The sequence below is a fragment of the Caulobacter sp. LARHSG274 genome (genome assembly GCF_052871235.1).
On record NZ_JBIXJO010000003.1, the window covers coordinates 336,003 to 391,871 of the forward strand.

Here is a 55,869-nt window from a genome sequence, read left to right on the forward strand (position 1 = left end):
CCGGACCCTTTCTGATCCGGTCTTGATCTGGAGGCCGAGGACAATTCCCCGGCGGAGGGTTCGAAGGTCGACTTCCGAGCGCTCAGACCCAAGGTCGGCTTGCAGCGGCGGCGCCGGATTCCGTTTCCGCCCCATGGCGGACGCCACGTATTCGCTCGCCAGCCCTTCGCCGCTGGCGCTTACCAGCGGCGAAGGCGGTGTCAGAGGCGGAATGTGAACGGCAACAGCATTTGTTAGCGACCGTAATTATCGTTTAGACCGTCATCGGATTCGAGAAGTTTAACAAAAATATCTCTTTCAGAAATCCGAACCAACGCTCCATCTCCGAAGAAAATCATACCCTCCTCGGGAGTGTTCGTGCGAGGATAGGGAAATTCCATAGTTTTCCCGGAGTTCCACGTTAGAACAATGGATTCTTTTATTTGATTTTTCTGCAATCTACAGGGAGTCCGACAAATTGTCCTGTCCGAGATGCTGACGGTCGCGGCTGGCGAGGACGCTATGGTGAACTCGTTAACTGTCTCGAATGCGCGTGCCGCAGTGCAAGGCACCAATAACAGCCCGAATGCCGCAACGCGGGCGATGATGGGATTCATGACCTAATTTCGCTCGAACCAAGAGCATGAGTATGCCTGTCAGGATGTCCGGCATCCACCCTTCACAGACCTTCGAAAGGTCTCCTCGGCGCAAGCCGCCATCCGCCCCGGCGGATGCGGCTGCGGCGAAATATGACCTCGCGCAAGATGTCGGGAAAAACTTGTCCTCACCGCTCCCGGCGTGGTTCTTCAACAAATTCAACGCCCCAAAATCACTTATCCTCCCCCTTTCGCGCCGCCGGCATAATCAACCCACTTCAAGGCGATGGGGAGGGCGTGAGGCCTGCGACCTTCGCGGCCTTGGGGGGCGGTCGAGCGGGAAGCGCTCGTCGGCGGCGGTTCCAACAGGGGCCGCGACCTCGTCATCTGGTGCCGGCCGGGCCCGTTTACGGATACGGCGTTGACGAAGGGCCGAAGAGAGCGACAGGCACGGGGAGACCCGTGCGTTCCGGGACCGGGCTTCGTAGGCCCGGCCCGCCCGTCGGGGGCTTCAGTCGGCGAGGTCCGAACAGGACCGACCGCCGGACGCTCCCGAAGAACGATCGCGCGGAGCGTCGGTCCTGGTCGAAACGGTAATTCTTACAAAGCTTCCGGGCCTGGCCCGGCGCTCCGCAGCCCTCCCACACCTTCAGCGGCCAACCTTTTTTGGAAGGGGCCGCGTGAGGCGGCCAAGCCGCGCGCTTAGCCCTTCACCGCCACCAACCCCGCCATCGGCGGCAGGCGCCCCTCGCCCGCCAGGTTGACGGCTTCGACGACCCGCCAGCCGTCCGGCAGGGCCCAGTCGACGGTCTCGAACCCGAGATTGAAGGCGCAAAGCACCTGGTCCGCCCCTGCTCCACGATGGAAGATCAGCAGCGGCTCGGGGGCCTCGACCAGGGTCATGTCGCCGACCCGCAGGCCGGGCAGCCGGCGACGCAGGGCGATCACCCGCCGCGCCAGGTTCAGGGTCGAGTCGGCGTCGCGCTCCTGGCGGTCGACGGCCAGGTCGATATGGGCCGGATCGATCGGCAGCCAGGGCTCGACCTTGGAGAAGCCGGCATGGGCGGCCACCGCCACCCACGGCATCGGGGTGCGGGCCCCGTCGCGGCCCAGGGTCTCGGGCCAGTTGGCGATCGCCTCGGGATCGCGCAGCCGGTCATAGGGCACCTCGGCCTGGGGCAGGCCCAACTCCTCGCCCTGATAGACGAAGACGTTGCCGCGCAGGGCGACCAGCAGCAGCAGGGCCATCTCGGCGAAGGCCTTGGGGTCGCGCCCCTGGGCCCAGCGCGACACCGCCCGCGGCGCATCGTGGTTGGAGAAGGTCCAGGACGGCCAGCCCTCGCCCGCCCCGCCCGGCCACATGGCCGCGCCCTGGCGAATCAGGTCGGCCTGCAGCGTGTCGGCATAGAGATAGAGGAAGCCGTAGGCGCTGTGCAGGCGGTCCGGGCCCTGGGTGTAGAGCTTCATCTCGCTCTGGGCCTGCTCGCCGCCAACCTCGGCCACCAGGAACCGGCCGCCATAGGCTTCGCCGAGCTGCCGCAGCCGGGCCAGGAAGGCCGGGATGTCGGCGTGCGACTGGTTGTGGAAATGGTGCTGGAAGTCGAACGGCCGGTTGCGCTTGCCGCCGCCGTCGAGGATCGGCGGATTGTCGGTCAGGGCCTGGTCGTGCATGGCGAAATTGATCGCGTCGAAGCGGAAGCCGTCGACCCCGCGCTCCAGCCAGAACCGCGAGGCGGCGATCAGGGCGTCCTGGACCTGGCGGTTGTGGACGTTGAGGTCGGGCTGGGCCGACAGGAAGTTGTGCAGATAGTACTGCCGGCGGCGGGCGTCCCAGGTCCAGGACGGGCCGCCGAACACCGACTGCCAGTTGCTGGGCGGCGAGCCGTCCGGCTTGGCGTCGGCCCAGACATACCAGTCGGCGTGGGGATTGGTGCGGTCCTGGCGGCTGGCCTTGAACCAGGGATGCTGGTCGGAGGTGTGCGAGAACACCTGGTCGATGATCACCTTCAGGCCCAGGGCGTGGGCCTTGTCGATCAGCCGGTCGAAATCGGCCAGGGTCCCGAAGATCGGATCGACGTCCTCATAGTTGGAGACGTCGTAGCCGAAGTCCTTCATCGGCGAGGTGAAGAACGGCGACAGCCAGACGGCGTCGACGCCCAATGAGGCGACGTGCTCCAGATGGGCGGTCACCCCCGGCAGGTCGCCGACCCCGTCGCCATTGGAATCGGCGAAGCTGCGCGGATAGATCTGGTAGATCACCGCCCCGCGCCACCAGTCACGATCGAAAGCCGGCTCGGCCGCCGGCCTGGAAACAGTCTCGACCGTCACTGGCCGTCCTCCGATACGCAAATCCTGTAGTCGAGCGGGCCGATCTCGACCCGATAGCTGCCCGGCGCCGTGGCGGCGGCCGCGCAGGACCCGTGCACCGAGCGCCAGGCGCGGGAGGTCGCATCGACCTCGACCTGGGCGGCGATCGGCGTCAGGCCGGTGTTGAACGCCACCAGCACCTCGCCTTTCGCCGCCATCCGCGAGACCGCGAACAGGCCCGGCTTGTCATCATAGGCCCGGACGACCTGCCGGCCCCGCCGCAGGGCGGGGTTGTCGGCGCGGATCCGGGCCATGGCCGAGATCGCCCGATAGAGCGGCCCGTCAGTCCCGAAGTGATCACCCGCCGCCGACGCCCCGCCGACCAGGACCTCATGACGGTAACCATCGACCCGGCTGGCGAACAGGTCCTGGCGGGCGTCGCGATCGCCGCCGTCGCCGGCAAAGCCCTGCTCGTCGCCGTAATAGATCACCGGGACGCCGCGCAGAAACATCATCAGGGCGTGGCCGAGGATCACCCGCCGCAGCAGTTCGTCGTCGGACGCCTGCGGATGGGCGGCGCGGACGAAATGGCCGATGCGGCCCATGTCGTGATTGCCCAGGAAGGTCGGCAGTTGCAGCGCCGCCGCCTCGCCGCCGGCATAGAGGGCGTCCTGGGCGAACAGCCTGGCCAGCCGGTCGGTCCCGACCTTGCCGTTGACCACGTCAGTGACCGCGGCCTGGAAGGCGAAGTCGAGCACCGCCGGATAGCCGTCCACCTGGGTGAACCTGGCCAGCATCCCCGGTTCGGTCTCGTAGACCTCGCCGAAGATGTGGAAGTTGGGAACGCCGCGCGCCTTGGCCCGGGCCAGCATGGCCGGCACGAAGGCCCGCCAGAACTCGGGATTGACGTGGCGGGCGGTATCGATCCGATAGCCGTCGACGCCGAAATCGTCGATCCACCGGCCATAGATGTCGATGAAGCCCTGGACCACCCGCGGGTTCTCGGTGAACAGGTCGTCCAGCCCGGCGAAATCACCATAGGTCGAGCTCTCGCCCGCGAACCGGCTGTTTCCGCGGTTGTGGTAATAGATCGGATCATTGAGCCAAGCCGGCGTCTTGACCCCTTCCTCGCCCTTGGGGACATAGGGCTCATAGGCGTAGTCGGGCCGGGTCAGGCGGGCGAAGTTCTCGGCCGTGTGGCGGCCGGCCTGGTCGCCCAGGAAGCCGCCATTGATCGCCGCGCCGTCGGGCCCGCCCTTGCGGCCATAGGGATAGTCCGCCTTGGAGCGATAGTCGCAGCCCGCCGCCGGGCAGTCGCGATACTGGATCACGTCGGCGGTGTGGTTGGCGACGATGTCCAGATAGACCTTCATGCTGCGCGCATGGGCGGCGTCGACGAAGGCCTTCAACTGGGCGCGCGTGCCGAAGTGCGGATCGACGTCGGTGAAGTCGGTGATCCAGTAGCCGTGATAGCCGGCCGACTCGTGTCCGGGCGGTCCCTGCACCGGCTTGTTGCGGAAGATCGGCCCCAGCCAGATCGTCGTCGCGCCCAGGCCCTGGATGTAGTCGAGCCGGGCGGTCAGGCCGGCCAGGTCGCCGCCGTGGTAGAAGCCCTTGTCGGTCGGATCGTAGCCGGTCTTCAGGCGATCCCCGGCCAGGCCGCCGCTGTCGTTGCGCGGATCGCCGTTGGCGAAGCGGTCCGGCAGGACGAAATAGATCACCTCGTCCTGCGGCAGGCGCTGGCGATAGGCCGTGCCGGCGGACGACGTCGTGCCGGCGCCCAGCGCCAGGGCGGCCGCCAGGGCCATCCCCGTCCATCGCCGCGCCGCGTCCCTCGCCATGACTGATCTCCCCCGACTGGCGACCCCGCGCCTTGGTCTTCCATTTTGCATAGATTTGCAAAGCCAAGCAGGCTCTGTCAATCGCGACGATCGACCTCCCCCCACACGAATAGCCAAATGAAATCGCTGTTTTCAGCTCAGAACGGCCGCGGGACGGCGCCTGAGCACCGGAAATGATAGCTCTCCAATTTTTCGGGTTGCATTGATTGCATTAATTTGCGGTAATTTGCGCAACGAAGCCTGGATCATCGTGGCGAAACCGCGAGAGCCGATAGGGAGGGAGGATCTCATGATGACGAGTTTCACGCCGCGCCGTGCGCGACTGATGGGCGGGGCGGCCACGGGCTTGGCGCTGCTGCTTTCGACGGCTGGCGCGGCCCACGCCCGGCAGGCTGCTCCGGCGCCCGCGGCCGCTGAGCCCGACGCCGTCGAAGAAATCACCGTCACCGGTATCCGCGCCGGCATTCAGAACGCGATCGCGCTGAAGAAGTCCTCCAGCTCGATCGTCGAAGCCGTGTCGGCCGAGGACATCGGCAAGCTGCCCGACACCTCGATCGCCGAGTCCCTGGCCCGCCTGCCCGGCCTGACCGCCCAGCGCCTGGACGGCCGCGCCCAGTCGATCTCGATCCGCGGCCTGGGCCCGGACTACAACACCGTGCTGCTGAACGGCCGCGAGCAGGTCTCGACCGGCGACAACCGCGGCGTCGAGTTCGACCAGTATCCGTCGGAAATCCTCAGCGGCGTGCTGGTCTACAAGACCCCCGACGCCGCCCTGATCGGCCAGGGCCTGGCCGGCACCGCCGACCTGCAGACCATCCGCCCGCTGAAGTACGGCAAGAAGGTGCTGTCGGCCAACGCCCGCTACGAGATGAACAGCGAAGACAAGCTGAACCCGGACGCCAAGGACACCGGCCACCGGCTCAGCGCCACCTTCGTCGACCAGTTCATGAACGACACCCTGGGCGTCGCCGTCGCGGTCTCCGACATCTCGACCCCGACCCAGAGCCGCCGCTTCAACGCCTGGGGCTATCCGACCACCGCGTCTGGCGACCTGGTCATCGGCGGCGCCAAGCCGTACGTGCAGTCCAACAACCTCAAGCGCACCGGCGTGATCGGCGTGCTGGAATACAGCCCAACCGACAAGTTCCACACCTCGCTGGACCTCTACTATTCGAAGTTCCGCGAAAAGCAGATCCTGCGCGGCATCGAGCTGCCGCTGTTCTGGAGCTCGGCCAGCCTGCAGCCGGGCTACACCGCCCAGGACGGCCTGATCACCAACGGAACCTACACCGGCGTGAAGGGGGTCATGCGCAACGACCTCAACACCCGCCACACCACCCTGAAGTCGGCCGGCTGGAACATCGCCTACGACACCGACAACGGCTGGACCCTGGCCGCCGATCTCAGCCATTCGGACGCCAAGCGTCGCGACGTGATCTTCGAATCCTATTCGGGCACGGGTCCATCAGGCGTCGGCGCCACCGACACCCTGACGTTCAACACCACGCCGGGCGCGGGCACCACCTTCGGCTCGGTCCTGGACTACACCAATTCCACCCTGTTCGTGCTGACCGACCCCCAGGGCTGGGGCGCTGGCGCCAACGGCGGGGCCGCCACGGGCGGGGCCGTGACCCAGGCGGGCTTCTACAACACCCCGGCGATCAAGGACGAGCTGAACGCCGTCCGCCTGAGCGCCAAGCGCGACCTGGCCTGGGGCCCGATCCACAAGGTCGAGTTCGGCTACAACGCCAGCCGCCGCGAGAAGTCCAAGGAAGTTCACGAAAGCTTCCTGACCTTCGGCGGCACCATCGCCCAGGGCGCGCCGCTGAGCCGTCCGATCCCCAAGGAGGCGCTGGTCGGCACGGTCAGCCTCGACCTGATCGGCATCAAGGCCATGCTGGCCTATGACCCGACCTACCTGCTCGACAACGGCGTCTACACCCTGGTCGCCGACCAGAGCCCGGCGGTCCAGACCCGCAACTGGGCGGTCAAGGAAGACGTGCAGGTCGCCTACGCCAAGTTCGACATCGACAGCATGGTCGGCGCGATCCCGGTCACCGGCAACACCGGCCTGCAGGTGGTGCATACCGACCAGTCCTCGACCGGCACGCGGGTCAATCCAGCCGACACCGCCCATCCGAGCAGCAACGACGGCGGCGACACCTACACCTATGTCCTGCCCAGCCTGAACCTGACGTTCGACCTGAGCAACGAGACCTTCCTGCGGTTCGGCGCAGCCCGCACCCTGGCCCGGGCTCGGATGGACGAACTGCGCGCCAGCCAGTCGTTCAACCAGAACCTGTCCAACCTGACCTCGACCGACCCGAATACCTCCTATTTCAGCACTGAAGGCGGCAATCCCCAGCTGCGGCCCTACATCGCCGACGGCGTCGACGTGTCGCTGGAAAAATACTTCGGCCGTTCCGCCTATGTCTCGGCCGCCGCCTACTACAAGGAGCTGTCGAACTTCGTGAACTCCAGCGCCTCGACGATCGAGGACTTCTCGCCGTTCCTGTCGCTGCTGACGCCGACCCAGCAATCGCAGCTGGGAACCACCAAAGGCTTGGCGAAGGCGCCGCAGAACGGCAAGGGCGGCTATATCCGAGGCATCGAACTGTCGGCCTCGATCCAGGGCGATATCTTCTTCGAGCCCCTGCGCAACTTCGGCCTGATCATCAGCGGTTCGTACACCGACAGCTCGGTCAAGCTGGACGACAACACCGCGCCCATCGACATGCCGGGCCTGTCGAAGACGGTGATCAACACCACCTTCTATTACGAGAACAACGGCTTCAACGCCCGGATCAGCAACCGCTACCGCAGCAAGTTCCTGGGCGAGGTCGCCGGCCTCAGCGCCGCTCGGATCTACCGGACCGTCGACACCGAATCCGTGCTCGACGCCCAGATCGGCTACGAGTTCCGCCAGGGCCCGCTCGAGGGCCTGTCGGTCCTGCTGCAGGCCAACAACATCACTGACGAGCCGTTCAAGACCTACGAGAACGCCGACCCTCGCCGCACCATCGATTACCAGAAGTACGGCGCCACCTACATGGTCGGGGTTTCGTACCGGTTCTAGAGACATCCCTCCCCTGCAACGCCCCGCCGGCCCGTCCGGCGGGGTTTTTCTTTGGCGGCGACCACCCCGCCCATCATGGTGACCTCACCGTCAGCACCGCACATCCGGCAGCTTGCCACCGCGCCCGCGGCCATGCTCACTCCGGCCATGCCCGAGATCCTCTCCCACAAGGACGCGCGCCGCATCGCCCTGGCCGCGCAAGGCTTCGCCGACAAGCGCCCCGCCCGGCCGACCCGCCGCCACCTGATCGCGACCATCGAGCGGCTGGCCCTGCTGCAGATCGACTCGGTCAATGTCGTCTCGCGCTCGCACTATCTGCCGCTGTTCTCGCGCCTGGGCCCCTATCCCCGGTCGCTGCTGGAGGACCTGGCCTGGGGCGGGAAGCCGATACTGTTCGAATACTGGGGCCACGAGGCCTCGCTGATGCCGCTGGACCTGCAGCCCCTGCTGCGCTGGCGCATGGAGGACGCCCAGGCTGGGGTCGGCGTCTGGAAAGGCGTCGCCGCCTTCCTGGCCGGCCATCGGCCGTTCATCGACAAGGCCCTGGACGAGATTCGTCGCCGCGGCCCGCTGTCGGCGTCCGAACTGGACCTGGGCGCGCGGGGTCCCGGCGGCTGGTGGGGCTGGAGCGAGGCCAAGCGGGCGACCGAATGCCTGTTCTGGGCCGGCGAATTGACCACGGCCACGCGGCGCGGGACCTTCGAGCGCGTCTACGGCTTACCGGAGAAGGTGCTGCCCAAGGCGATCTGGGCGGCGCCGACGCCGTCGCGCGCCGAGGCGCACCGCCTCCTCCTGACCCGCGCCGCCCGGGCCATGGGCGTGGCCACCGAGCGCGACCTGCGCGACTATTTCCGCATGGGCGTCGCCGACGCCCGGCGCGGGATCGGAGAACTGGCCGAGACCGGCCAGCTCATCCCGGCCAAGGTGGAGGGCTGGGATCAGCCCGCCTATCTGGCGCCGGACGCCCGCCGACCGCGTGCGGTGCGAGCCAACGCCCTGCTCTCGCCGTTCGACAACCTGATCTGGTTCCGCGAGCGGGCCGAGCGCCTGTTCGACGTCCGCATCCGGCTGGAGATCTACACCCCCGCCCACAAACGCACCCACGGCTACTATGTGCTGCCGTTCCTGCAGGGCGAGACGATCACCGCCCGCGTCGACCTGAAGGCCGACCGCAAGGCGGGAGTCCTGCGCGTGGTCTCGGCCCATCGCGAGCCGGCCGCCAACGCCGCCACGGCCGCCGCCCTGGCCGCGGAGCTGATGCTGATGGCCGGATGGCTGGGCTTGGGCGGCGTGGCGACGGCGCCGAGCGGCGATCTGGCCGGGGCGTTGAGCGCCGCCATAGCCAAAGATTGACTTTGGCTGGCCAGCGCCTATTTATCGCCGCTTCTGGAGCAGGCTTGGCGAATCCGCGCCGCCCGTTCGCCCAAACACGGGCGGCTCTGGACTTCAGACCAGCGTGACATGACAGAATTTTCCGAACTCGGGCTTTCGCCCACGACCCTCCAGGCGGTCGCCGACACCGGCTATACGACCGCCACCCCCATCCAGGCCGCCGCCATCCCGGTGGCCCTGGCCGGACAGGACGTCCTGGGCATCGCCCAGACGGGCACCGGCAAGACCGCCGCCTTCACCCTGCCCCTGATCGACAAGCTGATGAACGGCCGCGCCAAGGCCCGCATGCCGCGCGCCCTGGTCATCGCCCCGACCCGCGAACTGGCCGACCAGGTCGCCTCCAGCTTCGAGAAGTACGCCAAGGGCACCAAGCTGTCCTGGGCCCTGCTGATCGGCGGCGTCTCGTTCGGCGACCAGGAAAAGAAGCTGGACCGCGGCGTCGACGTGCTGATCGCCACCCCCGGCCGCCTGCTCGACCATTTCGAGCGCGGCAAGCTGCTGATGACCGGCGTGCAGTTCCTGGTCGTCGATGAAGCCGACCGAATGCTGGACATGGGCTTCATTCCGGACATCGAGCGCATCTTCAAGATGACGCCGCCCAAGAAGCAGACCCTGTTCTTCTCGGCGACCATGCCGCCGGAAATCACCCGCCTGACCAAGCAGTTCCTGCGCGATCCGGTGCGGATCGAGGCGGCGCGTCCGGCGACGACCAACGAGAACATCACCCAGCTGATGGTCAAGGTCCCATCGTCCGATCCCAAGGCCAAGCGCCTGGCGCTGCGGGCCCTGATCGAGAAGGCCAAGATCGAGACCGGCATCGTGTTCTGCAACCGCAAGACCGAAGTCGACGTCGTCGCCAAGTCGCTGAAGAGCCACGGCTTCGACGCCGCCGCCATCCACGGCGACCTCGACCAGAGCCAGCGCATGAAGACCCTGGCGGCCTTCCGCGATGGTTCGCTGAAGATCCTGGTGGCCTCCGACGTCGCCGCCCGCGGCCTGGACATTCCGGCCGTCAGCCACGTCTTCAACTACGACGTCCCGCACCACGCCGACGACTACGTCCACCGCATCGGCCGCACCGGCCGGGCCGGGCGTTCGGGCATCACCTACATGCTGGTGACCCCGGGCGACGACAAGGGCTTCGACAAGGTGGTCAAGCTGATCGGCTCGACGCCTGAGGAAGAAAAGCTCGACCTCGACTATTCGAACGCCGTGACCGTGCGTCGCGAGGGCGACAAGCGCGGCGGCGGCCGTGACCGTGATCGCGGCCCGCGCGGCGGTGAACGCGGCCGTGACCGTGATCGCAACCGCCAGCCCACCGAACCCTCGGCCCAGGGCGCGGCCAACCTTGAGGCCGCCATCGCCGGCCCGGCCTCGGCCCCGGCTCCGACCCCTGAAGAGCCGGCCAAGCGCCCGCCCCGCTCGCGCAAGCCGCGCGGCGACCAGGCCCCCGCCGCCGTCGAAACCGTCGAGAGCGAGGCGCCTGTCGCCGCCGCTCCCGTCGTCGCCGACCGTGGTCGCCGCGATCGCGGCGGTTCGTCGCGCGATCGTGGCCGCCAGCCGCGCGTGGAGGAAGCCGTCGCCGAGCAGCCCCAGGTCGAGACCGAACGCCCGCCGCGTCCGGAACGCGCCGACAGTGAGCGTCCAGCCCGCCGTGAACGCAGCGGCCGCGATCGCGATCGTCGCCCCGAGCGTAGCGAACCGCCGCGGGTCGAAGCCGAACGCGCGCCCCGCCCCGCGCCGATCGAACCCGAGCGTCCGGTCCGCGGCGCCCCGCTGCCGGTGCGCGGCGTTCAGCCGGTCCGCGGCCGCGAGGACGACGACGACCGCCGCGTGGTCGGCTTCGGCAACGAAACTCCGGCCTTCCTGATGCGCGCCCCGCCGCGCCTGGCCCCGGCCAGCGACACCGAAGACTGAATTCGCCGGGACTCGACGCGGCTAGAGCGCCGCGTCGACGAAGGCCAGGACGTCGTCGATCGGCGGCTCATAGCCGAATCGAAAGCCGCGCCGGATGCGGTGAGGCCAGGCGACGCATTCGGGCGCGATCGGCGACGCGCAGACATAGCCGCGCCATTCCGCGCCGGCCTGCCGGCTGGCGGCCCAGACCCACTGGCTGGCGAAATTCTCGGGTTGGATCTCGACGATTCGCGCGCCGGCCGGCGCGAACAGCGCGTTGGCCATGGCTGCGCCGGTGGGCCCGACCACCACCTCGGCCTCGCGCATCATCCGGATCTGCTCGGCGACCTCCAGTCGCTCTGGCTTGACGATCTCGAAGCCGCGCGCCCGCAAACCCGCTTCCAGGGCCGCCTCGTTGATCATCACCCGCATCGAATGGAAGCGTCGCGAGAAGTAGAGGCGCCGTCCCGAGCGCCGGGCTTCCGGCGCGCCAGCCAGCAGCCGAGCCCGAGTGCGCGCCAGCAGATCGCCGGGCCCGTGCAGAAAATGGTCCATGCTTGTGGCGTGCACCGCCGAGCCGAGGCGCACAAAAGGGGCCTTCAGCTCACGAACCGGCGCATCGGTCGCCATCGCAAGCAGGCGGCGTTGCCAGGGTTTCAGGCGCGGCGCGATCGGCACGAAGCGTTGCAACAGGCCCTGCTCGTCCAAGGCCACCAGCGACGGCAGGGCGTCGAGCAGGAAATGGCCATAGTTGAAACTCCCGCCCCAGGACTGAAAAACCGCCGCGCGATCAACGGTCTCGATCGCCTCCGGAACGGCCAATCGCGTATCGCCGTCCAGTTCCGTCACGCCGGGCAGGATCGAAAGATCGCGCCGGTGTCCCACGATCACCCCCGCGGTGGCTTGCGCCACAGATCCGTCCTGCGCCAGGATGACGCCGAAGCCCGGCAGATGGATCACGTCGTGGCTCAGACAGATGGACACCGGCCGCGGGGCCGGCGGCGCGTGTGGGAAACCCCAACGCTCCAACGCCGGGCCGGCCAGCCGAAAGGCGTCCGTCCGGCTACGGTCGTCTTCGGGCAGTTCAAGACGGGCCGTCGTCCGCTCGATGACCGCCCGCGAGAGACTCGCCGCGTCCACAGCCGGAATCGTCATGGTCTCATCGACGATTCTCAGCGAAAGAGTCCTGGCCATCCGGGCTTTCGACCACGGGAATCGCAGCGAGGCAAATCCGCCTCGGCGCACCAAGCGGCAGGAGGTGCGGCAAACAGGCAGCCGAACGCCGTTCGTCTTTAACGGCTCGTTTGAACTCTTCGGTCTAGATTATCGCTCCAAGCGCGTCCGTGGGCGATGCGGTGCGCGCTGTCGGGGGATGAGAAATGTCGGACGTCGAAACCACGCTGCGCGGCCCCGAGGCCTACAAGATCGCCGGACGCGCCCTGGCCCTGATGGAGCGCCATCAGGTCTGGCCGACCGCGCTGAACTTCGAGCTGTGGACCCACTATGTCGCCGATCCCGACGGCGCCCTGGCCCGTGAACTGACGCGCCTGATCTCGCTGGGCGAGCCGCTCACCGAGCTGCTCAGCGAGGAACTCGCCGCTACCTATTTGCCCAAGGCCAAGCTGAACGAACAGATCCGCGACGCCGGCGACCTGCTGAGCAAGGAACTGGAATCGGTTTCCAAGGCCATCCAGGACGCCCACAAGTCCAACGCCGCCTATGGCAAGACCCTGGCCGGCGCCTCCAAGGACCTCGACGGTTCGGACGACGTCAACAAGATCAAGACCGTGGTCGCCAGCCTGACCGAGGCCACGCGCCGGGTTCAGAAGGAAAACAAGTCGCTGGAGACCCGTCTGGCGGAATCGACCGCCGAGGTCGACCGCCTGCGCGAGCACCTGGAGCAGGTCCGCCGCGACGCCACCACCGACGGCCTCACCAACCTGGCCAATCGCAAGGCCTTCGACGAGGAACTCGACCGCGCCTGCTCGGAGGCCGACGAAGCGGGCACGAGCATCTGCCTGGCGGTACTCGACATCGACCATTTCAAGGGCTTCAACGACACCTGGGGCCACCAGACCGGCGACCAGGTCATCCGTTACGTGGCCAGCGTCATCGGCCGCGTCGCCGCCCCGCCCCGCTTCGCCGCCCGCTACGGCGGCGAGGAGTTCGCGATGATCTTCCCGCGGGAATCGGCGGCCATCGTCGCCGGCACCCTGGAAGAGATCCGGGTCGAGGTGTCGTCGCGCATGCTCAAGCGGCGTTCGACCAACGAGGACCTGGGGGCGATCACCATCTCGTCGGGCTTCGCCGAGCGGCGGGCGGGCGAGAGCGGCCATTCGGTGATGGAACGCGCCGACGCCGCGCTCTACACGTCCAAGCGCGGCGGCCGCAACCGGGTCACCGCCGCCGAGAACGAGCCGGCCTCGGCCAACGCGGCCTGAGGTCATCCACCGTCAGGTGGGCGGCGTACCGTAGATCGCCGCCGCCCGGGCCTCGAAACAGCCGATCAGCGTGTGCGCCGCCCGATCCAGATTGGCGGCCAGCAGGGCGTCGAGCACCCGTGACTTGAACGCGAAATCGATGACGAATTCCACAGAGGTTCCAAGCTCATGCGGCTGGAACCTCCACTGGTTCGACAACCGCTTGAACGGCCCGTAGAGCAGGCTGACGTCCACGGTCAGGGCCGCCGCGTCGCGCCGCACCCGGGTGGCGAACTTCTCGCGCAGGAACGAAAACCCGACCTGGGCCTCGGCGTCGACCGTGCTGACCGCGCCGTCGACCCGGCCGTTCCAGGTGCGCATGGCCGTGATCCACGGCACGAACTGCGGATAGGCCTCGACGTCGCCGACCAGCGTGAACAGCTGCTCGGGCGCATAGGGCAGCACCCGGGTGACGACATGGCGGTGCACCGCCTAGCGCGCTTTCGCGTCCAGGGCCTTGCGGGCCGCCGCCAGCTTGGCGAAGTCCTCGCCGGCGTGGTGCGACGAGCGGGTCAGCGGGCTGGCCGAGACCATCAGGAAACCCTTGGCCCGGGCGATGGCCTCATAGGCCTTGAACTCGTCGGGCGTGACGAAGCGGTCGATGGCGGCGTGCTTGCGGGTGGGCTGCAGATACTGGCCGATCGTGATGAAGTCGACGCCGGCGCTGCGCATGTCGTCCATCACCTGCATGACCTCTTCCTTGGTCTCGCCCAGGCCGACCATCAGGCCGGACTTGGTGAACTGGGTCGGGTCGCGCTCCTTGACCCGCTCGAGCAGGCGCAGGGAGTGATAGTAGCGGGCGCCGGGGCGGATCTTCAGATAGAGCCGCGGCACGGTCTCCAGATTGTGGTTGAAGACGTCCGGTCGGGCGTCGATGACCACGTTCTCGGCCCGGTCCTTGCGCAGGAAGTCGGGGGTCAGGATCTCGATGGTCGTGCCCGGCGCGGCGGCGCGGATGGCCAGCACCACCTCGGCGAAGTGATGCGCCCCGCCGTCGGCCAAATCGTCGCGGTCGACCGAGGTGATGACCACGTGCTTGAGGCCCATCTTGGCGACGGCCTCGGCCACGCGGCGCGGCTCGTCGGCGTCCAGGGCGTTGGGCAGCCCGGTCGAGACGTTGCAGAAGGCGCAGGCCCGCGTGCAGATCTCGCCCATGATCATCATGGTCGCGTGCTTCTGGCTCCAGCACTCGCCGATGTTCGGGCAGGCCGCTTCCTCGCAGACCGTGGTCAGCTTGTGCTCGCGGACGATGCTCTGGGTCTCGTTATAGCCCGGCGAGCCCGGCGCGCGGACGCGCAGCCATTCGGGCTTGCGCAGCACCGGCGTGTCCGGGCGGTTCTGCTTTTCAGGGTGGCGGACGACGCGATCTTCAGGAGCGCGGCCGTTCAGCGTGTCGATCAGGGTGACCATGACGGCCTAGATCGGACTTCTTGGCCTCCGGATCAAGCTTGTGTTCTTGCATGTGGCGTAAAGGCGCGAAATGAGTGGCCCGAATGCGTCGCCGCCTCCTTGCTGTCCTGCTGGCCCTGCCGCTCGTCGCCTGCAGCGACGAGGCCGCCCGCGCGCCCTTCGCCGACAGCCGGACGCCGCCATCGCTGGCCGAGCGCTTCCAGCCGCCGGCAGGCTGGGCCTGGGGCTATGTGAGGGTCGGCGACGGCCTGGTGCAGCGCTACGGCGTCTCGGCCCCGCGCCGTGCGCCGCGGGGCCAGCTCCTGATCCTGCCGGGCTACGGCGAGTCGGCCGAAGGCTGGTTCGAGACGGCCCGCGACCTCAACGCCCGCGGCTATACCGTCTGGATCCTGGAACGCCAGGGCCAGGGCGGCTCTGAGCGGGCCAGCCATTGGCGTGACCTGGGCCATGCCGGCAGCTTTTCACCCGACGTCGCCGCGACCCAGGCCATGGCCAAGGCGGTGATCCGTCCGACAGGCCGGGTTCCCTTCGTGGTCCTGGGCCAGGGCGACGGCGCCCTGGTGGCGCTGCGGGCCTTGGAAGAGGGCCTGCAGGCCGACGGCGCCATTCTGTCGTCCGCCAGTTTCGACATCGCCGACCCGCCGCGGCCCAAGGCGCAGTTCGTCCGGCTGGCGCGCTGGGCGCGGGGCCTGAAGCTGGGCTTCCTGCGCTATCCCGGCCAGGGCGGCTGGAAGCGCGACGGCCCCGACGGGTTCGGCGCCCGGCTGACCCATGACCGGACCCGCGGCGCGGTGCAGCCGGCCTGGGCCCTGGCCAATCCCGACCTGCGGATGGGCGCGCCGAGTCTGGCGTGGTACGCGGCCTTCTATGATGCGGTCGACGCCATCGGGCGCGACCTGAAACGGGTCGCCACGCCGGTGCTGATGCTCAACGCCGGCGAAGACGTCAAAGCCCTGGCCCCGCCCCGTACGGCGGTCTGCGCCGCCCTGTCCCGCTGTACGGCGGTCGCCTTTCCCACCGCCCGTCACGCCCTGCACCTGGAAGCCGATCCGGTGCGGGACCGCTGGCTGGAGGCGGTGGCCGACACTCTGCGCGCACGCCAGGACCCGACCGCCCGCCCGGCCTTGAACGACGAGGGCCCCGACGCGTTCTAGCAGGGCTGGCGCGCTTACCCGTGCGTAACCGGTGTTTGCAAAGCCACGCTCGATCGCTAGGCTCCCGCTTCAATCAAGACAGCGCGACATGGCGCTTCTGGGAGGTTTCGCCGGCATGCCGGTCGTTTTCAACGCGCAGGACGGCCAGAAGGCCCTTTTCGACGCCCTGCTGGACGCGCGCGACAAGTACGGGTCGAAGAAGCCGATCCTGGAAGACCAGGAGCGCCATCCGCTCAGCTATACCGACCTGATCCGCGCCAGCTTCGCCCTGGGCCGCAAGATCGCCGCCATGACCAGGCCGGGCGAGCATGTCGGGGTGCTGCTGCCGTCCGGTTCGGGCGCGGTGGTGACCTTCTTCGCCCTGCACGCCTTCGGCCGCGTGCCGACCATGCTGAACTTCACGGCCGGCCTGCGAAACCTGCGGGCCGCCTGCGAGCTGGCCGGGGTCAAGCGCGTGCTGACCGCCCACCGGTTCATCGAACTGGGCAAGCTGCACGACGTCGTCGACACCCTCGCCGACAAGGCGCAGATCACCTATCTGGAGGACGTGCGGGCCACGATCGGCCTGGGCGACAAGCTGTTCGCCGCCGCGGCCGGCGTCTTTCCCCGCCGCTTCCGTCATGCCGCCAAGCCGTCGGACAAGGGGGTGGTGCTGTTCACCTCCGGCAGCTTCGGCGCGCCGCGCGGCGTGGTGCTGAGCCAGGCCAACCTGGTGTCCAACGCCGCCCAGATCGCCGCCCACATCGCCCTCGACCCGGGCTGGGTGTTCTTCAACCCCTTGCCGGTGTTCCACTGCTTCGGCCTGACCGGCGGGGTGATCCTGCCGCTGCTGACCGGCATGAAGGCGTTCCAGTACCCCTCGCCCCTGCACATCAAGCAGATCCCGGCACTGCTGAAGGCCACCGGCGCCTCGGTGTTGCTGGCCACCGACACCTTCGTCAACCAGTACGCCCGAGCCTCGGAGAGCGACGAGCTGGCGGGGTTGAAGTTCATCGTCTGCGGCGCTGAAAAGGTTCGGGAAGAGACCCACAACCTCATCGCCGAGCGGTTCGGCCCGGTGCCGGTGCTTGAGGGGTACGGCGCCACCGAGGCCTCGCCGGTCATCGCCGTCAACAAGCCCGACGACAACCGGCGGGGCACGGTCGGCGGCCTGCTGCCCGGTCAGGAGCACCGGATCGAGCCCGTCGAGGGCATCGCCGGCGGCGGCCGCCTGCTGGTGCGCGGACCCAACATCATGTCGGGCTATCTGCGTGAGGACGGCGGCGTCGACGCCCCCGAGGACGGCTGGCACGACACCGGCGACGTGGTGACCATGACCGACGACCTGTGGATCACCATCAAGGGCCGGGTCAAACGCTTCGCCAAGATCGGCGGCGAGATGGTGTCGCTGACCGCCGCCGAGGACCTGGCCTCGGCCGTCTGGCCCGACGGTCGCCACGCGGTGATCTCGATGCCCGACAAGAAGAAGGGCGAGAAGCTGGTCCTGGTCACCGACCGCCAGGACGCCGCCGTCACCTCGCTGGTGGCCCATGCCCAAAGCATCGGCGCGCCCGAGCTGGCGGTGCCGCGCAAGATCCTCAAGGTCCCCGAAGTGCCCGTGCTGGGCAGCGGCAAGACCGACTATGTCGCCATCCAGCGGATGGCCGACCAGGACGCCAGGGCCGCTTGATGGGAGCGGCCTGACCCAGCCAAGGAAGCGACGGATGGACAAGTTGTCGGTGTGGGCGCCGCGGGTGCTCAGCGTCTTGCGGATCGTGGTCGCCCTGCTCTTCATGGAGCACGGCCTGATGAAGGTCTTCCACTTCCCGATCCCGCAGCCCGGGGCGCCCGATCCCCTGCCGCCGATGCTGCTGGCCGCCGCCTGGCTGGAGATCGTCGGCGGGGCGCTGATCGCCCTGGGCCTGTTCACCCGGCCGGCGGCCTTCATCCTCTCGGGCGAGATGGCGGTCGCCTATTTCCTGGCCCACGCGCCGCAGGGCTTCTACCCCGCCGTCAACAAGGGCGAGGCGGCGATCCTCTACTGCTTCGTGTTCCTGTACCTGGTGTTCGCCGGTCCGGGCCTATGGAGCCTCGACGCGCAGGTGCGGAAGCGGCCGTAAATCCTTCCAAACCAAGCAAAAAAGGCGGCGCTTGCCGAGCGCCGCCCTTCTCGTTTCGATCGTCGTGGTCCTAGATGTGCAGCACGCGTCCATAGGCGTCGAGCGCGGCTTCGTGCATGGCTTCCGACATGGTCGGGTGGGCGTAGACGACGCCGTGCAGGTCTTCCTCGGTGGCTTCCAGGGTGATGGCGGTGACGAAGCCCTGGATCATTTCGGTGACCTCGTGCCCGATCATGTGGGCGCCGATCAGGGCCCCCGTCTTGCCGTCGAACACCGTCTTGACGAAGCCCTCGGTCTCGCCGGCGGCCACGGCCTTGCCGTTGACCTTGAACGGGAAGCGGCCGGCCTTGACCTCGATGCCGGCGGCCTTGGCGGCGGCCTCGGTCAGGCCCACCGAGGCGACCTGCGGATTGGCGTAGGTGCAGCCCGGGATCGGCGAGTTGACGGCGGGGGTCTTGAAGCCGGCGATGTGCTCGGCCGCATGGATGCCTTCGTGGCTGGCCTTGTGGGCCAGCCAGGGCGGTCCGGCGGCGTCGCCGATGGCGTAGAGGCCGGGGACGTTGGTCTCGCCGTGCTTGCCGGTGACCACGTGGCCGCGGTCCATGTTCAGGCCGATGGCGTCCAGGCCCTCGGTATTAGGCGCAATGCCGACGGCGACGATGCACTTCTCGGCGGTCAGGGTCTCGGCCTTGCCGCCGACCTCGACGGCCACGGAAACGCCGTCCTTGGTCTTCTCGACCTTGGTCACCTTGGCGCCGATCCGGAAGGTGATGCCGCGCTTCTCGAACGCCTTCTGAGCGGCCTTGGAGACCTCGGCGTCCTCGACCGGCATGATGCGGTCCACGGCCTCGACCACGGTCACCTCGGCGCCGAGGGCGCGGTAGAAGCTGGCGAACTCGATGCCGATGGCGCCCGAGCCGATCACCACCAGGGATTTGGGCATGGCCTTGGGGGCCAGGGCGTCGCGGTAGGTCCAGATCTTGTCGCCGTCCGAGACCGCGCCGATCGACGGGATGTCGCGAGCCCGGGCGCCGCTAGCCAGGATCACGCTCTTGGCCTGGATGGCGCGGACGCCGCCGGCCTTCAGGGCCACGACGACCTTCGGCGAGGGGCTGCCCTTCTCGAGCTTGGCCTCGCCCTCGACGACCTCGATCTTGTGCTTCTTCATCAGGAAGGCAATGCCCGAGGACATCTGCTTGGCCACGCCGCGCGAGCGCTCGATGATCTTGCCGAAGTCGAAGGCCGGCTTCTCGACCGAGAGGCCGTAGCCCCCCAGGTGCGACAGCTGCTCGAAGATCTCGCCGGACTTCAGCAGCGCCTTGGTCGGGATGCAGCCCCAGTTGAGGCAGACGCCGCCGAGGTTCTCCCGCTCGACGATAGCCGTCTTCAGGCCCAGTTGGCTGGCGCGGATCGCGGCCACATAACCGCCGGGGCCGGCCCCGATGACGACGACGTCGAATTCCGTGGACATGGTGTTCTTACCCTAGCTTGGACGCCGTTCGGGGGGAGCCGGCGGGCGTCGATCGATCGGCCTGCAAGCCGATCCCATGGGACTCAAAAAACGTTACAGCAGCGCCTCGACGGCCTGTTTCAGGTCTTCGGGCTTGGTCGTGGGAGCGAAGCGTTCGACTACCTCGCCGTCGCGGCCGATCAGGAACTTGGTGAAGTTCCACTTGATGGCTTCGGTGCCCAGCAGACCCTTCTGTTCATGCTTCAGATAGGCATAGAGCGGATGGGCCGACGGGCCGTTGACGTCGATCTTGGCCAGGACCGGGAAGGTCACGTCATAGGTCAGCGAGCAGAAGCTGGCGATCTCCTCGGCGTTCCCGGGCTCCTGAGCCCCGAACTGGTTGCAGGGGAAGGCCAGGACCGTGAAGCCCTTGTCCTTGTAGTCCCGGTACAGCGTCTCCAGCCCCTCGTACTGCGGGGTGAAGCCGCACTTGCTGGCCGTGTTGACGATCAGCAGCACCTGGCCGCGATAGTCGGCCAGGCTCGCGTCCTGGCCGTCCAGCGTCTTGGCGGAATAGTCATAGACGGACATCCCTGCCCTCCCGTTCGACTTAAACGATCAGGGTCAGAGGCTCTTCGATCAGCGGCTTGAACGCGGCCAGGAACTTGGCCCCGACCGCGCCGTCGACCACGCGGTGGTCGCAGGTCAGGGTCACCGTCATCACCGTGGCCACGGCCAGCTGGCCGTCCTTGACCACCGGCCGCTGCTCGCCGGCCCCGACGCTCATGATCGCGCCCTGCGGCTGGTTGAGGATCGAGGCGAAGCTCTTGATGCCGAACATGCCGAGGTTGGAGACCGAGAAGGTGCCGCCCTGGAACTCCTCGGGCTTCAGCTTCTTGGCCTTGGCGCGGGCGGCCAGGTCCTTCACCTCGGCCGAGATCTGGGCCAGGCCCTTGGTCTCGGCGGCGCGGACGATCGGGGTGATCAGGCCGCCGTCGATGGCCACGGCCACGGCGATGTCGGCATGCTTGTGCATGGCGATGCCCTCGGGCGAGAACGAGGCGTTGGCCTCCGGCACGCGCTTGAGGGCCACGGCTGCGGCCTTGATGATGATGTCGTTGACCGAGACCTTGACGCCCTGGCCTTCCAGCAGGTGGTTGATCTTGCCGCGGGCGGCCAGCAGGGCGTCGATCTCCAGATCGATCGTCAGCGGGAAGTGCGGGACGTCGCGGAAGCTTTCAGTCAGGCGGCGCGCGATGGTCTTGCGCATCATGTCCAGCGGCACGAGGTCGTAGGAGCCGGGGGGGATGCCCATCTGCTCCAGGGTCAGGGCTTTGGCGGGCGCGGCGGCGGCCGGAGCAGCGGCGGCGGCGGGAGCCGGCGCGGCGGCGGGCTTGGGCGCAGCGCCCTTGCCGGCGGCTTCGACATCGGCCTTGACCACCCGGCCATGCGGGCCTGAGCCGGCGATCGTCTTCAGATCCAGGTTCGCGGCCGAGGCCAGGCGACGGGCCAGGGGCGAGGCGAACACGCGGTCGCCGGCCGGCGCAGCGGCGGGCGCGGGCTTGGCCGGGGCGGCGGTCTCGCCGGCGGCTTGGACGGGCGCAGCCGGAGCCGGCGCCGCCTTCGGCGCTTCAGCGGCCGGAGCGGGCTTGGCCGGCGGCGGGGCGGGGCTCTCGCCCTCCCCGGCCAGCTTGGCGATCGGGGCGTTGACCTTGACGTTCTCGGTCCCGGCCTCGACCAGGATGGCCTCGATGACGCCTTCGTCGACGGCTTCGACTTCCATCGTGGCCTTGTCGGTTTCGATCTCGGCGATCACGTCGCCGGCCTTGACGGTGTCGCCGACCTTGACGTGCCACTTGGCGAGGGTCCCCTCCTCCATGGTGGGCGACAGGGCGGGCATCAGGATGTCGATCGACATTGAGCTTCTTCCTCAAGCGTTCGGGACGGCTTCGACCAGAACGGTCGGCGTCCATTTAGCCTTGCGACGGGCAAGGCGTTGTTCGTCCGTTTCGTCGTGATAGTCCAGCCGTTCGGGCTCGCGTTTAGCGAAACCCGGCAGGTCGGTCCCTACGACGTTGAGGGTGGCGTAGGCCAGCCCCCCGTCTTCGATCATCGCCGCCACGTAGACGGCGCATTCCCGGCAGATCAGGAAGTCCACCGCCCGCCGCCCGAACCGGTAGCGCATCAGCGCCCCCGGGGCGGCGGTGATGTGCAGCCGGCTGTCCGGATCGCTGGTGGTCCGCGCCCCCTGCCGGCGGCGGAACGAGCACTGGCAGGCCCGCAGCGCCAGCTCGGCCACCGGCTTGCCGGGATCGAGCTGCACGTGCACCGCGCCGCAGTGGCAGGAGCCGTTGAGCGCCTGGGTCATGCGCGCCTCCCCGCCCGCTCACACAGGCCTGGGCCTAGATGAGCGAGCCGGGCGATCACCGGTAGCAGACCGCCTTGGCCGCCTTGACGATCTTGGCGACCGAGGGCAGCGACAGGGCTTCGAGATTGGCCGCATAGGGCAGCGGCACGTCTTCCTGGTGAACCCGCAGCGGCGGGGCGTCCAGGTAATCGAAGCCGAACTCGGTGATGCGGGCGACGATCTCGGCGCCGACCCCCATTGGGCCCCAGCCTTCCTCGACGGTGACCAGGCGGTTGGTCTTCTTGACGCTTTCCAGGATGGTGTCGTGGTCCATCGGCCGGATGGTGCGCAGGTCGACGACCTCGGCCTCGATGCCGTCCTTGGCGAGTTCCTCGGCGGCGTTCAGGGCGAAGCCGACCATCCGCGAATAGGTGGCGATGGTGACGTCCTTGCCGGGGCGGCGGACCTTGGCCTTGCCGATCGGCACGACCCAGTCCTCGACGTCCGGGATGTCGAACTCGTGGCCGTACATCATCTCGTGTTCGAGGAAGACGATCGGGTTCGGGTCGCGGATCGCGGCCTTCATCAGGCCCTTGGCGTCGGCCGCGTCGTAAGGTGCGATGACCTTCAGGCCGGGGACGTTGCCGTACCAGGCCGCGTAGTCCTGGCTGTGCTGGGCGCCGACCCGCGAGGCCGCGCCGTTGGGGCCGCGGAACACGATCGACGACTTGATCTGGCCGCCCGACATGTACAGCGTCTTGGCGGCCGAATTGATGATCTGGTCGATCGCCTGCATGGCGAAGTTCCAGGTCATGAATTCGACGATCGGCTTAAGACCCGCCATCGCCGCGCCGACGCCGAGGCCGGCGAAGCCGTGCTCGGTGATCGGGGTGTCGATGACGCGCTTGTCGCCGAACTCCTGCAGGAGGTCGCGGCTCACCTTGTAGGCGCCCTGGTACTGGGCGACTTCCTCGCCCATCAGGAACACGCGGTCGTCGCGGCGCATCTCCTCGGCCATGGCGTCGCGCAGGGCGTCGCGCACGGTGATCTTCTTCATCGGCGTGCCGGCCGGAATTTCCGGGTCGGCGAAGGTCGAGGCCGCCGAGGGCACGCCGGCCGGAATGGGAGCCTTTTCCGGCTCGCCCGACTTGGCTTCATCGGCCGCCGGCTTGGCGACCGGCGCCGGGGCGGCGGCGGGTTCGGCCTCGCCCTCGCCCTTCAGCTTGGCGATCGGGGTGTTGACCTTGACGTTCTCGGACCCGGCGGCGACCAGCAGGGCCTCGATGACGCCCTCGTCGACCGCTTCCACTTCCATGGTCGCCTTGTCGGTCTCGATCTCGGCGATCACGTCGCCGGCCTTGACGGTGTCGCCTTCCTTGACCAGCCACTTGGCCAGGGTGCCTTCTTCCATGGTCGGAGAGAGGGCGGGCATCAGGATGTCCACGCTCACTGGGCGGCCTCCAGGTATACGTCGGTGTAGAGTTCGGAGGGATCCGGCTCGGGGCTGGTGCGGGCGAACTCGGCGGCTTCGGCGACGATGCGCTTCACCTCGCCGTCGACGCTCTTCAGGTCGTCCTCGGTGACGCCGATGGCGGCCAGGCGCTCCTTCAGGTGGTCGATCGGGTCGCGGGTCTGCTTGACTTGGTCGACCTCGTCCTTGGTGCGGTACTTGGCCGGGTCGGACATCGAGTGGCCGCGATAGCGATAGGTCTTCATCTCAAGGATGAACGGACCCTGGCCGCTGCGGGCGTGCTCGGCGGCGCGGGCGCCGGCCTCGGCGACGGCCGTCACGTCCATGCCGTCGACCTCCTCGCCCGGAATCCGGAACGAGGTCCCGCGCTTGTGGAAGGCGGTTTCCGAGGCCGAGCGCTCGACGCTGGTGCCCATGGCGTACTGGTTGTTCTCGATCACGTACACGACCGGCAGCTTCCACAGCTGGGCCATGTTGAAGCTCTCATAGACCTGGCCCTGATTGGCCGCGCCGTCGCCGAAATAGGCGAAGGCGACGTTGCCGTTGCCGCGGTAGTGGTTGTTCAGCGCCAGGCCGGTGCCGAGCGAGACCTGGGCGCCGACGATGCCGTGGCCGCCGTAGAAACCCGTCTCGACGTCGAACATGTGCATCGAGCCGCCCTTGCCGTGCGACGAGCCCGTCGCGCGGCCGGTCAGCTCGGCCATGACTTCCTTGGGGTCCATGCCCGCGGCCAGCATGTGGCCGTGGTCGCGGTAGCCGGTGATGATCTGGTCGCCCTTGACCTTGATCGACTGCATGCCGACGGCGATGGCTTCCTGGCCGATGTACAGGTGACAGAAGCCGCCGATCAGGCCCATGCCGTACAGCTGGCCGGCCCGCTCCTCGAAGCGGCGGATCAGCAGCATGTCGTGGTAGAATTTCAGAAGCTCGTCCTTGCTGACGAAGGCGTTGACACCGGTAGCGTCAGCCTTCTCCGCCGGGGCTTCACCCTTGCGCGTACGCGCCATTCAACTCTCCCTGGCCAATCTTCATCGCGGCCTACTCCTGGACGCCCACCGGCCGAATGAACCTCGGTTCCGCGTAGATGGGGGCCCGCTGTCAAACCCGAAACGGATCAGGTTCGCCTGAGCCCGCCCGGCAGTTCCTCAAGGCATCGCGCCGACCCACGCCTTAGCGCGGCGTGCGGATCACATAGTCCTTGGGGTCGGTGTATCCCAGGAGCGAACGCGCGCGCTCTTCCAGAAGATCCGCCGACAAACTGCCGCTGCGTAATAGACGAGCACGGGCCTCCAGGTCCATCCTTTCGGCGCGGATCTTCTTCAGCTCCAGCGTCTTGGAGGCCAGATCCGCGTTGCGCTGCGAGGTCGACAACAGCCCGCGCTCCCCCGTCAGGGCGTGAAACACGAAGTAGGTGATCAGCAGAAGCAGCGCCGCGGTCGGCAGGAAAGGTTGCAGTCGGGCGAACATCAGCGATTCCCAGGAGGGTAAGTTCAGCCTGCCCGATCATGCTTAACGCCTTACTAAATGGGCGGTTCGCGAGGGTCGGGGCAAGATGTCGAAAGCAGCCGCTCCATGCTTTCATTTGAGATGGTTTCAAGGGCATCTAGATACCGCGTCGCAGCATCCAAACGCAGGTTTTATGAGGCTTCTCCCGGCGGCGGAGAGAGTCGTCAATTTGGCTTTTAGAAAAATTGTTGGTGAAGACTAGGCGCCGGCGCCTCCGGATCGAGCGATCGACGGCGAGCGCGTCGCGAATCGTCACAGGCCGGCGCCAGGCAGGGCTTGGCGGAAGATCGATATCGGCGGTATGTTAGCGGTAACCAAAAAGGGGGGAACCACATGTTCGGACGTCGCACTTTCATCCTGTCTCTCGCCAGCACTGGCGTGACGCCCGCCCTGGCGTACGGAGGCGAGGCTCGGCCGCGGCGCGAGCGCTCCATCGCCGGCGACGGTCCCAAGCCGACTGTCATCAAGGGCAAGCCGCCCAAAATGGATTTCGGAGACGGGCTGCGGGTGCCCCTCGACCGAAACGCCTTCGTGACGCTGTGGGAGGATTCCAACCGCTGGATCACCTTCGGGCTCGGGCTTGGCCGGATCGAAGGCGAATCGAACACCAAGGCCGACAAGGCCGCCAGCCTGACCATGCAGATTATGCTGCTGACCCTGGCCTATGCGCCCGAGCGCCTGGAACGGGTGGACGGCGGCGGCTGGCGGCCCCGCAGCGGCAAGCTCGGAGACCTGGTGATGGGCGAGGTCCCCCTGCCCGGCCGGCCCGTCCGACCGGCAAACGGCAGCTACATGGACAATCGGCTGTTCGGCGGTCCCGGCCTCACCCCCGACAACCCCGCCGACATCCAGAGCTATCAGCGCTTCGTCGCCGCCACCGCCTATGTCGTCAAGAAGGCCGACCTGTCGCTGGACGACGTCCGCGCCGTGGGACGGTTGACGGACGACGCGCCGCCCACGACGGCGCAATAGCCGCCTGCGAGACCTGCGGGAATCGTCTCGCCGTCCTGACCGGACGGCGAGACACGAGTTCCGCCTAGCGGCCCTTGAGCACCGCGCGGCCGGCATAGACGGCCTGGTCGTCGAGGGCTTCCTCGATGCGCAGCAGCTGATTGTACTTGGCCAGCCGGTCTGAGCGGGCCAGAGAGCCGGTCTTGATCTGTCCGCAGTTCAGGGCCACCGCCAGGTCGGCGATGGTCGAGTCCTCGGTCTCGCCCGAGCGGTGGCTCATCACGCTGGTGTAGGCAGCGCGGTGGGCCAGGTCGACGGCGTCGATGGTCTCCGACAGCGAGCCGATCTGGTTGACCTTAACCAGGATCGAATTGGCCAGGCCCTTGTCCAGGCCCAGTTGCAGGCGCTTGGGGTTGGTGACGAACAGGTCGTCGCCGACCAGCTGGACCTTTTTGCCCAGGGTGTCGGTCAGCAGCTTCCAGCCCTCGAAATCGTCCTCCGACATGCCGTCCTCGATCGATAGGATCGGGAACTTGCCGGCCAGGCCCGCCAGATAGTCGACCATCTGCGCGGGATCCAGGCTCTTGCCCTCGCCTTCCAGCTCGTACTTGCCGTTCTTGAAGAACTCGGTGGCGGCCACGTCCAGGCCGAGCACGAAGTCCTCGCCCGACCTGTAGCCCGCCGCCTCGCCCGCCTTAACGATGAAGGCCAGGGCGTCCTCGGCCGAGCCGAGGTTGGGGGCGAAGCCGCCCTCGTCGCCGACATTGGTGTTGTGGCCGGCGTCCTTCAGGGCCTTCTTTAGGCCGTGGAAGATCTCGGCCCCCATCCGCAGGGCCTCGGCGAAGGTCGGGGCGCCGGTCGGCAGGATCATGAATTCCTGGATGTCGATCGGGTTGTCGGCATGGGCCCCGCCGTTGATGATGTTCATCATCGGCACCGGCAGGACGCGGGCGGAGACGCCGCCGACATATTTGTAGAGCGGCAGGCCGGCCGACTCGGCGGCGGCCTTGGCGGCGGCCAGCGACACGCCCAGGATGGCGTTGGCGCCCAGGCGGCTCTTGTTGGCCGTGCCGTCCAGCGAGATCATCAGGTTGTCGATCCGGCGCTGGTCCTCGGCGTCGATCCCCGACAGGGCGTCGAAGATCTCGCCGTTGACCGCGTCGACCGCCGCCTTGACGCCCTTGCCGCCGTAGCGGCCCTTGTCGCCGTCGCGCTTTTCGACCGCCTCGTGGGCGCCGGTCGAGGCGCCGGACGGCACCGCGGCGCGGCCAAAGGCGCCGTCTTCGAGGACGACGTCGACCTCGACCGTCGGATTGCCGCGGCTGTCGAGGATTTCGCGGGCGATGATGTCGACGATCTCGGTCATGGGAGCTCCCTTTCAAAAGGCGCTTCCCCTTAGCCGCGCAGCCCCGCAACCGCAACCGGCCCGCGGTCTGATCGCCTCTGCGAACGGATCCTCAGACCGCCCCTCAGGCCTGCAGGACCGGCGGCGCCCAGGCCTTGCCCAGGCGGAACTTCACCTGATCGGCGCCGAAGTCGAGCTCCACCCGGGCGAACATCTTCAGCACGTCGACGCCCAGCAGCACGGCCGGCCGGTCGTTCAGCGCCCAGACGTCGAAGATGTGCAGGTTGGCCATCACCAGCGGCAGGTTGGTCATCTTCACCGCGCCCAATTCGATCGAGCGGATGATCCGCAGCTCGCCCAGCGTCGCCTCGCCGGCCGCGCCGATCAGGCGGATGGCCATGCTGGGCTCGGGCTTGCGCCGCACGCGCAGCTTGATGGCCTCGGCCAGGGCCATGTTGCCCATGCTGCTGCCGGAGCCTGAATCGATGAAGGCCACGCAGCGCACGCCGCTGACCCGGGCGTTGGCGATCGCCAGCCGCCCGAAGCGGGAGTCGGCCAGCACCGAGACCTCCCGCGAGCCCTGGAACGCCGGCTCCATCCGGCTGCTGCGGCGGACCTCCAGCCGGTGGCGGCGGAAGTCCATCACCACGTTGCGGTTGTCGAGCATGTCGACGCCCAGAAGGCCGTCGACGCCCAGCCGTTCGGTCGGCAGGACCGGAAGCTGCGCGTCCTTCAGCCGCGCGTCGCCGGTCGCGATCAGCGCCACCTTGGCCGTGGGCGTCAGGGCCGAACCGCCGATGCCGTGCAGCATGACGTCGGAACCGCGTTCCAGCCCCAGGCGCGCGGCCAGCGGGGCCGACAGCACGCTGCGGTCGGCGCCGGTGTCGATCACGAAGTTGAAGGGGCCCTGCTCGTTGACGAACACCTCGACCGTCATCCGGTCGGCCGCGTCCATCGCAGTGTCGAGATAGACGGTCGGCGGCTCGGCCGGGGCGGCGGGCGCGACGGGAGACGCCGGTGGGAGGACCTGCAGCGGCGGCGCGGGCGTCGTGGATCGAGCCCAGGCCTGTCCGGCCAGCAGCGACAATCCCAGTCCCGCCGTCAGGTTTCGGCGTGTGAGCATGGGCGGATCTCCCTGCCGTCACGATAACATGGTTTTTCGACCGCACTGTCGAAATCCAGGTCGGCGGAGGCCGGGGAGGCGTTTTGTCGCTGCGCCAAAAAGCGAAAAGGCGGCGATCCGAGGACCGCCGCCTTTCAGGCTCTGTCGCCGTCTCCCGCCGGGGCGGAAGCGAAGGTGAAGACCTAGTCTTCCTTCGGCGTCAGGATCTGCTTGCCGTTGTACAGACCGGTCTTCAGGTCGACGTGGTGCGGACGGCGCAGTTCGCCCGAGTCCTTGTCTTCCACGAAGGAATTGGCGCCCAGGGCGTGGTGCGACCGGCGCATGTTCCGGCGAGAAGGCGAAGTTTTTCTTTTGGGAACGGCCATCGAAGTGACTCTGCTCGCTGAGCTTGAAAATTAGAGACGGCGACTCGGGAAAGACCCAGGCCGCCGTGTGAGGGCGCGCTTATGCCCGAATCTCTTCGGGGATGCAACCAGCCTTGTTAGACGAGCCGCCCCTGCTCTTTCGCCGCGGCGATAAAGCTGGCGAACAGCGGGTGCGGGGCGAACGGACGGCTCTTCAGTTCGGGGTGGAACTGCACGCCGATGAACCACGGATGGTCCTCGCGCTCGACGATCTCGGGCAGAACCCCATCGGGCGAGCGGCCGGTCAGCTTCAGGCCGGACTCCTCCATCCGGTGGCTGTAGCCGATATTGACCTCGTAGCGGTGCCTGTGGCGCTCGCTGATGGCCGTGCCGCCATAGATCGAGGCCACCTTCGAGCCCGGGGTCAGCACCGCCTCGAAGGCCCCCAGCCGCATGGTGCCGCCCAGGTCGTCGCCGGTGCGGCGCTGGACGGTCTCATTGCCCTTGATCCACTCGGTCATCAGCCCGACCACCGGACGCTCGGTGGGGCCGAACTCGCTGGACGAGGCGTCGCTGATGCCGGCGACGTTGCGCAGGGTCTCGATGACGGCCATCTGCATGCCGAAGCAGATGCCGAAATAGGGCACCTTGCGTTCGCGGGCGAACTGGGCGGCGCGGATCTTGCCCTCGGCCCCCCGCTCGCCGAAGCCGCCAGGCACCATGATGGCGTGGGCGTTCTCCAGGCGGACGGCGGCCGCGCCCGGGTCGCCCTCGAAGGTCTCGCTCTCGACCCAGTCCAGGTTGACCTTGACCTTGTTGGCCAGGCCGCCGTGGTGCAGGGCCTCGATCAGCGACTTGTAGGCGTCCTTGAGCACCGTGTACTTGCCGACCACCGCGATGGTCACTTCGCCGTCGGGATGGTTGACGGTCTGGTCGATCGCCTCCCAACGCGACAGGTCCGGCTTGGGCGCGTCGCTCATGCCGAACACGTCCAGCACCTCGGCGTCCAGGCCTTCCTTGTGGTAGTCGATCGGCACCGCATAGATCGACGATGAGTCCATCGCCTGGATCACCGCGCTGGGCCGCACGTTGCAGAACTGGGCGATCTTGCGCTTTTCCTCGACCGGGATGTCCTGCTCGCAGCGGCACAGCAGGATGTCGGGCTGAATGCCGATCGAGCGCAGTTCCTTGACCGAGTGCTGGGTCGGCTTGGTCTTCATCTCGCCGGCCGTCTTGATGAACGGCAGCAGGGTCAGGTGCACGTAGCAGCTCTGGCCGCGCGGCAGGTCCTGGCGCAGCTGGCGGATGGCCTCGAAGAACGGCAGGCCCTCGATGTCGCCCACCGTGCCGCCGATCTCGACCAGCACGAAGTCGACCGCCTTCTCGCCGGTCTCGTCGAGGGCCGGCGACAGGACGAAGTCCTTGATCTCGTTGGTGACGTGCGGAATCACCTGGACGGTGGCGCCCAGATAGTCGCCGCGCCGTTCCTTCTCGATGATGGTCTTGTAGATCTGGCCGGTAGTGATGTTGTCGGCCTTGGTGGCCGACACCCCGGTGAAGCGCTCGTAATGCCCCAGGTCCAGGTCGGTCTCGGCCCCGTCGTCGGTGACGAACACCTCGCCGTGCTGATACGGGCTCATCGTGCCCGGATCGACGTTGAGATAGGGGTCGAGCTTACGAAGGCGAACCTTGTAGCCACGAGCCTGGAGGAGCGCTCCGAGCGCTGCGGAGGCGAGGCCTTTTCCCAGGGAGGAAACCACGCCGCCGGTGATGAAGATGTACCGGGTCATGGGCGCTCAGATTAGCCGTGATTCGCCGACGCCGGCGAAAAGACCGACGTTCATCAACAGTAAAATCTCGCCGACCCTTACTGGGCCGGCGGTTGCGAAGGCGTGGCGGCCGGAACGCTGACCACCGGCGGCGGCGCCGCGGGGGTGATGACCGGAACCTTGGCGGCGGCCTTGGCCGGCGGCTTGGCGGCCGCGGCGGCCGGCTTCGGCGTCGAGACGGCCGGGGCCGAGACGCTCGGGGTCGGGGCGCTGATCTGCGGGGTCGGCGCGGTGATGGCGGCCGGGGCCGTCGTCGCCGGGGCGGTCGTCGAAGGCGCGGTCGGGGCCGGAACGGCGGGAGCCGACGGCAGGACCGGCGCGTTCAGGGTCTTGGTGTCGAGGCCGTCGAGCTTCAGTCGGTCGACCACCGAGTTGCTGGCGCCCATGCGGCCGGTGAGGACGGTCAGGGCCAGGCTGATCACCAGGAAGATCGAGAACAGGATCCAGGTGGTGCGGGTCAGAAGGTCGCCGGCCCCGCGGGCGGTCATGAAACCGCCGCCGCCGCCCATGCCCAGGGCCCCGCCCTCGGAACGTTGCATCAGCACCACGAAGATCAGGGCGATACAGACGATGATGTTGATGGTCAGCAGAACGCCGATGAGCATGGGTAAATCGATCTCGATCCGGGCGACGGTCGAACCCGCCGCGAAAAACGAAGCGGCCCCTCTATCACTTGCGACGGGCCCGCGCCATAGCTGGGGATCAACCGGCCCCACTCAAGCCCGCCTGCAGAGTCTTTCGCGCGCATGATTCTCGAGACCGAACGCCTTACCCTGTCGCCGCTGACGGTTGAAGACGCCTCGCTGGTCTATCCGTTCCTCAGCGACCCGGAGGTGATGGCCCATTGGGACCGCGCGCCGATCGAGGACCCCGACGAGGTCAACGCCACGGTCGCCGCCCAGGTGGGCGAAATGGCCGAGCGGGCCGCCTTCTACTGGGCTATCCGCCTGACCCGCACCGGTCAGTTCCTGGGCTATTGCGAACTGGTCGACCTGGACTGGCGCCACCATCGCGGCGAGTTGGGCCTGATCGTCGCCCGCGAGGCCTGGGGCCAGGGCTACGCCACCGAGGCGGTCACCGCCCTGCTGGCCTATTGCGCCTCGTCCCTGGGCCTGAAGCGGCTGACCGCCCGCACCCAGGTCGGCGACGCCCGGTCCGAGCGGCTGCTGCTGAAGCTGGGCTTCGAACAGGAGGGCTATCTGAAGGGCCATGTGGACCGCGACGGCGAACGGCGCGACTGCCGCCTGTTCGGGCTGCTGTTCTAGGCGCGTTCGACAACCGCCCGTCGGGCGTTGGCGAAGCCCCCTAGCCGCCCTGCTGCCGCGCCGCGAAGTCGCGCCGGAACGCCTCGAACCGGCCCTCGGCGATCGCCGCCCGCATGGCGGCGGTCAGGGCCTGGAAGAAGGCGATGTTGTGCCAGGACAGCAGCACCTGGCCCAGGATCTCCTCGGCCTTGAACAGGTGGCGCAGATAGGCCTTGGAATAGTCGCGGCTGGCCGGGCAGTCGCTGGCCGCGTCCAGCGGGTCCTCGTCCTCGGCGTAGCGGGCGTTCTTGATGTTGATCGCCCCGTCCCAGGTCCAGGCCTGGCCGTGGCGGCCAGAGCGGGTGGGCAGGACGCAGTCGAACATGTCGACGCCGCGATAGACCGCCTCGACCAGATCGATCGGCTTGCCCACGCCCATCAGGTAACGCGGCCGGTCGGGGGGCAGCATGGCCGGGGCGTAGTCGAGCACCTCGCACATCGCCGCATGGCCCTCGCCCACCGCCAAGCCGCCCAGGGCGTAGCCGTCGAAGCCGATCTCGCGCAGCCGGTCCGAGGACTCCTGGCGCAGGTTCTGGAAGGTCGAGCCCTGCTGGATGCCGAACAGCGCCTGGGTGTCGCGCGCGCCGAAGGCGGCCTTCGAGCGCTTGCCCCAGCGGGCCGACAGCTCCATGCCCTGGCGCGCCCTCGCCTCCTCCGCCGGCCAGGCGACGCATTCGTCCAGTTGCATGACGATGTCGCTGCCCAGCAGGTCGGCCTGGATCTCCATCGACCGCTCGGGGCTGAGCACGTGCTTGGAGCCGTCGATGTGGCTGGCGAAGGTGACGGCCTCCTCGGTGACCTTGCTGATCCCCGACAGGCTCATCACCTGGAAGCCGCCGCTGTCGGTCAGGATCGGCTTGTCCCAGCGCATGAACCTGTGCAGCCCGCCCAGGCGCCGCACCCGCTCGGCCGTGGGCCGCAGCATCAGGTGGTAGGTGTTGCCCAGGATGATGTCGGCCCCGGTCGCCTGGACCTGGTCGACCATCAGCGCCTTGACCGTGGCGGCGGTGCCCACCGGCATGAAGGCCGGGGTGCGGATGTCGCCGCGCGGGGTCTTCAGCACCCCGGTGCGGGCCGCGCCGTCGGTGGCGGCGATCTCGAAGGGAAAGGCGGCCATCAGCTTTGCCCGGAATCGGCGCGGAACAGCAGGCTGCCGTCGCCATAGGAATAGAAGCGATAGCCGGTGGCGATCGCGTGCTCGTAGGCCGCCTTCATCGTCGCCTGGCCGGCGAAGGCGCTGACCAGCATGAACAGGGTCGACTTGGGCAGGTGGAAATTGGTCATCAGCACGTCGGCGGCGCGGAAGCGGTAGCCGGGGGTGATGAAGATCGCGGTCTCGTCGGCGAACGGACGGATCGCGCCGTCCTCGCCGGTGGCGCTTTCCAGCAGCCGCAGACTGGTGGTGCCGACGCAGACGATGCGGCCGCCGGCGGCGCGGGCGGCGTTCAGGGCGTCGGCGACGGCGGGCGGCACCTCGCCGAACTCGGCGTGCATCCGGTGCTCGGCCACGTCATCGGTCTTGACCGGCAGGAAGGTGCCGGCCCCCACGTGCAGGGTGACGAAGTGCAGCGACACGCCCCGGGCCTTCAGCCGCTCCAGCAGGTCCGGGGTGAAGTGCAGGCCGGCGGTCGGGGCGGCGACCGAGCCGTCCTCGCGGGCGTAGACGGTCTGGTAGTCGGCGCGGTCGCGGTCGTCCTCGGCCCGCTTGGCGGCGATGTAGGGCGGCAGCGGCATGTGGCCGTGGGCGGCCACGGCGAGGTCCAGGTCGACGCCGGCGAAATCGAAGGCCAGCTCGATCTCGCCGCCCTCGTGCTTTCCGACCACAGTGGCGTCCAGCAGGCCGGCCAGGCACGCGCGGTCTGCCCCAGGGGCCTGGTTGTGGCCGAACGCGATCCGGTCGCCCTCCTTCAGCCGCTTGCCCGGACGCATGAAGGCCAGCCAGCGGTCGGGCGCGATGCGACGGTGCAGGGTGGCCTCGACCGCCACCGGCGCGCCGTCGCCGCCGCCGGTCTCGCGGCCGGCCCTTCGGCCCGCCAGGCGCGCCGGGATCACCCGGGTGTCGTTGAAGACCAGGGCGTCGCCGGGCCGCAGGAAATCGGGCAGGTCGCGGACGATGCGGTCCTCGAACCCCTCGCCAGGCCGCACGACAAGCAGGCGCGCGGAATCCCGCGGCTCGGCCGGCCGCAGGGCGATCGCCGCGTCGGGCAGGTGGAAGTCGAAATCGGACAGGCGCATGGGGCGGCTTCAAGGCCATGCCAGGGCCGAGAGGTCAAGCGTCGAGGCGCCGGGCCGGGCCGGCGACCAAGAATTCCGCAACCTCAGTTTCGCCGGCTTTCCCGGCGATGGGACAAGCGCGAACCTCCAGCGGCCATGCTATGGGCGAACCATGCGTCTGATCCGGCACCTTCTCAGCCTGCTCCTGCGAGGCACCGCCCTCCTGCTGGGCCTGGTGGGGGCCGTGATCGCCCTGGCCTGCCTGGGCGGAGCGTTCAGCGACCAGCTCGACGCCCTGACCCACCTGACGCCCGTGTGGTTCGCCCTGGGCCTGGCCAGCCTGGCGCTCGGGCTGGTCTTTGCCGATCGGGCCGAGCTCGGAGCCGTGCTGGTCCTGTCGGCGATGACGATCGTGATCACCGGCGGGCTGATGGCGCCCGAGATCGTCGCGGCGGTCCGGGCCCCTCGCGCGCCGGCGACCAGCGCGACGCTGAAGCTGGTGCAGTTCAATATCTGGGCCGACAATCGCGACCCCGAGGCCACCCTCGACTGGATCCTGGCCCAGAAGGCCGACGTGGTGCTGATCGAGGAAGGCGGCAGCCAGGCCTGGCCGATCGTCAAGCGCCTGCGCCAGGTCTATCCGGACACCGTGACCTGCGCCGGCCAGCGCGGCTGCGACACCTGGATCTTCAGCCGCTGGCCGATGATCCGACAGCACGGCCTGCGCGAGGACGGCCTGCCCCTGACGGCGGCCTGGGCGACGCTGCGCCACCCGGACGGCGACTTCACGGTCGCGGTCTCGCACCACCTCTGGCCGGTCCCGGCCGGTCCCCAGCAGGCTCAGAGCCGGCTGCTGGCCGCCGAGCTGGCGCCGTTCGACAAGCGGACCCTGATCCTCGGCGGCGACTTCAATTCCACGCCCTGGTCGTTCAGCCTGCGGCGGCAGGACGCGGCCCTGGGGCTGGTGCGGCGGACCCGCGCCCTGGCCAGCTGGCCGGCCGGCCGCTTCACCCGCCTGGCCAGCGCCCCCTTCCCGATCCTGCCCATCGACCAGGTCTATGCCGGCCGGGCCTGGAAGACCGTCAGCGTCGAGCGCGGCCCGGTCCTGGGCTCGGACCACCGGCCGGTGGTGGTGACCCTGACGCGCTGAGCCCAACGAAAAAGGCCCCGGTTTCCCGGGGCCTCTGGCGTCTTAGGCGTCGGCGGCGATCTTGGCGCTGAGGATCTTGCCGGGGGTGCGCGGCGGCTCGCCGGTCGGCAGGGAGTCGACGTTCTCCATGCCTTCGACCACCTGGCCCCAGACCGTGTATTGGTTGTCCAGGAAGGTGGCGTCGTCGAAGACGATGAAAAACTGGCTGTTGGCCGAGTTCGGATCGGGGGTGCGGGCCATCGAGCAGACGCCGCGCACGTGCGGCTCCTTGGAGAACTCGGCCTTGATGTCGGGCTTGGCCGAACCGCCGCGGCCGGTGCCGGTCGGGTCGCCGCCCTGGGCCATGAAGCCGGGGATCACGCGGTGGAAGACCACGCCGTCATAGAAGCCCTCGCGGACCAGTTCCTTGATGCGCTCCACGTGGCCCGGGGCCAGGTCGGGGCGCAGCTTGATCGTCACCGGCCCGGTCTCGAGCGTCAGCAGCAGGGTGTTTTCGAGGTCGGCCGACATGGTCATCCCTTGGATTTCTAGAGTCGAGGGCTTCTAGCCCGCTTTCGGAGAACGGGAAACCCGCCCGCGCGATCCCGGGGCGGACTATCGGATCTGGACCGGCAGGTCGAGATCGCAGACCGAGAAATCGGCCCCCCGGGCGGCGCGCTTGGCGGCGACCTCCGCCTTGAACCAGGCGCTGTCGGTGGCCACGACGCGGATCTTGGGGCGCTCGGCCTCGGAGATGTCCGCCAGCAGCCGGACCTTGGTCATGGCGTCCTGCGGCGCGGCCACCGGCTCGCCGGCCTTGATGGCGCGGACCACCTCCAGCCCCGACAGCACCCGGCCAAAGGCCGTGTAGCGCTTGTCCAGCGACGGATAGGGTTGGCGCATCAGGAAGAACTGGCTGTTGGCCGAGTCGTTGTCCTCGTCGCGGGCCATGCCGACCACGCCAGGGCAATAGGTCCCCCAGGCGGCGACCTTGTGGTCCGAGGTGACCTGGCTCCAGCTCCAGGCCTGACTGACGACCGGCAGCGACTTGAGCAGGCCCACCTCGGTCCCGGCGGGGGCGGCGGCGACAGCGAAGGGCGTGGCCGCGTCGCGGCGGAAGGTGAACTCGGCCTTGAGGTTGGGCTTCTTGGTCCCGCCCTCGCCGGTGTCGTCGGGGTCGCCGGTCTGGGCCATGAAGCGGTCGATGACCCGGAAGAAGGTGCGGCCGTCATAGACCCCCTCGCGGGTCAGCTCGCGGAAGCGGGCGACATGGCCGGGGGCGACCTCGGGGATCAGTTCGACGACGATCCGGCCCTTGTTGGTGTCGATCACCACCACGTCCTGCGCCGCCGGGGTGCGCCAGTCGGTTTCCTTCGGTGCGGCCGCTTTCGGCGCGGCCTGGACGGCGCCGACGGCGAGCAGGCTGGCGGCCAGGACGGCGAGCGGGGCGACCGACGGAGGCAATCTACTTCACCTGCACCGGGACGGCGACGTCGCAGGGGCTGAACGCCCCGCCCATCTCGGCCCGCTTCTTGTCGACCAGGGCCGTGAAGGCGGCCGAGCGGGTGTCCATCACCTGGATGGTCGGGCGCTGGGCGGCGGGGATGTCCGACAGCACCCGGACGGTCAGCATCTTGTCCTGGGGATCGGGCACGGGCTCGCCGGCCTTGATGGCGCGGATGGTCTCCAGCCCGGTCAGGGCGCGGCCGAAGGCGGTGTAGGTCTTTTCCAGCGACGGGTAGTGCTGGCGCATGAAGAAGAACTGGCTGTTGGCGCTGTCGGGATCGCCGGCCCGGGCCATGCCCAGCACGCCGGGGCAGAAGGCGCCCCAGGCCGCCACCTTGCCGTCGGCGGTCAGGGCCGCCAGGCCGCTGTTCTGGCTGTAGACCGGCAGGGCGCCGACGAAGCCGATCTCGGTGGTCCCGGCCTTGCCCTGCGGCGCATAGCCGGGCCCGCGGCGGAAGGTGAACTCGGCGGTCAGATTGGGCTGGTCCGAACCGCCTGTTCCGTCGTTCTTCGGGTCGCCGGTCTGGGCCATGAAGCTGTCGATGACCCGGAAGAAGGTCAGGCCGTCATAGAAATGGGCCTTGGCCAGCTGGCGCACTCGGGCGGCGTGGTTGGGCGCAGCCTCGGGGCTCAGCTCGACGATGATCCGACCCTTGTTGGTGTCGACCACCAGCACGTTTTCCGGATCGGGCGTGCGCCAGTCGGAAACCGCTTGGGCGCTGGCGGCGGAGGCCGCGGAGAGCGCCAGGACGGCGGCGATGGACGCAAGCTTCATGGATATCCCCGATAGAACTGGCCTGACGGCGTAGAACGCCGCGACGCGGACGACAAGTGGCGGCGCCTTAGAGCCGAAGATTCCGGCGAGTTTCCGGCGCACGGCTTTTCCGCCTCACGCGATCTCTCGCTGAGTTGATGGAAAGGGACGCGGAGCGCCGGACGACGTCCGGAGTGTTTGAGTGAGTACCGTTTCGACGAAGCCACCGCTCCGCGCGCTCGTTTTCCGTCCGCGTCCGGTAGGCGGCCCTGTTAAGGCCTAGCCGGACTCCGGAACCCCGCCGTTTCCGACGGGCCCCGGCGACGAGGGCGCGGATCTTCGACACACGCGCTTTATCCCCGTCGACGCCGACGGCGGGCGGGGCCTGCAACGCCAGGCTCCCCGGACACGCTGAAGTAACCCCCTCCAGCCCAGTCCCGCTCGATCGCCCCCCGCCGCCGCATCGGTCGCTGGCCATGCGCCCTTTCCCTGCGACGAGGTGGGTTTAGGATAGGGGCGGTTTCGACGCCGAGGGCTTGTGACGCTGAAGATTCTGCAAGGCGTTGGAAAGCTTGAGGTTCGCGGCCTCACCCGCGGGGATCGACGCGTCCCGATCCCCCCAAACGCTTTTTCTCCCCCTTCTTTCTACCCTTCCCTCCCCCTCCGTGGGGAGGGTGGCCCTGGCGGAGCCAGGGTCGGGTGGGGGCCGCTGAGCCGGCCGATGGTTCCACGCCCTGCGCCGGGCCCCACCCGACCCCTTCGGGGCCACCCACCCGCAAAGGGGGAGGGAAGTTAGAAAGAAAGGAGGAAGGGAGTCGTTCTGCGTCCCCCGTCCCCCTAAGCCCCGGCGATGATCGCCAGGAAGTCGGCCGCCTTCAGCGAGGCGCCGCCGACCAGGGCGCCGCCGACTTCGGGGGTCGACAGGATCTCGCGGGCGTTGTCGGGCTTGACCGAGCCGCCATAGAGGATCGGCACGGTCGCGCCGTGGTCGCCGAACCTCTCGACCAGCACCGCCCGCAGGGCCGCGTGGATGACGGTAATGTCCTCGACGGTCGGGGTGCGGCCCGTGCCGATGGCCCAGACCGGCTCATAGGCCAGGGCGAAATCCTGCCCCGCCAGGGCGGCGGGCAGCGAGGCGCGGGCCATGCCGGTGACCACCGCCTCGGCCTGGCCGGCGTCGCGCTGGGCCAGGGTCTCGCCGACGCAGACGATCGGCTCCAGCCCGGCGGCCAGGGCCGCCTCGACCTTGGCCGACACGAGCGCGTCGCTTTCCTGATGGGCGTCGCGGCGTTCGGAATGGCCGAGAATCACCAGCTTGGCCCCGGCGTCGACCAGCATGGCCGCAGAAACGTCGCCGGTATGGGCCCCCGCGGAGGCCGGATGGCAGTCCTGGCCGCCGACCAGCACGCTTTCGCCGGCCATGGCCTCCGCCAGCCGGTGCAGCAGGGTGGCGGGCGGGCAGATCGCCACCCGGGCGGCCGGCGGCTGTTCGGCGACCGCGGCGGCCACCGCCCGGGCCTCGTCGAGCGAGCCTTCCAGGCCATGCATCTTCCAGTTTCCGGCGATCAGCGGCCGCGGCGTGGTCAGGGAAAAGGTCATGTCTGCGGTTTGAGCGGTCGGCCGCTTGGGAAGTCAAGACCGCTTCAGCGCCCCGCGCCGCTTGCCCGCCCCCCTGCGGCTCCACTATACCCGCTGCTCGCGTCGGTTCCGTCGCCCTGCGGGGAATCCGCGCGTTTTCGAGGAAGGTTTCTCCCAGTCATGCTCGCCGGCTTCCGCTCCTTCGCCAAGTCACCGTTCGCGGTGGTCCTGTTTGGCCTGCTCATCGTCAGCTTCGCGGTGTTCGGCATCAGCGACGTGTTCCGGCATCCGCCCGGCAAGTGGGTGATCGCGGCCGGTTCGCGCACCATGTCGCCCGACGACTTCAAGGCGCGGTTCGAGACCTATCGCAAGCAGCAGCAACAGCAGGGTCAGACCATCACGCCCGACCTGGCCGTCGAGCACGGCATCGACCGCCAGATGCTGGACCAGTTGGCGCTGCAGGAATCCCTGGCCGAGCTGATCCGCAAGATGGGCGTGCGCCCGTCCGACAAGCTGGTCGCCGACATCCTGCGCCAGCAGATGGCCGGCCTGCCCGCCGGCCAGCGGCCGTTCGACCCGATCACCGGCAAGTTCGACGCCAAGATGTACGAGCAGTTGCTGGCCCAGAACGAGCTGACCCCGGCCCGCTACGAGGCCTCGCTGCGCGACGACATCGCCCAGACCCAGTTCCTGGCCGCCGCCGCCAACGGCCTGCGCGCGCCGCGCATCTATTCGGCCCTGCAGGCCGCCTACGGCCTGGAGGCCCGCGACCTGGAGGCCTTCGCCATCAATCCGGCCACGGTCGAGAAGCCGACCGCCCCGACCGACGCCCAGCTGCAGGCCTTCATGAAGGAGCACGCCGCCCAGCTGACCCGGCCCGAGACCCGGGTGTTGTCGGTGGCCCGCTTCAGCGCCAAGGCCCTGGAGCCGACGGTGACCGTGCCCGAGGCCGAGGTCGTCAAGACCTTCAACTTCCGCAAGGACACCCTGGGCTCGGCCGAGACCCGCTCGTTCGTGCAGATCGTCGCCCCCGACGCCAAGGCCGCCGCCGTGATCGCCCAGCGCCTGGCCAAGGGCGACCCGCCGGCCATCGTCGCCAGCGCCTATGGCAAGCAGCCGGTGATGATCGACTCCAAGCCCAAGTCCGCCCTGCCCGACCGCAAGGTGGCCGACGCGGTGTTCGCCCTGGCCGCCGGCCAGGCCAGCGGCCCGATCGTCGGCGACCTGGGCGTGTCGGTGGTCAAGGTCACCAAGATCAACCCCGCCACGGTCCCGACACTGGAATCGCAGCGCCCGGCCATCGAGGCCGAGCTGAAGGCCCAGGCGGCCCAGGCCAAGGCCTACGAGCAGACCCAGACCTACCAGGACGCGCACGACGGCGGGGCCAACCTGCTGGACGCCGCCGCCAAGGCCGGGGCCCTGGTGATGACCACCGCCCCCGTCGCCGCCCAGGGGGTCGACCAGACCGGCCAGCCGGTCCCCGGCCTGACCCCCGACGTGCTGAAGACCGCCTTCGAGCTGCCCTCCGGCGGCGAGAGCGATCTGATCGAGGCCGGCAAGGGCGAATATTACGCCGTCCGCGTCGAGCGGGTCATTCCTTCGGCCATGCCGCCCCTGGCCGAGATCAAGCCGGCCCTGACCCAGCGCTGGATGCTCGACAAGCTGTTCGAGCGCATGAAGGCCAAGGCCGACGAGCTGGGCGCCCGGGTCAAGAAGGGCGAGTCGATGGAGGCGGTCGCCGCCTCGGCCCAGTCCAAGGTCCAGCGCGTGCCCAATATCAGCCGCGAGAACGCCCGCCAGTTCCAGGGCCTGGGCCGCGACCTGCTGGTCGCCACCTTCGGCGCCAAGCCGGGCGAGCCCTTCACCGCCCCGGCCCCGCAGGGCGGATTCCTGGTCGCCCGGATCTCGGCCGTCCATCCCGCCACCGCGGCCCAGGCGGCCCAAGTCACCGAGGCCATGCGCGGCCAGGCCTCGCAGGGCCTGCTGCGCGACGTCGGCCAGGCCGCCCAGCAGGCCGCCAAGACCGAGCTGAAGACCAAGGTCAACCTGACCCTGGCGCGCCAGGCCATCGGCGTCGACACCACCGCCCTGCCCAAGGACGGCGACAAGGCCAAGGTCAAGGAACCGGCTCAATGAGCCTGGAGCCCGGCTTCGACGCCTTCGCCGCCGCCTACGACGCCGGCCGCCCGCAGGTGGTCTGGACCCGGCTGATCGACGACCTGGAGACCCCGGTCTCGGCCTATCTGAAGATCGGCCACGGCCGGCCCTACGCCTTCCTGTTCGAAAGCGTCGAGGGCGGCGCCTGGCGCGGCCGCTATTCGATCGTCGCCATGAAGCCTGACCTGGTCTGGCGCTGCCGCGGCGACCAGGCCGAGATCGCCCAGGGCGACGACATCGCCGCCGGCCGCTTCACGCCCCAGGCCGGCGGGGCGCTGGACAGCCTGCGCGACCTGATCGCCCAGTCGCGCATCGAACTGCCGGCCGGCCTGCCGCCACCGTCGGCCGGAGTGTTCGGAGCCCTGGGCTACGACATGGTCCGCCTGGCCGAGCGCCTGCCCAACGTCAATCCGGACTCGCTGGGCCTGCCGGACGGGATCATGACCCGGCCGTCGATCGTGGCGGTGTTCGACGCCATCGCCCAGGAGATCATCCTGGTGACCACCGCCCGGCCCGCCGCCGGGGTGTCGGCCCACGACGCCTACGCCGCCGCTCGCGCCCGGATCGAGACGGTGATGGCCGACCTGCGCGCGCCCCTGGCCCATCAGGCCCCGCGTCAGAGCCCCGGCCCGATGGACTTCACCACCCCGGTCAGCCGCGAGGCCTATGCCGAGGTGGTCGAGACGGCCAAGGAATACATCCGGGCCGGCGACATCTTCCAGGTGGTGCCCAGCCACCGCTTCCGCGCGCCGTTCGAACTGGACGCCTTCGCCCTCTACCGCTCGCTGAGGCGGACCAACCCTTCGCCGTTCCTGTATTTCCTCGACCTGGACGGCTTCGAGCTGGTCGGCTCGTCGCCCGAGATCCTGGTGCGGCTGCGCGACGGCAAGATCACCATCCGCCCGATCGCCGGCACTCGGCCGCGCGGCGCCACGCCCGAGGAGGACCTGGCCCTCGAGCAGGAGCTGCTGGCCGATCCCAAGGAACGGTCCGAGCACCTGATGCTGCTCGACCTGGGCCGCAACGACGTCGGCCGGGTGGCGATGCTCAAGCACGCCGGCGGCAACGATCCGACCATCAAGGCCAAGGGCGCCAATGTCCGCGTGACTGACAGCTTCAAGATCGAGCGCTACAGCCACGTCATGCACATCGTCTCCAATGTCGAGGGCGACGCCCCTGACGGGGTCGATCCGGTCGACGTGCTGATGGCCGCCCTGCCCGCCGGCACCCTGTCGGGCGCGCCCAAGGTGCGGGCGATGGAGATCATCGACGAGCTGGAGATCGAAAAGCGCGGCATCGGCTATGCCGGCGCGGTCGGCTATATCGGCGCCGACGGCTCGGTCGACACCTGCATCGTGCTGCGCACGGCCCTGGTCAAGGACGGCATGATGTACGTCCAGGCCGGCGGCGGCGTCGTGGCCGACAGCGATCCGGACGCCGAATATGACGAGACCCTGCACAAGTCGCGGGCCCTGAAGCGGGCGGCCGAAGAGGCCTGGCGGTTCGCTTAGAAGGCGGTTCGTTTAGGGATTGCCCAGATTTCCCAGGCGGTCGGCCGGCAGGTGCTGGGTGACCGCCGGCGGGGCCATCACCATCACCGCGGCGAAGGTGATGGCGCTGAGCGCCGCGAACGCCGCGGCCGCCAGCACCGGTCCCATCCGCTGCCGGGGCGCGGGCCGGCGCAGCAGGGCCCGGGCATAGGCCACGGCGGCGGTGTCGAGGGCGGAATCAGCAGCGTCCATGACCGACAGCATGCACGGCCTGGGCAGGCCGCGCGACATCACAGATGTCGCACCTCCAGCTGGCCGCCCCACTTGCCGTTCAGATATTCGCAGACCAGTCGCCGGTGGCAGTGATGCGGCGTCGCCTCCGAGCAGAGCAGGCAGGCGCCGGCGAACATCTGCGGCTTCAGCCGGGTCTCGACCTGCCGCTCGGCCATCAGGTCCAGGAACCGGCCTTCGAACACCCGCCAGTCCCCCTTGTCCTTCTTGAAGGCCTTGAACATGTCGTCGGAGGGGGCCAGCAGCGGCTCGTGCCGATAGCCGATCCCGCCGATCGCCTGGAGGAAATAGGCCAGGTCGTCGGCCTTGGCGAAACCGGCCAACTGCGAGGTGTTGTACAGACGCACGTCGATCACCGACCGGACGCCGGCCGCCTGCAGCCGCTCGAAAAAGCCCCTGGCCGTGGTCTGGGTGAAGCCGATCGTCGCGACCTGCGTCACCCGACCGCTCCCAGCGCCGCGTCCGGCCCGCCGCTCTCGGCGAAGGCCACCTTGCGGGCCCGCTGCCGATAGGCGCGGTCGAGGCGGTCGGCCGGCGTTTCGAAAATGTCCTCGTGATCCAGGCCCTCGCAGACCAGCAGACGGCGTTCGGTCTCCTCATGCGCCTCGATCCGGCCGTCGGGCAGGATATGCGCCACCGGCAGGCCCCCGGCCCGCAGCCGGCGCGACACCAGCAGGCAGCGGTGGCAGTCCAGCGGCTCCTGCTCGGCGCACATCAGGGCGACGACGTGGGCCTCGGCGCCCTTGCGGACCCGGTCCAGGCCGGCCTGGAACGCCGGCTCGGCGGCCATGGCCTCGTAGTCGGCGACGCCATTGGCGAACAGATGCGCGCCCGAGGGCCGCCCGCCCAGGGCGTCGCCGAGGAAGACATAGGCCATCCCCGCCTGCCGCAGGCGCTCGGCCAGGGCGTCCTTGTTGAACTGCGGCGTGTGTTTCGACCAGGGGCTGGTCCGGACGTCGGCCACCGCAGTGACGCCGGCCCCGTCCAGCAAGGCCCGGAACCGGTCCCAGCCATGCGTCGAGTGGCCGATCGTCAGGATGCGCGGCTCAGAGGGCGTGGAGTCCATTGACCTGAAGATAGCATCGATCCGGAGCGGCGTCGAAAGGCCGGGCCAGGCCCAGCCGCACATGGACGCGGCCCTCGCGCGGGACCAGGGCCTGGGCCGCGGCCAGACCGTCCTTCTCGAAGGCCTGTTTCAGGGTCTTGGCCGCGACGCTCAGGTGCAGCACATGGCCGCCGATCGACAGGCCAGCGCGCAACCGGTGCTCGTCCTTGTAGACCTGCTCGAACAGCGTCACCTGCGCCCCGTCGACCGTCTGGCAGGCCAAGGACCCGCAGGGCGCCCCGGCCGGCACATAGGCCTTGTCGCCATCGAACCTCAGATGTTCGCCAAAGACCCGGACGGGTGAAAACGCCTCGGCCCGCGTCAGGGTCCGCTTGAAGGCGTAGTCGGCCAGGACGCCCGTCCGGCGCGGAACGCCGCTGACGACGACGTCTTCGGTATTGTGCGGCAGGGCCGTCGGCGGCCGCTCGCCCAGGAAGCTGACCACGTGGCCCGGATGGAAGGTGGTGTTGGCCCCGCAGACCCGGGCTTCCCAGAACTTGGCCGGCGCCGGCTCGGGCCGGACCATGACTTCGCGGTCGAGGTCGAAGCCGGCGACGCACCGCAGGGGGCCATAGAGCGTGACTTCCGTGACAGCGATCCTGTAGGCCATCGACGCAACCATCAACCGAGCGTGGAACCAGAAACTCAATCTTAAGCTGATCTTTGGCTGCGACGCAATGATGGATGGCTTGGCCTGCGGTGCGGTTGCCCCTAGAAGCTGTTCCCGAAAGGCGGCGTCATGATCCTGGTCATCGATAACTACGACAGCTTCACCTACAACCTCGTCCACTATCTGAACGAGTTGGGGGCCGACACCGTCGTGCGTCGCAACGACGATCTCACCGTTCAGGAGGCCCTGGGCCTTCACCCGCAGGCGGTGCTGCTGTCGCCCGGCCCCAAGGCCCCCGACCAGGCCGGCATCTGCCTGCCGCTGCTGCGCGGCGCGCCGGACGACCTGGCGATCCTCGGCGTCTGCCTGGGCCACCAGGCCATCGGCCAGGCCTATGGCGGCGACGTGATCCGCGCCAAGCAGGTGATGCACGGCAAGACCAGCCTGATCCGCCACAACGACAAGGGCGTCTTCAAGGGCCTGCCCAACCCGTTCACCGCCACCCGCTATCACAGCCTGGCGGTCGACAAGGCCACCCTGCCCGACGACCTGGAGATCACCGCCTGGACCGACGACGGCGAGATCATGGGCGTCCAGCACAAGACCCGCCCGGTCTATGGCGTGCAGTTCCATCCCGAATCGATCGCCACCGAGGGCGGCCACCAGCTGCTGGCCAACTTCCTCGACCTGGCCAAGGTCAAGCGCGACGCGCAGATCTGGGTCTAGACGGTGTCGGACGCCTTCAAGCCCCTGCTGGCCAAGCTGGCCGACGGCCAGACCCTCGACGAGGACGACGCCGAGCTGTTCTTCGCCGCCTGCCTGCGCGGCGAGCCGACCCCGGCCCAGGTGGCCGCGGCGGTCACCGCCATGCGCCTGCGCGGCGAGACGGTGGGCGAGATCGCCGCCTGCGCCCGGGCCATGCGCCGCGCCGCCATCCACCTGGACCATCCCTATGAGGTCATCGACGTCTGCGGCACCGGCGGCGACGGCCTGCACACCCTCAACATCTCCACCGCCGTGGGCTTCGTGGCGGCGGGCGGCGGGCTGAAGGTGGCCAAGCACGGCAACCGGGCGATCACCAGCAAGTCGGGCACGGCCGACGTCCTGGCCGCCCTGGGGGTCAATATCGACGCAAGCCTGGCCCAGCAGCGCCACGCCCTGGACACCGCCGGCATCTGTTTCCTGTTCGCCCAGGCCCACCACGGGGCGATGAAGCACGTCTCGCCGATCCGCCAGCAGCTGGGCTTTCGCACCATCTTCAACCTGCTGGGCCCGCTGACCAATCCGGCCGGGGCCCGGCGGCAGGTGGTCGGGGTCTCGGCCCCGCGCTTCGTCGAGCCGATCGCCAAGGCGCTGGGGGCCCTGGGGGCCGAGCGCGCCTGGTCGGTGCACGGCGGCGGCATGGACGAGCTGACCACCACCGGCGAGACCGAGGTCGCCGAATGGCGCGACGGCGCCCTGCGCCTGTTCACCATCACCCCCGAGGCCGTCGGCCTGCCGCGGGCGGCCCTGGCCGACCTGACCGGCGGCGAGCCGGCCTATAACGCCGCCGCCCTGACCGCCCTGCTGGACGGCCAGAAGGGCCCCTATCGCGACATCGTCATGCTCAACGCCGCCGCCGCCTTCCTGGTCGCCGACAAGGTCGAGACCCTGCGCGAGGGCGTCGAACTGGCCGGGGCCGTGCTCGACGACGGCCGCGCCAAGGCCGCCCTGGCCGGTCTGGTCGCCGCCACCAACAGCGAAACCGCCGCCGCATGACCGACATTCTCGCTGAAATCGCCGCCTACAAGCGCGAAGAGGTCGCCGATCGCAAGCGCCGCCGGTCCTTCGCCCAGGTCGACGCCGCCGCCCGGGCCGCCAACAGCCCGCGCGGCTTCAAGGCCGCCCTCGCCGCCGCCCATGCGCCCGGCAAGCTGGCCCTGATCGCCGAGATCAAGAAGGCCTCGCCGTCCAAGGGCCTGATCCGCGCCGACTTCGACCCGCCGGCCCTGGCCCGGGCCTATGAGGCCGGCGGCGCGGCCTGCCTGTCGGTGCTGACCGACGGTCCCAGCTTCCAGGGCGCCGACGGCTATCTGATCGACGCCCGCGCCGCCGTCGCCCTGCCCTGCATCCGCAAGGACTTTCTCGTCGATCCCTGGCAGGTGGCCGAGAGCCGGGCCCTGGGCGCCGACGCCATCCTGGTGATCCTGGCGATGATCGATGACGTCCTGGCCGCCGAACTGATGAGCGAAGCCGCGCGCCTGGGCATGGACGCCCTGGTCGAGGTGCATGACGAGGCCGAGATCGACCGGGCCGGCCGGCTCGGCGCCGCCCTGGTCGGGATCAACAACCGCGACCTGAAGAGCTTCGTGGTCGACCTGGCGGTCACCGAGCGCCTGGCCGCCCGCGCGCCCGCCGACGCCCTGCTGGTCACCGAAAGCGGCCTGTTCGTCCAGGACGACGTGGTGCGCATGGAGGCGGCCGGAGCCAAAGCCATGCTGGTCGGCGAAAGCCTGATGCGCCAGGCCGACGTGACGGCGGCGACCCGAGCCCTGCTGGGCTAGACGGCTGGCCAGGCTCTACAGAAACCGCTTCGGACGCGGTCGCGGGCGCAAGGGATGGGCGGCCCTGGCGGTCGTCCTGGCGGCGGGGCTGGGGGCGCTCGGCTGGACCCTGTCGCACGGCCCGCCCCCCCCGAAGACCGCCCGGCCGACCATCGCCGCCCCTCCGCCGCCCGCCGCCCTGCCCCTCAAGCCCGAGGACTGGCGCGGCGCGATCGACTATCGCGCCCTCGACACGCGCATCCAGGCGATGATGGCCGACAAGTCCATGACCGGGCTGGCGATCGCCGTGGTCGAGAACGGCCGCCTGTCCTTCGTCCAGGGCTACGGCCTCACCGCCGCCGAGGACGGCCGCAAGGTCGAGGCCGACACGGTGTTCCGCTGGGCCTCGCTGTCCAAGACCGTGGCCAGCACGCTCAGCGCCCGCCTGGCCCAGGACGGGGTGTTTTCCCTGTCCGACCCGCTGGGCAAGTTCGACACCAGCCTGCGCCTGCCGGGCGGGGCCGACCGCACCCTGACCGTCGAGCAGCTGCTGTCCCAGCGCACCGGCCTGCCCCGCAACGCCTATGACGGCTGGCTCGAGGGCGGGCGCGATCCGCGGGAGATCCGGGCCAGCCTGGCGGCCGTGCCGCTGCTCTGCCCGCCGGGGACCTGCCACAGCTACCAGAACATCGCCTATGACACGATCGGAGAGGTCATCGAGCGGGCCACCGGCCGATCCTATGCCCAGGAAGCGCGGCGGCGATTGTTCCTGCCGCTGGGCATGACCAGCGCGACGGTCGGCCTGGAGGGCCTGGAGGCGGCCCGGTCCTGGGCGCGGCCGTCCCACCAAGGCCGGGCGACGCCGCTGGCCGACGCCTATTACCGCATCCCCGCCGCGGCGGGGGTCAACTCCGACATCGTCGACCTGGCGCGGTGGATGCAGGCGCAGATGGGCCAGGCGCCGGCGATCTTGCCGGCCAAGGTGCTGGCCGAGATCCAGCGCCCGCGCGTCAACACCGGCCGGCCCTATGGCAATTCGCCCCTGGGGCGGGCGCTGGAGCATCCCGGCTATGGCCTGGGCATGCGCAGCTTCACCTACAAGGGCCACCGGCTGGTCGGCCACAGTGGCGCGGTGACCGGCTATCGCTCGACCGTGATGTTCGACCCGGCCACCAAAACCGGGGTGGTGATGCTGTGGAACAGCGACAGCAGCCTGCCCTTCAAGCTGCAGGCCGAGGTCTTCGACAACGCCTACCACCGGCCGTTCACCGACTGGCTCGGCCTGGACGGCGGCCAGCCGAACCTCGCCCCCTGATCCGATTCGGCTGCGCCTCCACCCCGGATGCGCCTGCCGAGGGCGATCCGGCTGGCGGGCCGCCGGCCCCGAACCCGTTCTACGGCCTGTATTTCCTCGGGAATTCGCCCGCCGGCCCGGCGAACACCGTTAACTTGACATCAACGAAGAACACCTAGAGAACATTCACAGAGGTTTGCGGTTTGTTCCGCGACGACTGGCGAGGCCGGACATGCTTACGCGCAAGCAGCACGAGCTGCTGATGTTCATCCATGAACGGATCAAGGAGACCGGCGTCTCCCCCTCCTTCGACGAGATGAAGGAGGCGCTGGACCTGGCGTCCAAGTCGGGCATCCACCGGCTGATCACCGCCCTGGAGGAGCGCGGCTTCATCCGCCGCCTGGCGCACCGGGCCCGGGCGCTGGAGGTGGTCAAGCTGCCGCAGCAGGCCACCACCGCCGCCCCGCCCAAGGGCCGCGGCGCCTTCCGGCCCCAGGTGCTCGAAGGCGGCGGGCCCGCGCCGTCCGCCCCCTACCCCGTCCCGATCGCCGCCGACACCAGCCGCGAACTGCCGATCCTCGGCCGCATCGCCGCCGGCACCCCGATCGACGCCATCCAGCACGAGCGCGAGCGCCTGCCGGTGCCCGAAACCATGCTGGGGGCCGGCGAACACTATGTGCTCGAGGTCCAGGGGGACTCGATGATCGAGGCCGGCATCCTCGACGGCGACTATGTGATCATCAAGAAGGGCGACACCGCCAATTCCGGCGAAATCGTCGTGGCCCTGGTCGGCGAGGAAGCCACCCTCAAGCGCCTGCGCAAGAAGGGCGGCTCGATCGCCCTGGAAGCCGCCAACCCCAAGTACGAAACCCGCATCTTCGGCCCCGACCAGGTCGAGGTCCAGGGCAAGCTGGTGGGCCTGATCCGGCGGTATCATTAGTTTGATCGCCTCCCCGGCATTCGCCCATAGGCGGTAAGCTACTATTTTCCTCATCCTGAGGCGCCCGCGCAGCGGGCCTCGAAGGACGCAGGGCCGGCCCGCTCCGTGCGTCCTTCGAGGCTCGCCGGCGGCGAGCACCTCAGGATGAGGAAGATCAAGCCAGGCCCAAGGTCCTAACTTACCGCCCATGGGCGAATGTCGGGACCCAGATCGTAAAACGCCCCCTAGGTCGCCATTCCCGCCGGCCGGTTCTCGGCATATTGCGGCACGTTCAGCGGCGGCAGCCAGGGTTCGCGGCGCTTGACCCAGACTTCGTACTGCGGCGTGAATTGGCCCACCGCGTCCAGGCCGCCCAGGTGGATCTCGATCTCGCCGTCGCCCTCGCCTTCCGCCGTCCAGAACAGCGGCGAGCCGCAGGTCGGGCAGCCGTGGATCAGGCCGTGCTCGGCGCCGGTCCAGATCGCAGGCCTCCCCTCGATCCGCACCTTGTCGCTTGGGAACGCCGCGAAGGCGTTGAACGGCGCGCCATGGCGCTTGCGGCAGGTCAGGCAATGGCACACCCCCACCCGCAGCGGCTCGCCCGTCGCGACATAGCGCACCGCCCCGCACGCGCACCCGCCTTCCCGTTCCATGATCGCCTCCATCGCTCGTCCGGCCTAAACGCCCGACGCGCCGCTCGGCTCAAAAGAAGGCCAGCCGTCCCTCCAGTTCGGCGGACGGATGAGCCGCCAGCCGCGGCAGGCCGGCCCTGCACTCTCAGCATGCCTATCGCCCCGAAACGCCTGTCCACGGCCGCGCGCCGCGCAGCGGCTGGGCCCAGACGATCCACCAGCCGTCGCGGCGACGATAGAGCTCGGCCGCCCCGCCGGCCGCGAAGTCGGCGGCGTCGAGCACGATGCGGTCGCGGCAATTGGCCGGCAGGTCGGGCGCCGGTCCCCGCAGGACGACGATCTCGGCCCCAGCGCACATCCGATCCAGCGTCTCCAGGTCGGGCCCGGCCTTGCTCCAGGACAGGGCCAGGGCCACCGGCGCCGCGGGGGTCGGCGCGCAGGACCGGCGGTCGCAGGCGTAGGCCGCCGCCTCAGCCGCAGGGGCGATCGCCAGGCCGCGCCGGCGGCTCCACAGTTCGGCCCCGAACCGGCGGGCGTCGGGGCGCAGCAGCACCGCCGCGCCGCCCTGGCGCACCGCCGCCGTGGTCCCGTCGGGGGCGATCCAGACGTCGGGGGCCGGCGGCCGCGGCCACAGGGCCACCGCCAGGGCCAGGGGCGCGCCCAGCCAGCGCAGGCGGCCGCGCCACAGGCACAGCAGCATCAGCCCGACAAAGGCCAGGGCCAGGGTGAAGGGCGGGCCGCTGGCCACCACCCGCTGGGCCCCGCCGGCGCTGGCGAAGCCGTCGGCGATCCACATCATCGCCGAGATGCCCCAGCCGGCCACCGCCAGGAACGGCCGGCCCAGGCCGACGCCCTCCAGGGTGGCCCCGACAGCCAGGAACGGCATGATCACGAACGACGACAGCGGCGCGACCGCCAGATTGGCCGGCAGACCCCAGACCGCCACCCGGTTGAAGTGCTGCATGGCGAACGGCCCCGTGGCCAGGCCGGCCACGAAGCTGGCGCCGATGCTGACCGCCAGCCAGCTCAGCGAACCCTGGATGGCGCGGATCCACCAGGGCGCCGAGATCTCGCGCACCGGCCGCGGCCAGGCCTCGGCCAGGGCGACCAGGGCGGCGGTGGCCGCGAACGACATCTGAAAGCCGGGCGCGCCCGCGGATTCGGGCTGGACCAGCAGGATGATCAGCGCCGCCACCGCCAACCCATGCAGGCTGATGGCCTGGCGGTCGAACAGGATGGCGGCGAAAGCCACGGTGGCGGTGATCGCCGCCCGCAGGGCCGGCGGCGGCGCGCCGGAAATGACCAGATAGGTCCCGATCGCCAGCAGGCCCGCCACCGCCGCCAGCTTCTTGCCCGGAACCCGCAGGGCCGCCCATGGCCAGGCGGCGATCAGCAGCCGCACCAGGCCGAACAGGAAGCCGCCGACAATGGCCATGTGCAGGCCCGAGATCGACAGGATGTGGGCCAGGCCCGAGGCGCGCATGGCGTCGGTCTGGTCCTGGGTGATCCACGCCTCGTGGCCGGTGACCATGGCCGCGGCGATGCCGCCCTGCGCGACGCCCAGGTCGTCGACGATCCGGCTGGCCAGCCGCCAGCGGAAGGCGTTGACCGCCATGGCCAGGCGCAGGCGGGCCGGCGGCGGGTCCAGCCTGGCCGGTCGCACCGCCCCGACTGCGAACCCGACCCCGCCGACGCCGTGGAACCAGGCGTCGCGGGCGAAGTCATAGGCCCCGGGGCTGGCCGGCGGCGGCGGCGGCCCGAGCATGGCCCACAGCCGCACCGCCTGGCCGGGGGCCGGCACCGCGTCCGGCTCGACGGTCACCCGCACCCGCTTGGGCGTATCCTCGGGCGCCAGGCCGCTGACGGCGACCGGGGCGATCAGCAGCCGCGGCCCGCCCGCGCCCGGACTGACCACGTCGACGACGAAGCCCTCAACGGTCATCACCGCCCGGTCGCCGGCCAGGATAGGCGCGGCCACCAGGGTCGAGCGCAGCTTGCCGGCCAGGGCCCCGGCGGCCAGGAAGCTGGCCAGGATCAGCAGCACGGTCAGGCCCGGGCGGGCCGATCGGCGTCCGGCCAGGGCGGCCAGAATCCCCAGCCCGGCCGCCAGACCGGCCAGCAGCGCCCAGGACGGCTCGGCCTTCAGCTCCAGATAGCCGGCCGCCCCCAGGCCGAAGGCCACCGGCGACCACAGCATCCAGCGCTCGCCATTGGCGCCGATCTCGGCCGCCAGCCTCGCCCGGATTTCGGCCGGACTAGGACGGGCGCGAAGACGCGTGCTAAGACGCGCCGCCCAGCCGCCGCCGGCCTTGTCCCCCAGGGACTTGCCTAGCGTCGCGGTCCTCGCCACTTCCGTGGCCTCCAGTCCGTCAGCCCTGATCCCGATGACCCAATCCTCCCCCGCGCCGACCGCCCCCAAGATCTCGGGCGGCGTCGTCACCCGCTTCGCTCCCTCGCCGACCGGCTTCCTGCATATCGGCGGCGCCCGCACGGCGCTGTTCAACTGGTTATATGCACGCCATACGGGTGGGAAGTTCCTTGTTCGCGTCGAGGACACCGATCGCGAGCGTTCGACCGAGGCGGCGGTCGCCGCGATCTTCGAAGGCTTGGACTGGCTGGGCCTGAAGTCCGACGACGAGGTGGTCTTCCAGTACAGCCGCGCCGACCGTCACCGCGCCGTGGTGGAGGAGATGCTGGCCGCCGGCCGCGCCTATCGCTGCTGGATGACCGTCGAGGAACTGGCCGCGGCCCGCGAGGCCGCCCGGGCCGGCGGACCGGCCCTGCGCTCGCCCTGGCGCGACGCCCCGCCCCCGAACGACCCCAGCCTGCCGCACGTCATTCGCTTCAAAGGCCCGACCGAGGGCACGACCCTGGTCGACGACCTGGTCAAGGGTCCGGTGACCTTCAACAACGCCGACCTGGACGACCTGGTCCTGCTGCGCGCCGACGGCGCCCCGACCTACAACCTGGCCGTCGTGGTCGACGACCATGACATGGGCGTCACCCACGTGATCCGCGGCGACGACCACCTCAACAACGCCGCCCGCCAGACCCTGATCTACCAGGCCATGGGCTGGACCGTTCCCGCCTTCGGCCATATCCCGCTGATCCACGGCCCCGACGGCGCCAAGCTCAGCAAGCGCCACGGCGCCCAGGCGGTCGGCGAGTTCGCCGACATGGGCTACATCCCCGAAGGCATGCGTAACTACCTGGCCCGCCTGGGCTGGGGCCATGGCGACGACGAGGTGTTCAGCGACGAGCAGGCCATCGCCTGGTTCGACGTCAAGGACGTGGTCAAGGCCCCGGCCCGCCTCGACTGGGCCAAGCTGAACTTCATCAACGGCCAGCACCTGCGCAAGGCCGACGACGCCCGCCTGGCCGACCTGACCCTGAAGGCCCTGAACGCCCAGGGCGCGTTCCTGCCGGCCGACGCCGCCGCCCGCCTGCTGGCCGTCGTGCCGCAGGTCAAGGAAGGCGCCAAGACCATCCTGGAGCTGGCCGAGCACTGCGCCTTCGCCTTGAAGGTCCGCCCGCTGGCGCTGGAGGACAAGACCGTCAAGCAGCTGAACGACGAGACCCGCGAGCGGCTGGCCCGGCTGCGCGGGCAGTTGGCGGCGGCGCCGGTCTGGGGCGTTCTGGAACTGGAATCGTTGCTGAAAGCCTTCGCCGAATCCGAGGGCGTCGGCTTCGGCAAGTTCGGCCCGTCGCTGCGCGGCGTTCTCACCGGCGGCGCCCAGGCGCCCGACCTGAACAAGATCATGACGGCGTTAGGTCGCGACGAGAGTTTGGGCCGGCTTGACGACGCCCTTGCCCGCGCGCATGAGGCGCTATAACGCACCCGCGAAATACGACTGTTCGACTGTCAAACGTCCTAGAGAAAGGTCTCTCGCATGAGCGACAAAGCCACGCTGACGATCGGTGAAAAAAGCTTCGACCTGCCGATCATGAAGGGCAGCACGGGTCCGGACGTCGTCGACGTCCGTAAGTTCTATGCCGAGGCCGACCATTTCACCTTCGATCCGGGCTTCACCTCGACCGCCTCGTGCGAGAGCAAGATCACCTATATCGACGGCGACGCCGGCATTTTGCTGCACCGCGGCTATCCGATCGACCAGCTGGCCGAGAAGTCGAGCTTCCTGGAAGTCTGCCACCTGCTGCTGAACGGCGAGCTGCCGACGGCCGACGAATTCCGCAAGTTCGAACACAACATCACCTACCACACGATGTTGCACGCTCAGTTCGACAGCTTCTTCCAGGGCTTCCGTCGCGACGCCCACCCGATGGCGGTGATGACCGGCGCGGTCGGCGCCCTGTCGGCCTTCTACGCCGACAGCCTGAATGTCGATGATCCCAAGCAGCGCGAGATCAGCGCCCATCGCCTGATCGCCAAGATGCCGACCATCGCCGCCCGCGCCTTCCAGTACTCGCAGGGCCGGCCGTTCGTGACGCCGCGCAACGAGCTCAGCTATTCGGAAAACTTCCTGCGCATGTGCTTCTCGGTGCCGGCCGAGGACTGGGTTCCCAACCCCGTCCTGACCCGGGCCATGGACCGCATCTTCATCCTGCACGCCGACCACGAGCAGAACGCCTCGACCTCGACGGTGCGCCTGGCCGGCTCGTCGGGCGCCCACCCGTTCGCCTGCATCGCCGCCGGCATCGCCTGCCTCTGGGGCCCGTCGCACGGCGGCGCCAACCAGGAAGCCCTGGAGATGCTGGAAGAGATCGGCACGGTCGAGAACATCCCCGCCTATGTGCAGGGCGTGAAGGACCGCAAGTACAAGCTGATGGGCTTCGGCCACCGCGTGTACAAGAACTTCGATCCGCGCGCCAAGGTCATGCAGAAGACCTGTTACGAGGTTCTCGACCAGCTGGGCATCAACGACCCGCTGCTGCAGGTGGCGATGGAACTGGAGAAGGTCGCGCTGAGCGATCCGTTCTTCATCGATCGCAAGCTCTATCCGAACATCGACTTCTATTCGGGCATCACCCTGCGGGCGATGGGCTTCCCGACCAACATGTTCACCGTGCTGTTCGCCCTGGCCCGCACCGTCGGCTGGATCAGCCAGTGGAAGGAAATGTTCGAGGACCCCTCGCGCAAGATCGGCCGCCCGCGCCAGCTCTATACCGGCCCGACCCAGCGCGACTACGCGCCGGTCGAAACGCGGGGCTGATCGCTTCGCCGCACCGATGAATGAAGAAGGCCTCGCGAAAGCGGGGCCTTTTTTCGGTTTGCCGGCTAGGATGCCGGACCACCAGCCGCGGAGCCTCCGATGAGCGACAGCATCCAAGACATTCCCCTGAAGCGCATCGACGGCGCGCCCGCCAGCCTGGCCGACTACCGCGGCAAGGTGCTGCTGGTCGTCAACGTCGCCTCCAAGTGCGGCCTGACCAAGCAGTACGAGGGTCTGGAGGCGCTCTATCGCGACAAGCAGGCCGCGGGCCTGGAAGTGCTCGGCTTCCCGGCCAACGACTTCAAGGGCCAGGAGCCGGGCTCGGACGACGAGATCGCCAGCTTCTGCGCCACCACCTACGACGTCACCTTTCCGATGTTCTCGAAGATCACGGTCACCGGCCAGGACATCCACCCGCTCTATCGCGGCCTGACCCAGGCCCAGCCGGCGGCGACGGGCGACGGTCCCATGCGCGAGCGGCTGAAGGGCCACGGCATCGAGACCGGCGGCCCGGGCGAGGTGGTGTGGAATTTCGAGAAGTTCCTGATCGGCCGCGACGGCCAGGTCGTCGGCCGCTTCGCGCCCGACATCACCGTC

At 69.1% G+C, this 55,869-nt stretch carries 49 protein-coding genes and 2 pseudogenes (2 of these 51 running past the window's edge); 21 read left to right on the forward strand and 30 right to left on the reverse strand.

Annotated elements, in window-relative coordinates; all coding sequences use genetic code 11:
* Positions 1-15, forward strand: the final stretch of a protein-coding gene (locus ACIPQB_RS09835; protein ID WP_446485042.1) for a hypothetical protein. The gene continues 450 nt to the left of window position 1, outside the view; the window shows 15 of its 465 coding nt (coding positions 451-465); its start codon lies off the left edge, out of view; the stop codon is at positions 13-15.
* 1,262 nt (positions 16-1,277) lie between these two features.
* Here the strand turns inward: ACIPQB_RS09835 and ACIPQB_RS09840 are convergent.
* Positions 1,278-2,903 carry an alpha-amylase family glycosyl hydrolase gene (locus ACIPQB_RS09840; protein ID WP_446485043.1) on the reverse strand — a complete coding sequence of 542 codons (1,626 nt, stop codon included), beginning with the start codon at positions 2,901-2,903 and terminating at the stop codon, positions 1,278-1,280.
* Positions 2,900-4,723, reverse strand: a complete 1,824-nt coding sequence (locus ACIPQB_RS09845) for an alpha-amylase family glycosyl hydrolase (protein ID WP_446485044.1) — start codon at positions 4,721-4,723, stop codon at positions 2,900-2,902. Before ACIPQB_RS09845 ends, ACIPQB_RS09840 begins: the two co-directional genes overlap by 4 nt.
* Before the next feature lie 289 nt (positions 4,724-5,012).
* Here ACIPQB_RS09845 and ACIPQB_RS09850 point away from each other — a divergent pair, with 289 nt between their 5' ends.
* The 3 genes from ACIPQB_RS09850 (at position 5,013) to ACIPQB_RS09860 (ending at position 11,108) form a co-directional block, all read left to right on the forward strand.
* A complete protein-coding gene (locus ACIPQB_RS09850) occupies positions 5,013-7,799 on the forward strand; it encodes a TonB-dependent receptor (protein ID WP_446485045.1) in 2,787 nt (928 codons plus the stop codon).
* Positions 7,800-7,931: 132 nt separating this feature from the next.
* Entirely contained in the window at positions 7,932-9,152 is a 1,221-nt protein-coding gene (locus ACIPQB_RS09855; protein ID WP_446485046.1) for a winged helix-turn-helix domain-containing protein, read from the forward strand.
* 108 nt (positions 9,153-9,260) lie between these two features.
* Positions 9,261-11,108, forward strand: coding sequence for a DEAD/DEAH box helicase (locus ACIPQB_RS09860; protein WP_446485047.1), 1,848 nt, complete (start codon positions 9,261-9,263; stop codon positions 11,106-11,108).
* A gap of 21 nt (positions 11,109-11,129) precedes the next feature.
* Here ACIPQB_RS09860 and ACIPQB_RS09865 read toward each other — a convergent pair whose 3' ends face one another.
* Positions 11,130-12,281 carry a glycosyltransferase family 61 protein gene (locus ACIPQB_RS09865; RefSeq protein WP_446485048.1) on the reverse strand — a complete coding sequence of 384 codons (1,152 nt, stop codon included), beginning with the start codon at positions 12,279-12,281 and terminating at the stop codon, positions 11,130-11,132.
* Positions 12,282-12,466: 185 nt separating this feature from the next.
* Here ACIPQB_RS09865 and ACIPQB_RS09870 point away from each other — a divergent pair, with 185 nt between their 5' ends.
* On the forward strand, positions 12,467-13,528 hold the full coding sequence (locus ACIPQB_RS09870) for a diguanylate cyclase domain-containing protein (RefSeq protein ID WP_446485049.1): 1,062 nt from the start codon (positions 12,467-12,469) through the stop codon (positions 13,526-13,528).
* A 12-nt stretch (positions 13,529-13,540) separates the two neighbouring features.
* On the opposite strand, the gene ACIPQB_RS09875 is transcribed toward ACIPQB_RS09870, so the two are convergent.
* Together ACIPQB_RS09875 and lipA are read right to left on the reverse strand one after the other, a co-directional pair.
* Complete coding sequence (locus ACIPQB_RS09875) at positions 13,541-13,996, reverse strand: type II toxin-antitoxin system RatA family toxin (RefSeq protein ID WP_446485050.1); 456 nt, start codon at positions 13,994-13,996, stop codon at positions 13,541-13,543.
* Positions 13,997-13,999: 3 nt separating this feature from the next.
* Positions 14,000-14,977, reverse strand: coding sequence for a lipoyl synthase (lipA, locus tag ACIPQB_RS09880; protein ID WP_446485051.1), 978 nt, complete (start codon positions 14,975-14,977; stop codon positions 14,000-14,002).
* A gap of 83 nt (positions 14,978-15,060) precedes the next feature.
* Here lipA and ACIPQB_RS09885 point away from each other — a divergent pair, with 83 nt between their 5' ends.
* The 3 genes from ACIPQB_RS09885 to ACIPQB_RS09895 all read left to right on the forward strand — a co-directional run bounded on the left by ACIPQB_RS09885 (position 15,061) and on the right by ACIPQB_RS09895 (position 18,230).
* Positions 15,061-16,131, forward strand: coding sequence for an alpha/beta fold hydrolase (locus ACIPQB_RS09885; RefSeq protein WP_446485052.1), 1,071 nt, complete (start codon positions 15,061-15,063; stop codon positions 16,129-16,131).
* Between the two features lie 115 nt (positions 16,132-16,246).
* Entirely contained in the window at positions 16,247-17,800 is a 1,554-nt protein-coding gene (locus tag ACIPQB_RS09890; protein WP_446485112.1) for an AMP-binding protein, read from the forward strand.
* Positions 17,801-17,834: 34 nt separating this feature from the next.
* Positions 17,835-18,230 carry a DoxX family protein gene (locus ACIPQB_RS09895; RefSeq protein WP_446485053.1) on the forward strand — a complete coding sequence of 132 codons (396 nt, stop codon included), beginning with the start codon at positions 17,835-17,837 and terminating at the stop codon, positions 18,228-18,230.
* A gap of 70 nt (positions 18,231-18,300) precedes the next feature.
* Here the strand turns inward: ACIPQB_RS09895 and lpdA are convergent, their stop codons facing one another.
* The 8 genes and pseudogenes from lpdA to ACIPQB_RS09935 all read right to left on the reverse strand — a co-directional run bounded on the left by lpdA (position 18,301) and on the right by ACIPQB_RS09935 (position 24,965).
* Complete coding sequence (lpdA, locus tag ACIPQB_RS09900) at positions 18,301-19,701, reverse strand: dihydrolipoyl dehydrogenase (RefSeq protein WP_446485054.1); 1,401 nt, start codon at positions 19,699-19,701, stop codon at positions 18,301-18,303.
* A gap of 93 nt (positions 19,702-19,794) precedes the next feature.
* Complete coding sequence (locus ACIPQB_RS09905) at positions 19,795-20,271, reverse strand: glutathione peroxidase (RefSeq protein ID WP_446485055.1); 477 nt, start codon at positions 20,269-20,271, stop codon at positions 19,795-19,797.
* 19 nt (positions 20,272-20,290) lie between these two features.
* Positions 20,291-21,598, reverse strand: coding sequence for a pyruvate dehydrogenase complex dihydrolipoamide acetyltransferase (locus tag ACIPQB_RS09910; protein WP_446485056.1), 1,308 nt, complete (start codon positions 21,596-21,598; stop codon positions 20,291-20,293).
* Positions 21,599-21,610: 12 nt separating this feature from the next.
* Positions 21,611-21,694, reverse strand: a pseudogene (locus ACIPQB_RS09915) (aldehyde-activating protein); the annotation flags it as partial.
* A gap of 108 nt (positions 21,695-21,802) precedes the next feature.
* Positions 21,803-22,048, reverse strand: a pseudogene (locus ACIPQB_RS09920) (GFA family protein); the annotation flags it as partial.
* Between the two features lie 55 nt (positions 22,049-22,103).
* Entirely contained in the window at positions 22,104-23,471 is a 1,368-nt protein-coding gene (locus tag ACIPQB_RS09925) for a pyruvate dehydrogenase complex E1 component subunit beta (RefSeq protein ID WP_446485113.1), read from the reverse strand.
* 2 nt (positions 23,472-23,473) lie between these two features.
* Positions 23,474-24,505, reverse strand: a complete 1,032-nt coding sequence (pdhA, locus tag ACIPQB_RS09930) for a pyruvate dehydrogenase (acetyl-transferring) E1 component subunit alpha (protein WP_446485057.1) — start codon at positions 24,503-24,505, stop codon at positions 23,474-23,476.
* A 163-nt stretch (positions 24,506-24,668) separates the two neighbouring features.
* Positions 24,669-24,965 (reverse strand): FtsB family cell division protein, encoded by a 297-nt coding sequence (locus tag ACIPQB_RS09935; protein WP_446485058.1) that lies wholly within the window; start codon positions 24,963-24,965, stop codon positions 24,669-24,671.
* Positions 24,966-25,337: 372 nt separating this feature from the next.
* Between ACIPQB_RS09935 and ACIPQB_RS09940 the strand changes: the two genes are divergently transcribed.
* The gene (locus ACIPQB_RS09940) at positions 25,338-25,976 is read left to right on the forward strand and encodes a hypothetical protein (RefSeq protein ID WP_446485059.1); all 639 of its coding nucleotides are present in this window, start codon (positions 25,338-25,340) and stop codon (positions 25,974-25,976) included.
* A 64-nt stretch (positions 25,977-26,040) separates the two neighbouring features.
* Here the strand turns inward: ACIPQB_RS09940 and eno are convergent, their stop codons facing one another.
* The 5 genes from eno to secG all read right to left on the reverse strand — a co-directional run bounded on the left by eno (position 26,041) and on the right by secG (position 31,201).
* The gene (gene eno, locus ACIPQB_RS09945; protein ID WP_446485060.1) at positions 26,041-27,321 is read right to left on the reverse strand and encodes a phosphopyruvate hydratase; all 1,281 of its coding nucleotides are present in this window, start codon (positions 27,319-27,321) and stop codon (positions 26,041-26,043) included.
* 103 nt (positions 27,322-27,424) lie between these two features.
* On the reverse strand, positions 27,425-28,423 hold the full coding sequence (locus ACIPQB_RS09950) for an aspartyl protease family protein (protein ID WP_446485061.1): 999 nt from the start codon (positions 28,421-28,423) through the stop codon (positions 27,425-27,427).
* A 182-nt stretch (positions 28,424-28,605) separates the two neighbouring features.
* Positions 28,606-28,788: a 50S ribosomal protein L32 gene (gene rpmF, locus ACIPQB_RS09955; RefSeq protein WP_007671126.1), complete on the reverse strand. Its 183-nt coding sequence runs from the start codon at positions 28,786-28,788 to the stop codon at positions 28,606-28,608.
* 116 nt (positions 28,789-28,904) lie between these two features.
* Entirely contained in the window at positions 28,905-30,557 is a 1,653-nt protein-coding gene (locus ACIPQB_RS09960; RefSeq protein ID WP_446485062.1) for a CTP synthase, read from the reverse strand.
* 77 nt (positions 30,558-30,634) lie between these two features.
* A complete protein-coding gene (gene secG, locus ACIPQB_RS09965) occupies positions 30,635-31,201 on the reverse strand; it encodes a preprotein translocase subunit SecG (protein WP_446485063.1) in 567 nt (188 codons plus the stop codon).
* Positions 31,202-31,342: 141 nt separating this feature from the next.
* Between secG and ACIPQB_RS09970 the strand changes: the two genes are divergently transcribed.
* Positions 31,343-31,861: a GNAT family N-acetyltransferase gene (locus tag ACIPQB_RS09970; protein ID WP_446485064.1), complete on the forward strand. Its 519-nt coding sequence runs from the start codon at positions 31,343-31,345 to the stop codon at positions 31,859-31,861.
* A gap of 40 nt (positions 31,862-31,901) precedes the next feature.
* Here ACIPQB_RS09970 and tgt read toward each other — a convergent pair whose 3' ends face one another.
* Both tgt and queA read right to left on the reverse strand, forming a co-directional pair.
* Positions 31,902-33,017, reverse strand: coding sequence for a tRNA guanosine(34) transglycosylase Tgt (gene tgt / locus ACIPQB_RS09975; RefSeq protein ID WP_446485065.1), 1,116 nt, complete (start codon positions 33,015-33,017; stop codon positions 31,902-31,904).
* Entirely contained in the window at positions 33,017-34,135 is a 1,119-nt protein-coding gene (queA, locus tag ACIPQB_RS09980) for a tRNA preQ1(34) S-adenosylmethionine ribosyltransferase-isomerase QueA (protein ID WP_446485066.1), read from the reverse strand. The genes tgt and queA overlap by 1 nt, the downstream gene beginning before the upstream one ends.
* Before the next feature lie 151 nt (positions 34,136-34,286).
* On the opposite strand from queA, the gene ACIPQB_RS09985 reads away from it, so the two are divergent.
* Positions 34,287-35,264 carry an endonuclease/exonuclease/phosphatase family protein gene (locus ACIPQB_RS09985; protein WP_446485067.1) on the forward strand — a complete coding sequence of 326 codons (978 nt, stop codon included), beginning with the start codon at positions 34,287-34,289 and terminating at the stop codon, positions 35,262-35,264.
* Between the two features lie 42 nt (positions 35,265-35,306).
* On the opposite strand, the gene ACIPQB_RS09990 is transcribed toward ACIPQB_RS09985, so the two are convergent.
* From ACIPQB_RS09990 to tpiA, 4 genes are all read right to left on the reverse strand, one after another.
* Positions 35,307-35,774 carry a peptidylprolyl isomerase gene (locus ACIPQB_RS09990; RefSeq protein ID WP_446485114.1) on the reverse strand — a complete coding sequence of 156 codons (468 nt, stop codon included), beginning with the start codon at positions 35,772-35,774 and terminating at the stop codon, positions 35,307-35,309.
* Between the two features lie 84 nt (positions 35,775-35,858).
* Entirely contained in the window at positions 35,859-36,707 is an 849-nt protein-coding gene (locus ACIPQB_RS09995) for a peptidylprolyl isomerase (RefSeq protein ID WP_446485068.1), read from the reverse strand.
* A gap of 1 nt (position 36,708) precedes the next feature.
* Complete coding sequence (locus ACIPQB_RS10000) at positions 36,709-37,524, reverse strand: peptidylprolyl isomerase (protein WP_446485069.1); 816 nt, start codon at positions 37,522-37,524, stop codon at positions 36,709-36,711.
* An 816-nt stretch (positions 37,525-38,340) separates the two neighbouring features.
* A complete protein-coding gene (gene tpiA / locus ACIPQB_RS10005; protein ID WP_446485070.1) occupies positions 38,341-39,102 on the reverse strand; it encodes a triose-phosphate isomerase in 762 nt (253 codons plus the stop codon).
* Positions 39,103-39,261: 159 nt separating this feature from the next.
* Between tpiA and ACIPQB_RS10010 the strand changes: the two genes are divergently transcribed.
* Both ACIPQB_RS10010 and trpE read left to right on the forward strand, forming a co-directional pair.
* Positions 39,262-41,217 (forward strand): SurA N-terminal domain-containing protein, encoded by a 1,956-nt coding sequence (locus tag ACIPQB_RS10010; RefSeq protein WP_446485071.1) that lies wholly within the window; start codon positions 39,262-39,264, stop codon positions 41,215-41,217.
* Positions 41,214-42,749 (forward strand): anthranilate synthase component I, encoded by a 1,536-nt coding sequence (gene trpE / locus ACIPQB_RS10015; RefSeq protein ID WP_446485072.1) that lies wholly within the window; start codon positions 41,214-41,216, stop codon positions 42,747-42,749. The genes ACIPQB_RS10010 and trpE overlap by 4 nt, the downstream gene beginning before the upstream one ends.
* A 12-nt stretch (positions 42,750-42,761) precedes the next feature.
* Here trpE and ACIPQB_RS10020 read toward each other — a convergent pair whose 3' ends face one another.
* The 4 genes from ACIPQB_RS10020 to ACIPQB_RS10035 are packed head-to-tail and all read right to left on the reverse strand — an operon-like array spanning position 42,762 to position 44,734.
* Positions 42,762-42,980 carry a hypothetical protein gene (locus ACIPQB_RS10020; RefSeq protein WP_446485115.1) on the reverse strand — a complete coding sequence of 73 codons (219 nt, stop codon included), beginning with the start codon at positions 42,978-42,980 and terminating at the stop codon, positions 42,762-42,764.
* A gap of 38 nt (positions 42,981-43,018) precedes the next feature.
* Positions 43,019-43,459, reverse strand: a complete 441-nt coding sequence (locus ACIPQB_RS10025; protein ID WP_446485073.1) for a DUF488 domain-containing protein — start codon at positions 43,457-43,459, stop codon at positions 43,019-43,021.
* Positions 43,456-44,085, reverse strand: coding sequence for a DUF488 domain-containing protein (locus ACIPQB_RS10030; protein ID WP_446485074.1), 630 nt, complete (start codon positions 44,083-44,085; stop codon positions 43,456-43,458). Before ACIPQB_RS10030 ends, ACIPQB_RS10025 begins: the two co-directional genes overlap by 4 nt.
* Positions 44,066-44,734 (reverse strand): dual OB domain-containing protein, encoded by a 669-nt coding sequence (locus tag ACIPQB_RS10035; protein WP_446485075.1) that lies wholly within the window; start codon positions 44,732-44,734, stop codon positions 44,066-44,068. The genes ACIPQB_RS10030 and ACIPQB_RS10035 overlap by 20 nt, the downstream gene beginning before the upstream one ends.
* A gap of 129 nt (positions 44,735-44,863) precedes the next feature.
* On the opposite strand from ACIPQB_RS10035, the gene ACIPQB_RS10040 reads away from it, so the two are divergent.
* The 5 genes from ACIPQB_RS10040 to lexA all read left to right on the forward strand — a co-directional run bounded on the left by ACIPQB_RS10040 (position 44,864) and on the right by lexA (position 49,490).
* Positions 44,864-45,460, forward strand: coding sequence for an aminodeoxychorismate/anthranilate synthase component II (locus tag ACIPQB_RS10040; protein ID WP_446485076.1), 597 nt, complete (start codon positions 44,864-44,866; stop codon positions 45,458-45,460).
* 3 nt (positions 45,461-45,463) lie between these two features.
* Complete coding sequence (gene trpD, locus ACIPQB_RS10045; protein ID WP_446485077.1) at positions 45,464-46,492, forward strand: anthranilate phosphoribosyltransferase; 1,029 nt, start codon at positions 45,464-45,466, stop codon at positions 46,490-46,492.
* Positions 46,489-47,277: an indole-3-glycerol phosphate synthase TrpC gene (trpC, locus tag ACIPQB_RS10050; protein ID WP_446485078.1), complete on the forward strand. Its 789-nt coding sequence runs from the start codon at positions 46,489-46,491 to the stop codon at positions 47,275-47,277. The genes trpD and trpC overlap by 4 nt, the downstream gene beginning before the upstream one ends.
* Positions 47,278-47,386: 109 nt before the next feature.
* Positions 47,387-48,571, forward strand: coding sequence for a serine hydrolase domain-containing protein (locus ACIPQB_RS10055; protein WP_446485116.1), 1,185 nt, complete (start codon positions 47,387-47,389; stop codon positions 48,569-48,571).
* 211 nt (positions 48,572-48,782) lie between these two features.
* Positions 48,783-49,490, forward strand: a complete 708-nt coding sequence (lexA, locus tag ACIPQB_RS10060; protein WP_446485079.1) for a transcriptional repressor LexA — start codon at positions 48,783-48,785, stop codon at positions 49,488-49,490.
* 224 nt (positions 49,491-49,714) lie between these two features.
* Here lexA and ACIPQB_RS10065 read toward each other — a convergent pair whose 3' ends face one another.
* Together ACIPQB_RS10065 and ACIPQB_RS10070 are read right to left on the reverse strand one after the other, a co-directional pair.
* Complete coding sequence (locus ACIPQB_RS10065) at positions 49,715-50,122, reverse strand: GFA family protein (RefSeq protein WP_446485080.1); 408 nt, start codon at positions 50,120-50,122, stop codon at positions 49,715-49,717.
* A gap of 133 nt (positions 50,123-50,255) precedes the next feature.
* Positions 50,256-52,451, reverse strand: a complete 2,196-nt coding sequence (locus tag ACIPQB_RS10070; RefSeq protein WP_446485081.1) for a ComEC/Rec2 family competence protein — start codon at positions 52,449-52,451, stop codon at positions 50,256-50,258.
* A 34-nt stretch (positions 52,452-52,485) separates the two neighbouring features.
* On the opposite strand from ACIPQB_RS10070, the gene gltX reads away from it, so the two are divergent.
* From gltX to ACIPQB_RS10085, 3 genes are all read left to right on the forward strand, one after another.
* On the forward strand, positions 52,486-53,934 hold the full coding sequence (gene gltX / locus ACIPQB_RS10075; protein WP_446485082.1) for a glutamate--tRNA ligase: 1,449 nt from the start codon (positions 52,486-52,488) through the stop codon (positions 53,932-53,934).
* Positions 53,935-53,991: 57 nt separating this feature from the next.
* Positions 53,992-55,272, forward strand: a complete 1,281-nt coding sequence (gltA, locus tag ACIPQB_RS10080; protein WP_446485083.1) for a citrate synthase — start codon at positions 53,992-53,994, stop codon at positions 55,270-55,272.
* Between the two features lie 99 nt (positions 55,273-55,371).
* Positions 55,372-55,869, forward strand: the 5' portion of a protein-coding gene (locus tag ACIPQB_RS10085) for a glutathione peroxidase (RefSeq protein ID WP_446485084.1). Its footprint extends 54 nt past the window's final position; 498 of the gene's 552 nt are visible here — the first part of the coding sequence; its start codon is at positions 55,372-55,374; the stop codon falls past the right edge of the window.

What these genes read in the sequence shown, in the direction of transcription:
- ACIPQB_RS09845 (WP_446485044.1), bottom strand. Translation starts at nt 4,723, where the DNA reads ATGGCGAGGGACGCGGCGCGGCGATGGACGGGGATGGCCCTGGCGGCC.
- ACIPQB_RS09850 (WP_446485045.1), top strand. Translation starts at nt 5,013, where the DNA reads ATGATGACGAGTTTCACGCCGCGCCGTGCGCGACTGATGGGCGGGGCG.
- ACIPQB_RS09855 (WP_446485046.1), top strand. Translation starts at nt 7,932, where the DNA reads ATGCTCACTCCGGCCATGCCCGAGATCCTCTCCCACAAGGACGCGCGC.
- ACIPQB_RS09860 (WP_446485047.1), top strand. Translation starts at nt 9,261, where the DNA reads ATGACAGAATTTTCCGAACTCGGGCTTTCGCCCACGACCCTCCAGGCG.
- ACIPQB_RS09865 (WP_446485048.1), bottom strand. Translation starts at nt 12,281, where the DNA reads ATGGCCAGGACTCTTTCGCTGAGAATCGTCGATGAGACCATGACGATT.
- ACIPQB_RS09870 (WP_446485049.1), top strand. Translation starts at nt 12,467, where the DNA reads ATGTCGGACGTCGAAACCACGCTGCGCGGCCCCGAGGCCTACAAGATC.
- lipA (WP_446485051.1), bottom strand. Translation starts at nt 14,977, where the DNA reads ATGGTCACCCTGATCGACACGCTGAACGGCCGCGCTCCTGAAGATCGC.
- ACIPQB_RS09885 (WP_446485052.1), top strand. Translation starts at nt 15,061, where the DNA reads ATGCGTCGCCGCCTCCTTGCTGTCCTGCTGGCCCTGCCGCTCGTCGCC.
- ACIPQB_RS09890 (WP_446485112.1), top strand. Translation starts at nt 16,247, where the DNA reads ATGCCGGTCGTTTTCAACGCGCAGGACGGCCAGAAGGCCCTTTTCGAC.
- ACIPQB_RS09895 (WP_446485053.1), top strand. Translation starts at nt 17,835, where the DNA reads ATGGACAAGTTGTCGGTGTGGGCGCCGCGGGTGCTCAGCGTCTTGCGG.
- lpdA (WP_446485054.1), bottom strand. Translation starts at nt 19,701, where the DNA reads ATGTCCACGGAATTCGACGTCGTCGTCATCGGGGCCGGCCCCGGCGGT.
- ACIPQB_RS09905 (WP_446485055.1), bottom strand. Translation starts at nt 20,271, where the DNA reads ATGTCCGTCTATGACTATTCCGCCAAGACGCTGGACGGCCAGGACGCG.
- ACIPQB_RS09910 (WP_446485056.1), bottom strand. Translation starts at nt 21,598, where the DNA reads ATGTCGATCGACATCCTGATGCCCGCCCTGTCGCCCACCATGGAGGAG.
- pdhA (WP_446485057.1), bottom strand. Translation starts at nt 24,505, where the DNA reads ATGGCGCGTACGCGCAAGGGTGAAGCCCCGGCGGAGAAGGCTGACGCT.
- ACIPQB_RS09935 (WP_446485058.1), bottom strand. Translation starts at nt 24,965, where the DNA reads ATGTTCGCCCGACTGCAACCTTTCCTGCCGACCGCGGCGCTGCTTCTG.
- ACIPQB_RS09940 (WP_446485059.1), top strand. Translation starts at nt 25,338, where the DNA reads ATGTTCGGACGTCGCACTTTCATCCTGTCTCTCGCCAGCACTGGCGTG.
- eno (WP_446485060.1), bottom strand. Translation starts at nt 27,321, where the DNA reads ATGACCGAGATCGTCGACATCATCGCCCGCGAAATCCTCGACAGCCGC.
- ACIPQB_RS09950 (WP_446485061.1), bottom strand. Translation starts at nt 28,423, where the DNA reads ATGCTCACACGCCGAAACCTGACGGCGGGACTGGGATTGTCGCTGCTG.
- rpmF (WP_007671126.1), bottom strand. Translation starts at nt 28,788, where the DNA reads ATGGCCGTTCCCAAAAGAAAAACTTCGCCTTCTCGCCGGAACATGCGC.
- ACIPQB_RS09960 (WP_446485062.1), bottom strand. Translation starts at nt 30,557, where the DNA reads ATGACCCGGTACATCTTCATCACCGGCGGCGTGGTTTCCTCCCTGGGA.
- secG (WP_446485063.1), bottom strand. Translation starts at nt 31,201, where the DNA reads ATGCTCATCGGCGTTCTGCTGACCATCAACATCATCGTCTGTATCGCC.
- ACIPQB_RS09970 (WP_446485064.1), top strand. Translation starts at nt 31,343, where the DNA reads ATGATTCTCGAGACCGAACGCCTTACCCTGTCGCCGCTGACGGTTGAA.
- tgt (WP_446485065.1), bottom strand. Translation starts at nt 33,017, where the DNA reads ATGGCCGCCTTTCCCTTCGAGATCGCCGCCACCGACGGCGCGGCCCGC.
- queA (WP_446485066.1), bottom strand. Translation starts at nt 34,135, where the DNA reads ATGCGCCTGTCCGATTTCGACTTCCACCTGCCCGACGCGGCGATCGCC.
- ACIPQB_RS09985 (WP_446485067.1), top strand. Translation starts at nt 34,287, where the DNA reads ATGCGTCTGATCCGGCACCTTCTCAGCCTGCTCCTGCGAGGCACCGCC.
- ACIPQB_RS09990 (WP_446485114.1), bottom strand. Translation starts at nt 35,774, where the DNA reads ATGTCGGCCGACCTCGAAAACACCCTGCTGCTGACGCTCGAGACCGGG.
- ACIPQB_RS10000 (WP_446485069.1), bottom strand. Translation starts at nt 37,524, where the DNA reads ATGAAGCTTGCGTCCATCGCCGCCGTCCTGGCGCTCTCCGCGGCCTCC.
- tpiA (WP_446485070.1), bottom strand. Translation starts at nt 39,102, where the DNA reads ATGACCTTTTCCCTGACCACGCCGCGGCCGCTGATCGCCGGAAACTGG.
- ACIPQB_RS10010 (WP_446485071.1), top strand. Translation starts at nt 39,262, where the DNA reads ATGCTCGCCGGCTTCCGCTCCTTCGCCAAGTCACCGTTCGCGGTGGTC.
- trpE (WP_446485072.1), top strand. Translation starts at nt 41,214, where the DNA reads ATGAGCCTGGAGCCCGGCTTCGACGCCTTCGCCGCCGCCTACGACGCC.
- ACIPQB_RS10020 (WP_446485115.1), bottom strand. Translation starts at nt 42,980, where the DNA reads ATGGACGCTGCTGATTCCGCCCTCGACACCGCCGCCGTGGCCTATGCC.
- ACIPQB_RS10030 (WP_446485074.1), bottom strand. Translation starts at nt 44,085, where the DNA reads ATGGACTCCACGCCCTCTGAGCCGCGCATCCTGACGATCGGCCACTCG.
- ACIPQB_RS10035 (WP_446485075.1), bottom strand. Translation starts at nt 44,734, where the DNA reads ATGGCCTACAGGATCGCTGTCACGGAAGTCACGCTCTATGGCCCCCTG.
- ACIPQB_RS10040 (WP_446485076.1), top strand. Translation starts at nt 44,864, where the DNA reads ATGATCCTGGTCATCGATAACTACGACAGCTTCACCTACAACCTCGTC.
- trpC (WP_446485078.1), top strand. Translation starts at nt 46,489, where the DNA reads ATGACCGACATTCTCGCTGAAATCGCCGCCTACAAGCGCGAAGAGGTC.
- lexA (WP_446485079.1), top strand. Translation starts at nt 48,783, where the DNA reads ATGCTTACGCGCAAGCAGCACGAGCTGCTGATGTTCATCCATGAACGG.
- ACIPQB_RS10065 (WP_446485080.1), bottom strand. Translation starts at nt 50,122, where the DNA reads ATGGAACGGGAAGGCGGGTGCGCGTGCGGGGCGGTGCGCTATGTCGCG.
- gltX (WP_446485082.1), top strand. Translation starts at nt 52,486, where the DNA reads ATGACCCAATCCTCCCCCGCGCCGACCGCCCCCAAGATCTCGGGCGGC.
- gltA (WP_446485083.1), top strand. Translation starts at nt 53,992, where the DNA reads ATGAGCGACAAAGCCACGCTGACGATCGGTGAAAAAAGCTTCGACCTG.